The sequence below is a fragment of the Haloactinopolyspora alba genome (genome assembly GCF_003014555.1).
Classification (GTDB): Bacteria; Actinomycetota; Actinomycetes; order Jiangellales; family Jiangellaceae; genus Haloactinopolyspora; species Haloactinopolyspora alba.
Map to the genome: position 1 here is coordinate 55724 of NZ_PYGE01000011.1, position 55713 is coordinate 111436.

A 55713-nucleotide genomic window follows, 5' to 3' on the forward strand; every position below is an offset into this window, starting at 1 on the left:
CGTTCACGAGCACTGGGGCATCCACATCGACTCTTGCGAGCGGATCGTGATCAGCGGCCGCAATGCGTTGGCCTGGGTCACGAGCCCGTCCGGTCAACTGCTCGCGAAGTGGTCGGTCGCCCCAGAGCGGTTCGCACGCCTGTCGCAGATCGCTCGACTCACGCAGTGGCTTGACGGGAAAGAGCTGCCAGTGTCGTCGCCCGTTCAGTCATCTACCGGTCAACCTCAGGTGGAGGTTGACAAGGCTTCTATGTGCCTCCAGCGTGTTATCCAGGGCGATCTCCTCGACGTTGACGACGACGATCAGGTACGAGCCGCTGGCGCGGCGCTAGCCCAGCTTCATCAAGCGCTCGACGGATATCCGGACGCCGATCAGGTAGTCCCGCACCAGGCGCGACCGCAACCGTTGGCGGTCCGTGTCACCGACTGGATCGACTCCGCTGGCGATCATGTCCCAAAGCCGGCTCGCGACGCCCTGGGGCGGCTCGTCGCCGGCGCACCAGCTGACAGGCTGCCCACACAGCTCGTCCACGGCGACTTCCGCTCGTCGAACGTCCTGTGCGCCGGCTACAAGATCGCCGCGGTGATCGACTTCGAGGAGGTCAGAGTCGACCACTGCATCGACGAGATCGCTCGATCGGCCGTCATGCTCGGGACACGGTTTCGCGACTGGGGGCCTGTGTCCGCAGAGGTCCGCGCAACGTTCCTATCCGGCTACCAGTCTGTACTGCAGCTGACGCCGGTCGAGAAGAGCTGGTGGGCCGTCCTCGTGCTCTGGTACGCCATGGCACTCGTGCCGCCTGGCGACGACCCAACAGGGTGGGGCTCATCAGCGCTGAGCCACCTTGCGGAACTCGCCTTGGACGCGTGAACTCCCGGCTCACGAGCTCCCGATCCCCTGCCAGTTAAGCCACGAAGTGGAAGTAGATGCAGGCACTCTGCCAAAACGTGGCGTGGGCGGGACGGTTGCGCGAGACTGCCTCTATGGCTGCTGAGTACACCCAGAGTGACCAGTTCCGTGGTGCCCGCATCCACCTGTGTGACCTGGCGGGCCTCGAGATCCGCGATTGCGAGGTCAGCGGTCTGAAGATCGTCGACTGCTACGGGAGCGACATCTACCTAGGTGGTGCCTTCGAGCGTCTCGTCGTCAACGACGTCGACGTCACCGACTACGTCGAGAGCGAGCTCGACCGGCAGCAACCGACGCGGGTGCTGGCGCGTGACGCGGAGTCCCCCGACGACTATCGGGCTGCCTGGGATGCCGTCGAGGCCTTGTGGGCAGCGACGCTCGACCGAGCCGGGCTCTTGCCCGAGGCCAAGCTGCACGAGCAGGTCGACGGCGAGTGGTCGTTCGTCGAGACGCAACGGCACCTGCTGATGGCCAGCGATGCCTGGCTCGGTAATGCCGTCCTCGAGGAGGACGCGCCCTACCACCCGCTAGGCCTTCCATACGGCGGGATGCCGCCCGACGAGTCGGCGAAGCTCGGGCTCACCCTCGACGCCACCCCGACGCTCGACGAGGTGCTCGCGCCGCGGCGCGCCCGCATGGCCACGATGCGGCGTGTCGTCGACGGGCTCACCGGGCTGAAGCTCGATCGCGTGTGCGGTCGGAAGCCGGCGGACCCGTATCCCGACCAGGAGTACGTCGTGCGCCGCTGCCTCAAGGTGGTGCTGAAGGAAGAAGCCGAGCATCACCGATATGCGGTGCGCGACCTCGCCGTGCTCGAGGCCGGTGCGTGAACTGGGGTGAGGGCGCGCGTCAGCGACACCGAAGTACTTGAGCAACACCGGCCGCTGGTGTCTGGCAGCACGGCGCCGGCCACGCCCGCCAAGCAGCAGGTCGCTGACCCGACGGGATGACTTCCAGCCGGATGCGTGATGCTACTCCCGGCTCATCTAACTCCCGTGCCTGCCAATTGCGGCGAGACCGTGTCGTGTGAACCGGCTGCGTCGCCATTTCGAGGCGGTCACCCGTTCGTGTCTCGGACTGCGACGCCTTCTGCTTGCCACGCCGAAAGCAGTCGGACGTCGCCGGAGGCGGCGACGAGCTCAGCGTCGTTCGCCGCAACTGCTGCGGCGCAATGAGTCGCGTCGTACCCCCGTAGTCCATGCGCGACGGCTAGCCTGGCCGCCTCGGACATCAGCAGCTCGTCGAGCTCGATCACATTCACAACCGGCCAGAAATCGTCGAGGATGGATTGGCCGCCTCGCGCCTGTTCTTCGGTGACCCTGCCCAGCCGTTCAGCCATCGCTAAAGCGGCCACGGTCTCGATGTAGGCGAGCCGTGTGACCGTGACGCTGTCGGCCCCGTCCCAAAGTTCACCGCAGGCCTCCGACGTCGGCTCCTTGATCAGAAGCGGCACCAGCGCAGAGGTGTCAACGTAGAGGATCAACGACGCTGCTGGTCGACGAGGTCGCTGACAGCGCCAGCCGTCTCGATGGGTGCGGGCCGCTTTCCTTTCCGGCGGCTCGCCCGCTTGACCTTGCCCTCGTCAATCAGCTGCTCCAGCCTGGTGGGAACGCCCGCAGGAATGATCCGCGCCACGGGGCGCCCGTGATCGGTAACGGTGATGGTGTGTCCCTCGCGGACGCTGGCCAGGTGCCTGCTCAGGCCGTCGCGCAGCTCGCGAACCCCGACGTCCATGTCAGGCCTCCGTTCCCTTGTAGCCATAACTGACCCCTCTAATGTAGCCATTATGACAGTCGACCCGTCCCGGTTCAACACATCTCGTTACCAGTCCATGCAGCGGTACGCCGCTCCCCCGCTCAGATATGGCTGGCCCTGCCGCGCGCCGACGTCGCAAGCGCGACCGCCGTCGCCGTCGACCTCGCCGTGGTGCACATACCCGGACGGATCCGCTCGCCGCGCATCCCTGACGAACACCCGCTCGGCCGGCGCGAACGGTTCGGCGCCCGGGTGGACCGGCTGATCCGCCGGTCCACCCCGCGCGACGATTGACGCCCGCAGCTGACGTGGGCCGGACCCTTGACACCGTGCGGCTCGATCACGAAGCTGTCGCCGTTCACGGACGCGACGACGAACGGGTGGCTGCTGATGACTGAGCCGGACGACGACGTGCGTCGTGGCGCTGCTGTGTACAGCAAGCGCGTCCTCGGTTTCTACGACCTTCTCGTCGTACACCTGTCCAACACGTACGTGTGGCGTTGCCACCGGGACCGGATCGTCGAGCTCTACAACCAGAACGTCCGCACGCGACATCTCGATGTCGGCCCTGGGACCGGCTGGTATCTCGCCCGTGCGCGTATGCCGCCGGACGCGACCATCACGCTCATGGACCTCAACGCCAACAGCCTGGCCAGCGCGAGTGCACGTCTCGCCGATTCCGGACCAGACACTCTGGTTGCCGATGTGCTCGAACCCCTGCCGGACGACGTCGGTCCCTTCGACTCGATCGGGGCGAACTACGTGTTCCACTGTGTGCCGGGCGCCTGGGCCGACAAAGGGGCCGCCTTCGGCCATCTCGCCGCGCGCCTCGCCCCCGAGGGGGTGCTGTTCGGCGGCACCATTCTCGCGCGCGGCGTGCGGCACAACGCTGCTGGACGCAGGCTGATGTCCGTCTACAACAACAAAGGCATCTTCCACAACGGCGACGACGACGCCCACGGGCTCGAACGTGCTCTCCGGCCGCATTTCACCGACGTGACCGTCGACGTCGTCGGCACCGTCGCGCTGTTCCGTGCCTCGCGCCCGATCTAGTGGATGGCCGCGATCCGTCCGCTGATCAGTCGGCCGCGGCGAACGTGCCGGGCTCGTAGGAACCGCCCGGGTTGCGCACGATGACATTCATCCGAGTAGCGGCATTGATCATGGCGACCACGCAGACGAGCGCGCCGATCTGATCGTCGTCGTAGTGCTTGCGCACCTGGGCCCAGGTGTCGTCGGAAACGCCGTGGTTGGCATCGGCGAGCCGGGTGCCCTCCTCGGTCAGCGCCAACGCGGCCCGCTCTGCCTCGGTGAACACCGTGGACTCGCGCCAGGTGGCGACCAGATGGAGCCGGACGGCGGTTTCGCCGGCGGCCGTGGCTTCCTTGGTGTGCATGTCGACGCAGAAACCGCAGCCGTTGATCTGGCTGGCGCGAAGCATCACCAGTTCCGCCAAGTTCTTCGGCAGACTCGAGTTTTCCAGGACCTGCGAGGCGTTGGCGAACCGCTTGGAGAACTTCGCGGCGGTCGGACTGTCGAACAGGTTGAAACGAGGTTCCATGACTTCGTCCTCACTCGTGAAGTCGCGTGCCGCGCGGATCGTTCCACACGGCGTCGGTACGAACATGGAGATGCCACCGATCCGATCCATGTGACGGGGTGGTGATATGACGTGCGTCACCGGCCGTGGCTCCCCCATACCCCCGTCGCGATCGTCGTGAAATTCTGACTGCCAACGGTGTCCCATCCGCAGACGCTCGTTCGTCGTGCCGGTGAGAACCCATTGCCCTGGAGGTCACACGATGCAGTACGCCCTGATGATCTACGCCGATCCCGGCTCGCAGGAGGCGCTGTCGGATGCGGAACGTGCTGCGGTGTTCGAGGAGTATTCGGTGTTGGCCGACGATCCTCGCCGCGTCGGCGGCGCCCAGCTGCAGTCTGCCGAGACGGCGACGAACGTTCGGGTCGACGGCGGCCGGACGCTGATGACCGACGGCCCGTTCGCGGACACCAAGGAGGTGCTCGGCGGCTTCTTCCTGATCGAGGCGGCCGACCTGGACGAGGCGCTCGAGTTCGCCGCACGGATCCCGGCCGCCCGCCTCGGCGGCGCGGTGGAAGTCAGACCGGTCGTGCAGGGCTGAGCGTGCTCGACGACGTATTCCGCGACGAGTGGGGCCGGGTCCTCGCTTCGCTGGTCGGGTTCATCGGTGATTTCGACAAGGCCGAGGACGCCGTCCAAGAGGCGTTCGCGATCGCCGCGGAGCGCTGGCCGTCGGCGGGCATGCCCGACAACCCGGGTGCCTGGCTGGTGACGACGGCCCGCAACCGAGCGATCGACCGGATCCGCCGCGAGCGCACCCTGGCCGAAAAGATTCACCTGCTACCGCCACCCGAGGCCACCGTGGACGAGATCGACGACAGCGTGATCAAGGACGAACGGCTCGAACTGATCTTCACCTGCTGCCACCCTGCCCTGCCGCTCGAGGGACAGGTCGCGCTCACACTACGAGCCCTCGGCGGCCTGGAGACCGCCGAGATCGCCCGTGCCTTCCTGGTCTCCGAAGAGACCATGAAACGCCGCCTGTCCCGCGCCAAGACCAAGATCAAGGCGACCGGGATCCCGTTCTCGGTTCCCGACGCCCACCGGCTTCCGGAGCGCCTGGACGCGGTGCTGGCCGTCGTCTACCTGATCTACAACGAGGGCTACCGCGGCCGCGTCGACCTCGGCGCCGAAGCCATCCGTCTAGGACAGGTGCTCACCGCACTGATACCGGACGAACCGGAGGCGCAGGGGCTGCTCGCGCTGATGATGCTCCACCACGCCCGGCGACACGCCCGGTTCTCCGGTGAGGACCTCGTCCTGCTCGATGATCAGGACCGGTCGCTGTGGGACATGCGCCAGATCTCGGCAGGGCGGGCGGTGCTCGACAAGGCGATCGCACTGGGCGGCCGCGGCGCCTACGTCGTCCGGGCCGCGATTGCTTCGCTGCAGACGAGCGAGCACGTGGACTGGCCACAGGTCGCCACGCTGTATCGGCGGCTGGCCGAGCTGACCGGCTCACCAGTCGTGGAGCTCAACCGTGCCGTGGCGCTCGCCCAGGCCGGTGATCCGGCCACGGCACTGCTCGCCGTCGACCGCCTCGACCTCGACGGCTACCTGTACTTCCACTCGACCCGCGGCGAGCTGCTGCGTCGTCTCGGCCGCGACGACGAGGCCCGGGCCGCTTACCGGCGAGCGCTCGACCTGGCCACGTCGACCCCCGAGAAGCGGTTTCTGACTCGGCGACTCGAAAATCTCTGACCCGGACCTGTCCCCCGGCCGGGCTCTCCTTCGTCGTTCAGGTGTGAGCGACATTTCCGACCGAAGGGGCCCGACATGTCAACGGCCGAAGAAACAGCCAACAAAGCGACGTTCACTCGCGTCGTCGACGCCTGTAACAGCCACGACGAGGAGCTGTTCACGGCGACCATCGACGAGGCATTCCGCCCGGACCTGCTGTTCACTGCCCCGGCGCCGACCGAGGCGACCGGTGCGGAAGCCATCAAGGAAGTGTTCGCGCGGCTCTGGCTGGCCTTTCCGGACCTGCACATCAGTGTCGACGACATGATCGCGGAGGGCGACAAGGTCGTCAGCAAACACACGGTCACGGGGACCCACCAGGGCGAGTACATGGGTCTCGCACCGACCGGCGGGTCCGTCACGTACAGCGAGATGTTCATGCTCCGCTTCGCCGACCGTCGAATCGCCGAGACCTCCGGGGTCGTCGACGTCGCCGCGCAGATGAAACAACTCGGCCTGATCTAGGCCCGGCACACGACCGCATCCGAACACACCGGCAACACACGCCACCCGTACGTCCGAGAAACACCAGGGAGAAGATTCATGGACGCTCGTCTCGACCTCTTCGAGAACACGATCACCACGAAGAGCTTCAACACATCGTCTCCGCGAACCGGGTCGTCGCCGACACGGCCCTGCCTGCCACCACGGTGGAGCTCGTCAACCTCCGGGCCAGCCAGATCAACGGCTGCGCGGTCTGCACCGACATGCACACCAAGGACGCCATGCAGGCCGGTGAGACCTGGCTCCGACTGAACCTGGTCGCGGCCTGGCGGGAGGCGACGGTCTTCACCGAAGCCGAGCGGGCCGCACTGGCACTGGCCGAAGAGGGCACCCGCCTCGCTGACGCGGCCGGCGGCGTCAGCGACGAAGTCTGGGCGAACGCGGCCAAGCATTACGACGACGACGAGCTCGGCGCGCTCGTCGCACAGGTCGCGCTGATCAACGCCTGGAACCGGTTCAACGTCATCACTCGGCAGCCCGCCGGCGACTACCAGCCCGGTCAGTGGGGCTGACGACCCCCACGCGCCGCGGGAAGACTCGCCACCCGGGAACGCAGATGCTCGGCCTGGGCAACGTTCATGTCCAGGCCGAGCGCCTGCTCGTAGGCGGAGCGGGCTTCGTCGTCGTGGCCGAGGCGGCGCAAGAGCTCCGCCCGACTTGCGTGCCACCACGGGTACATCGTGAGGCCGTCCACCTCGTCGACCAGCGCAAGCCCGGCGGCTGATCCGTCGCGTTCGCCGACAGCCACGGCCCGGTTGAGCCTGATCACGGCCGTGTCGTGCACGGAGAGCAACACGTCGTACCAGGAGATCACCGCGTCCCAGTCGGTCTCGGCGTAGGCCGGGGCCAGCGCGTGACACGCCGCGATGGCCGCCTGCACCACGTAGGCGTCCGGCCGCTCCGGCGTGCGCCGCAGAGCCGCACCGACCAACTCGACACCTTCCTCGATCTTCACCCGGTCCCAACGGGACCGATCTTGATCCGGCAGCAGGACGAGCTGGTGGTCGTCGCCGGTGCGCGCCTCGCGCCGGGCGTCCTGCAGGAGCAGGAGCGCCAGCAGACCCAACGCGGTGGGCTCGTCGGGCATCAGCTCGACCAGCAGACGCGCCAGCCGGACCGCCTCGTCCGTCAACGCCACCCGGACCAGGTCGGCGCCAGCCCCGGCCGCGTACCCCTCGTTGAAGATCAAGTAGACGGTGGCGGCGACGCCGGCCAACCGGTCCGGCAGTTCCGCGGCCTCCGGCACGCGGTACGGGATGCGCGCCTGTGCGATCTTCTGTTTCGCTCGGGTCAGCCGCTTGGCCATGGTCGCCTCGGAAACCAGCAGCCCGCGGGCGACCTCCGCCGTCGTCAGCCCGGCAAGTGTCCGAAGCGCGAGGGCGACCTGCGCGTCGGCCGACAGCGCCGGGTGGCAGCAGGTGAACACCAGCCGCAGCGTGTCGTCCCGGACCGCGTCAGCGGGTTCGGCAGAAGGCTCGAAGAGCGTCATCGCTTCGGCCTCCTTCCCCGAGCGCCGGGACTCCCTGCGGATGAGGTCGATCGCGCGCCGCTTCGCGGTGACGGTGAGCCAGGCACGAGGACTTTCCGGGACGCCGTCGTGCGGCCACCGTTCCAAGGCCCGTACCACGGCGTCCTGGACCGCGTCCTGAGCGAGGTCCACATCTCCCGTGACGCGGATCAGCGTCGCCAGGACGCGTGCGCCTTCCTCGCGCACGACCTGCTCGGCCGCACCGTCGCCCGTCGCCATGGGTCAGACTCCGAGAGACGAATGCAGCTGGCGCACCTCCACCGTCCCGTACTGCACCGCGGGAATCTTCGCGGCGATCTCGACCGCTTCGTCCATGTCGGCGCACTCGATGAGGAAGAACCCGGTCAGCACCTCTTTTGTCTCCGCGAACGGGCCGTCACTGACGACAGGCTGCTCGCCGTCACCATCGGGAGCCCGCACGAGCTTCGCGCTCGCGGTGGGATAGAGCGCATGACCGCCACGCAGCACGTCGGCGTGCGCCTCCTCGAAGTCGACGTACTCCCGTAGTCCGTCCTCGTACTCCGGTTGGGACCAGTCGTGCTCTTCCGTGTGGGTCAGGGCGATGAACGTGGCCATGCGATCACTCCGCTGATGCGTAATCGGCGGCTCGTCAGCCGGCGCCTTCGATCCGCTCGAGTATGACGACGGTCACAGTATCGCCCGCGTCCTTGCCGATGGCTTTGCGGACCTCCGCCTTGACCGGCAGTTTGTGCCTGCCGTCGCCCAGAGCCATGAACGAGCCGCGGAACGGGTGGCCGTCAACCGTCCCGCGGACCTTCACCAGACCCCGGGTACCGAAGAACTCGACCGACTCCGGCCAGACGAGATACGTGTGCCCACCTTGGGCCGGGCTCTTCTGCAACGTCGCCGTGAACTGCTTGTTCATCGTCTATGCCTCCTCGACCACGAAGTGCGTCGTGCCGTCGGGATCCCGGAATGCGAACATCGGTGGCGCTGCGTCCATCCGCAACACCTGCGGGTCCGTGTCGGCACCGCTCTCGCGCAGGTGGGCGTGCGCGGCGTCCGCGTCGGGGGTGAAGAAGCGCAGGCCGGCCGGGATCTCGGCGGGAACCGGCGCGACCGTCGTGATGGCACCTGGCGGTGCGACCTCGATCCAGCGCAACGGCCCCAGCTCGACGTCCCGACGGACCTCGAACCCGAGCGTGCCGACGTAGAACTCCAGCGCCAGATCCTGGTCGGTGACGGCGATGCCGACCGTGCCTACCTTGGTGAGATGGGTCGTGGCCATGTCCGCTCCTCAGGTCGTGGGCAGGCACCTCACCTGTCCTCACCATAAGGACGAACGTCACCGTCCGAGCTGGACAACGTCACCGTCCGAGCTGGACAACGACAAGGCTGGTGAATGCCGACGTAGGCCGCGAGATCCTCGCCGGTGAGTGCTTTCAACCTTCGGACCATGGATCCATGACGGTCAGGCCCGGGTAGTGCACGAAGTCTTTGCTGTTCCTGGTCCACAACGCCGCGTCGCTGGTCACACAGATCGCGGCGATGAACGCGTCCGCAACACTCATCGCGACGCCGGCTCGCTTCAAGGCGGCAACAGACTGGCCATAATGCTCGGCTGCGGCAGCAGTGAACGTCAGCGTCCGCTGTGCATACACGTCACGGACCGCGGCGATGTTCTCCAATAGGCTCTGCCGGCGCCGGCCACGATCGAGTTGGTTCGCGCCGAGGAACAACTCGGCCAGGGTCACGGTCGTAATGAAGGTCCGCGACGAAGCCTCTCGCAGATGTGCGAGAACGTGCTCGTTCGGCGCCGGCCTGAGCGGCTCCGAGACCACGTTGGTATCAAGCACGATTGCGCCGGCATCGACGGGATCGTTCACTCGAACGTTGCCCCCTCATGATCGAACGAGTCGTCCGGCAGATTCGGTTCGACGCGCTGCTCCCGGACTGCCGCCAACAGCCGCCCCACCGGGTCGTCAGTTGAGCTCGCACTTGCCTCGGTGAGAATGAACCGAACCTCGGCCTCGAGCGACCGGTTGTGCCGCGCGGCGCGGAGATGCAGCCGGCGCTTCACGCTCTCATCCAGGTTGCGCACCAGCAGCTGGGCCATCACGACCACCTCCTGATAACAAAGATAGCAATGATACCGTTCGCACGGCACCTCGGTCAGGTGGCGACGTACTCGGCCAGGTGCTCGCCGGTGAGCGTCGAGCTGCCCCGCACGAGGTCGGCGGGCGTGCCCTCGAAGACGATCCGGCCGCCGTCGTGACCCGCGCCGGGCCCGAGGTCGATGATCCAGTCGGCGTGCGCCATGACCGCCTGGTGGTGCTCGATGACGATGACGGTCTTGCCCGAGTCGACGAGCCGGTCCAGCAGGCCGAGCAGCTGCTCGACGTCGGCGAGGTGCAGCCCGGTGGTCGGCTCGTCGAGGACGTAGACGCCGCCGTCGCCGCCCATGTTCGTGGCCAGCTTCAGCCGCTGCCGCTCGCCGCCGGACAGCGTCGTGAGCGGCTGGCCGAGGGTGAGGTAGCCGAGGCCGACGTCGGCGAGCCGGTCGAGGATCTTGTGCGCGGCCGGTGTGCGTGCGGAACCGGAGCCGAAGAACTCCTCCGCCTCGGCCACCGACATCCCGAGCACCTCGCTGATGTTCTTGCCGTTCTCGCCGTCGCCGAGCCGGTACTCGAGCACCTCGGCCTGGAACCGCTTGCCCTCGCACTCCTCACAGGTCGTGGCGACGGTTTCCATGACGCCCAGCTCGGTGTAGACGACGCCGGCGCCCTTGCACGTCGGGCAGGCGCCCTCGGAGTTGGCGCTGAACAGCGCCGGCTTCACGCCGTTGGCCTTCGCGAACGCCTTGCGGATCGGGTCGAGCAGCCCGGTGTAGGTCGCCGGGTTGGAACGGCGGGAGCCCTTGATGGCGGTCTGGTCGATCACCATGACGCCGTCGCGTCCGGCGAGGTTGCCGTGGATCAGCGAGCTCTTGCCGGAGCCGGCAACGCCGGTGACGACGGTGAGGACGCCCGTGGGCACATCCACGTCCACGCCCTGCAGATTGTTCTGCCGAGCGCCGCGGATCTCCAGCGCGCCGGTGGGCTTGCGCCACGACTCCTTGAGACTGGCCCGGTCGTCGAGGTGGTGGCCGGTGAGGGTGTCGCTGCCCCGCAGCCCGTCGACGGCACCTTCGAAGCAGACACTGCCGCCCGCGGAGCCCGCCCCCGGACCGAGGTCGACGACATGGTCGGCGATCGCGATCGTCTCCGGCTTGTGCTCCACGACGAGCACCGTGTTGCCTTTGTCCCGCAGCCGCAGCAGCAGGCTGTTCATCCGCTGGATGTCGTGCGGGTGCAGGCCGATGGTGGGTTCGTCGAAGACGTAGGTCACGTCCGTCAGCGCCGACCCGAGGTGCCGGATCATCTTGGTCCGCTGCGCCTCTCCCCCGGACAACGTGCCCGCCGGCCGGTCGAGGCTGAGATAGCCGAGTCCGATCTCCACGAACGAGTCGAGCGTCTCGCCAAGGGTCGTCAGCAGCGGAGCCACCGACGGCTCGTCGAGGCCGCGGATCCACTCGGCGAGGTCGCGGATCTCCATCGCGCAGGCGTCGGCGATGCTGACGCCGTTGATCTTCGACGCCCGGGCCGCCTCGCTGAGCCGGGTGCCGTCGCACTCGGGGCATGCGGTGAAGGTGACCGCCCGGTCGACGAACGCGCGGATGTGCGACTGCATCGCCTCGCGGTCCTTGGACAGCATCGACTTCTGGATCTTCGGGATCAGGCCTTCGTAGGTGAGGTTGACCCCCTCGACCTTGATCTTCTCCGGCTCGCCGTAAAGCAGCTTCTGCAGCTCCTTCTCGGCGAAGTTCCTGATCGGCGTGTCCATGGGCAGCCCGGCGCCGGCGAAGATGCGTCCGTACCAGCCGTCCATGCTGAAGCCGGGAACGGTGAGCGCGCCCTCGCTGAGCGACTTGCTGTCGTCGTAGAGCTGGGTCCTGTCGAAGTCGGTGACCCGGCCCGTCCCCTCGCACTTCGGGCACATGCCTCCGGTGATCGAGAACGAGCGACGCTCCTTGACCGTCTCTCCCCCACGCTCGAACGTGACCGCCCCCGCTCCGCTGATGGAGGCGACGTTGAACGAGAACGCCTGGGGCGAGCCGATGTGCGGCTGACCGAGACGGCTGAACAGGATGCGCAGCAGCGCGTTCGCGTCGGTGGCGGTGCCCACGGTCGAGCGCGGGTTGGCGCCCATACGCTCCTGGTCGACGATGATGGCGGTGGTCAGCCCGTCGAGCAGGTCGACGTCCGGCCGTGCCATGTTCGGCATGAAGCCCTGGATGAACGCGCTGTACGTCTCGTTGATCATGCGCTGCGACTCGGCGGCGACCGTGCTGAACACCAGCGAGCTCTTGCCCGAGCCGGAGACACCGGTGAACACCGTCAGCCGGCGCTTCGGTATCTCGACGTCGACGTCCTTGAGGTTGTTCTCTCGCGCGCCGTGCACGCGGATCATGTCGTGGCTGTCGGCAGCGTGCAGTGCAGGCGACACCGTGTCCGTGCTCGTGGTCATGCTCGTCGTTCCTCCATCTCGGCTCAGCGCGGGGTGAGGCGGACCACCGGGTACTGTCGCTCGGACTTGCTCTGGTACTTCGCGATGCGGGGCTGGGCGGTGGCGATGCGCTGCCAGGCGTGTTCACGCTCGGCGCCGTCGAGCTGCTGCGGTGTCACCGATGTGACGTCGCCGCCGGGCAACTCGATCGACACCTGGTCAGGATGCGCCATCAGATTAGCGTGCCAGGCCGGGTTCCGGCTGCCGCCGCCGGAGGCGACGACCAGCCGGGCGTCCGAACCCTCGTCGAACCACGCGAGCGGCGTCTCCCGCCCCTGCCCACTGCGGCGGCCCACCGTACGAAGGACGAGCACGTCCATGCCCATGAACTCGCCGCGGCCGCGCCGGACCTTGCGGATCATGCGGGCGTTCATCGTCCGCTGCATCCACCGCGAGAACGCCCCGGGCGTGCCGGGCCGGCGTGCGCCGCGCTCATCTGCCTGCTGGTTCGGTGTCATCGCTGTACGTCCTTTCTGGTCGTGGCCTTCCGTCCCACTGCTCTCAGCAAACTCGAGCGTCCGGTCGGGAACAATGGGCGGATCGGCAACGTCGGTTTCGCGTGGTGTTAACGCTTGGAGGGGCTGGTCGGTGTGGAACTCCGCGACATAGAGATCTTTCTGACGCTGGCCGAGGAGCTCCACTTCGGCCGTACCGCCGAGCGCCTGCATCTCTCGACGCCGAGAGTCAGCCAGGCGATCGCCAGACAAGAACGGCGTATCGGGGCTCCCCTGTTCGAGCGGACCAGCCGCAAGGTTGCTCTGACGCCTCTCGGCGAGCATCTCCGAGCGGACCTCGACGCCGGGTATCGCCGCATCGTGGAAGGTGTCGTGTCGGCGAAGGACATGGCACAGGGCGGGGACGGCACGTTGACGTTCGGGGTTCTGGGCCCGATGTGGCAGGAGCTCTCCCCGATCACCGCGTTGTTCCGGAGCCGCCACCCCGAGGTCGAGCTCCTGATGCGCGAGATACGGATCGACGAGCCGTTCGAGGCGCTGCGCAACCGTGACGTCGACGTCGCTCTCGTGTCGTTCCCGGTCGAGGAGTCCGACCTCGCCACCGGGCCGGTGACGTTCATCGAGCCGATCGTGCTCACGGCCGGTCGCGATCATCCGCTGGCCGCCCGGCCTTCGGTGTCGCTCGGCGAACTGAACGAGCACACGGTTCTGCCGTCGGGTCTGCCGGTACCCCAGTACTGGGAGTCCGCGCTCAGCCCGGTCCCGGCTTCGGACACCGGCCGGACGACCCGGATGCCGACCCGCGAGGAGGTCCTGTGGGCCGTGACGTCCGGGGACGGCGTCGCGTTCGCCTGCGCACAAGCGGTCAAGTACCTCGAGCGCGCCGACGTGGTCTACCTGCCGATCGACGAACGACCCACGCTGCGCTGGGGGCTGGTCCGGCGAGCGGGCCAACTCGACCGCCGGGTCGGCGAGTTCTCTCGCATCGCCGCCGAACTGGGCCCGCTCGAGCTGGACATCGCGCTCGAGCCCGCACAGCCCAGCCATCTGTACTCAACCCGCTAGGTCGTCCGAACTGCTCGTGCTCAGCCGACCTGGAATATCCGGATCATGTTCCCGGCCGGGTCGCGCAAGGCGCAGTCGCGGATCCCCCACGGCTGGTCTGTCGGCTCCTGGACCACCTCGACGTCGCCGGCCTGCAGCCGGGCAAAGGTGTCGTCGACGTCCTTGGTGGCCAGGTTGATGCCCGCGTAGGTGCCCTTGGCCATCATCTCTTCGATCGTGTGGCGTTCGTCGTCGGTGATGCCGGGGTCGGCGGCCGGCGGCGTCAGCACGATCGACGTGTCCGGTTGGTTGACGGGGCCGACCGTGATCCAGTGCATCCCGCCGTATTCCACGTGGTTGCGGACTTCGAAGCCGAGGGTGTCGCGGTAGAAGGCCAGCGAGGCCTCCGGGTCGGTGTGCGGGAGGTACGCGTGATGAATAGTGAGGTCCATGGCGATCAGGCTAGGCCCGGCTCCGGGACCCGCACTTCTCGATTCCTGATCGGTTTGGTCACCTGCTTCGCCACGCATGGCGGGATTCCGGCCATGGCCCGGTCCGTCTGGCGGCGATAGACGCTGGGCGGCACCCCGACCAGCTCGGTGAAGCGGGTGCTGAAGGTTCCGAGCGACGAGCAGCCGACCTCGAAACAGACCTCGGTGACGCTGAGGTCGCCACGGCGCAGCAACGCCATCGCTCGCTCGATGCGCCGCGTCATCAGATAGCTGTACGGCGACTCCCCGAAGGCGCGCCGGAACTCACGACTGAGGTGCCCGGCCGACACGTTCACGCCACGGGCGAGCGCCTCGACGTCCAGCGGTTGCGCGTACTCCCGGTCGATCCGGTCGCGCACGCGGCGCAGCAGCGCGAGGTCGCGCAGGCGCTGCGTCGCCGCGGGTTCGCTCGTCACATCCGTGATAGTGCCATGTCGCGCCGGCGTTTCCCAGCGCAACTGGCCTCCAGGAACGTCCCGTCGCGGCAGCGAGACCGCCACGCTGCTGGACGTCACCGACTACTTGATTTCTGCGCGGAGCGCCAACCGGAGTCCGACCGTCAGGGGGACGACCAGCCACACGAGTCCGGTGAGGCCGAGCTGGAACCACTGTTGCGCCGACAGCGCATCGTCTCCCGTGAAGCCGGCACCGAACAGCCGATTCACGTTGGTGTTGAAGTCGATCCAGTGGACGTGGTCGGCGTACCACTCCTGGACGCCTGCCACGGCGGTGGAGACGATCGGCACGACCAGGTAGTAGACGAAGAACGCCACTACCGCGGCGGGCGAGCTCCGGGTGAGCACCGCGAGCATGAACCCGATGCCCATGCCGATCACGTTGGCCATGGCGAACAGCACCAGACCCTGCCAGCCCACGTCCCAGGTGGCCCCGACACCCGCGAAGGCGGCGGCGCCGATGTTGCCGACAGCGCCGAGAACCGCCGCGACGGCGAGTGCGGACACTCCGATGATGGCGCACAGCCCCGCCTTGGCCGAGATCACCCGCGCACGGCTCGGCACCAGGGTGAACGTCGTGAGCGCGGTGCGTTGGCCCCACTCGCTGGTGACCGAGAGGATCGCGACCAACGGCAGAATCGTGTTCATCGGGAACCCGATCGCGCTGAGGAACGACTCGTAGGTGAGGTCACTCTCCGGGACGAGGATCAAGGTCCCGACGGTGGCGAGTGCCGCGACGATCAGGATGCTGGCCATCAGCCAGAGGCCTGAGCGGGTGTCGAACATCTTGCGTAGCTCGATCCAGAGGATCCGCGCGAACGGGATCGGAGAAATGGTCCCGGCAGGTCGACCGCGGTGCGGCGGCGTGTCGACGGATCCGGAAGCGATGGTCACGTCGCTCATGCCGCCGTCCCTTCGGTCTTCGTGTCGGTCTCGTCTCGGAGGCCGTCACGCTGTGAGTCGTCCGTGAGGGCGAGGAACATCTCCTCGAGCCCGGTGCTGTCCGCGGCGCGGAGTTCGGTGAGTGCCACACCGGTGGCCAGGGCGACCTGGCCGACGGTGCCGGCGTCGGCCTCGGTGTGCAGGGCGCCGGAAGATGCCTGCTTGCTCGCGTGGCCGGCCGCACGTAGCGCGGCCGCCAAGGCGGCCGGGTCGGCCGACCGGGCCAGGGTGCCGCCTTCGGTGAGCAGCTGCTCCTTGGTGCCCCGGGCGACGATCCGGCCGTTGCCGATGACCAGGATGTCGTCGGCGATGACCTCGATCTCGTGCAGCAGATGAGACGAGAGCAGTACCGTCCCACCGTCGTTCGCGAACCCGCGCAGCAGGTCACGCATCCACCGGATGCCTGCCGGGTCCAGGCCGTTGGCGGGCTCGTCGAGGATGAGGACGTCCGGGTCGCCGATGAGCGCCACGGCGATCCCGAGCCGCTGGCGCATGCCGAGCGAGTAGTTGCCGACCCGGCGGCGCGCCTCCTCGGGGGTCAGGCTGACCCGCTCGAGGGCGGCGTCGCCCCATGCCTTCGGGAGCCCCATCGTCCCGGCGGCAAGACTGAGGATCTCCCGCCCTGTGCGGCCGCCGTGTTGAGCGGAGGCATCCAGCAGCACGCCGACCTCGCGGCCGGGGTTGGGAAGTTCGCCGAACCGCCGACCCAGGATGTGCGCCGTCCCGGACGTCGGTTCCGAGAGCCCGACCATCATCCGCATACTGGTGGACTTGCCTGCCCCGTTGGGCCCGAGGAAACCCATCACCCGTCCTGGCTCGGCGGTGAAGGACACCTCGTCGACGGCCGTCAGTTGGCCGTACCTCTTGGTCAGGCCGTCAACCGTGATCACAAGCCTCTCCCGGCCGGTCGGCGGGTCGCGGTGAGGTTCATGAATGCCTCCAACAGTGCTGGTTGTCTCGTCCTGACCAACAACGTGCATCGGCCCGTCAGCATCAGCAATTACCTCCGAGGTCATTGCCCGGCGTGGCCTGGCACGGCAGCCTGTCCGCATGACGATCCCCGTCGGCGCCGAACCCGTAGGCACGTTGGTACGGCGGTGGCGTGAGCGCCGCCGCCGCAGTCAACTCGATGTCGCGCTCGCGGCGGAGATCTCCGCTCGTCATGTCAGCTTCATCGAGACCGGACGTGCGACGCCCAGCGGGCAGATGATCGAACGCCTCAGCGACGTGTTGGACGTCCCGCTCCGCGAGCGCAACACCCTCCACCTCGCCGCGGGCTTCGCCCCCGCTCACCGTGAGCGACCGTTCGAGGACCTCGGCGTGGTACGAGGGGCCGTGGACGCGGTGCTCACCGGGCAGGAACCGAACCCGGCGCTGGCCGTGAACGTGCGGTGGGAGCTGCTGACCGCGAACCGGACGATGACGGCGATGCTGGACGATGTCGCGGAGGAGCTTCGCACTCCACCGGTCAACGTGCTGAGAGCGACCCTGCACCCCAAAGGGCTGGCACCTCGGCTCCGCAACTACGAGCAGTGGCGATCGCATCAGCTGAGGCGGGTCCGGCGTCAGCTGGAACGGACCGCGGCGCCAGGGCTCGCCGACCTTCTCGAGGAGATCAGTGCGTACCCGACGCCGACGGACGGCCAGATCGAGTCGGCAGGTCCGGCCGATCAGGATGTCGTCGTTCCCATGGTCCTGGCTTCTCCCGCCGGCGACCTGAGTTTCTGCTACGCGCTCACCGTGTTCGGGGCACCGCGCGACGTGAGCCTCGACGAGGTCGCGATCGAGACGTTCTTCGCGGCCGACGCGGCCACGGCGGACTTCATCCACTCGCTGGGATGAGGAACACCTGTCATCGGCTGGAAAATGTGAGATCGGGCTGAGCGCGAATTCCACCGGACCGGAACGGGTAGCTTCGCGGTGTGGCCATGAACGTCGCGCAGAAGCTGATCACATCACACCTCGTGTCCGGAGAGCCCACGCCCGGCAGCGAGATCGGGCTGCGGGTCGACCACACGCTGACCCAGGACGCGACCGGCACGATGGTGATGCTCGAACTCGAGGCGATGGGCCTCGACCGTGCCCGCACTGAGCTGAGCACCCAGTACGTCGACCACAATCTGCTGCAGGCCGACGAGCGCAACGCCGAGGACCATGCGTTCTTGCACAGTGCGTGCCGCCGCTTCGGACTGTGGTATTCCAAGGCGGGCAACGGCGTGTCCCACCCCACGCACATGCAGCGTTTCGGCCGGCCCGGGCTGACCATGGCCGGGTCGGACTCGCACACCTGCGCCGCCGGGTGTCTGGGCATGCTCGCGGTCGGCGTCGGTGGTGTCGAGGTGGCGATGGCGATCGCAGGCGAGCCGCTGTACCTCACCATGCCGGAGATCTGGGGAGTCGAGCTCACCGGTGAGTTGCCGCCATGGGTGTCGGCGAAAGACGTGATCCTGGAGATGCTGCGCCGGCACGACGTCGAGGGCGGCGTGAACCGGATCATCGAGTACCACGGACCGGGCCTGGCCCACCTCTCGGCGATGGATCGGCACGTGATCGCGAACATGGGCGCCGAGCTCGGCGCCACCACCACGGTGTTCCCCGCCGACGACGCGGTCCGGACGTTCCTGCGCGCCGAGGAACGAGAGGACGACTTCACCGAGCTGCTGGCCGACGAGGACGCGACGTACGACGTCCATGACCATATCGACCTGGCGGCGCTCGTACCGCTGGTCGCGAAGCCCACGTCCCCGGGCAACGTCGTCCCGGTCTCGGAGGTCGCCGGCACCGAGATCGGCCAGGCGGTGATCGGATCCAGCGCCAACCCGGGCCTGCGCGACTTCGCGATCGCCGCGGCCATGGTGCGGGGCCGGCAGAGCAGCGACGCGGTGAGCTTCGACGTCAATCCGTCCTCGCGGCAGATCTTCGAGGACCTGACGAAGACGGGCGCGACGTTCGACCTGCTCGGCGCCGGCGCGCGGCTGCACCAAACCGGCTGCCTGGGCTGCATCGGCATGGGACAGGCGCCGGCACAAGGCACCAACAGCCTTCGGACGTTCCCACGGAACTTCCCGGGCCGCAGCGGCACCCCGGACGACTCCGTGTTCCTCTGCTCTCCCGAGACCGCCGCCGCGAGCGCACTGACCGGGACGATCACCGACCCGAGGACGTGGGCCGAGAAGTACGGCATCGACTACCCGGCGCTCGACCTGCCGACTCTGCACAGCGTCAACACCTCGATGCTGGTCGCGCCCCTGCCGCCTGCGGAGGCGGCGAAGGTCGAGCTGGTCAAGACGCCGAACATCTCCTCGCTCCCCGACTTCGAGGGCCTTCCTGACGAGGTGGAGCTGCCGCTCGCGCTCAAGGTCGGCGACAACCTGTCCACCGACGAGATCTCCCCCGCCGGCGCGGCCGCACTGCCGTTCCGCTCCAACATCCCCGAACTGGCGAAGTTCACCTTCCGCCCGGCGGATCCGTCGTACGCCGAGCGAGCGGCGTCCCTCGGTGACCACGCCGTCGTCGGCGGGGAGAACTACGGCCAGGGCTCGTCGCGTGAGCACGCCGCGATCACCCCCCGCTACCTCGGGTTGCGGATGGTGGTGGCGAAGTCGTACGCGCGCATCCACTGGCAGAACCTCGCCAACTTCGGCGTGCTCGCGCTCGAGTTCGCCGACCCCGGTGACTACGACGCACTCGGCCGCGGCGACACCCTCGCACTGGACGGCCTGCACGAGAAGTTGCGGACCGGACGCGACCTCCACGCGCGTGTCGGTGACCGGACCATCAGGCTGCGGCACCGGCTGTCCCCCCGTCAGGTCGACATGGTGCTGACCGGCGGCGTGATCCCCGTACTGCGCCGAGAAATCCAGGGGAGTTAGAGACCCCGAGGCTAGCGGTCCCCGCGGTCCGCGTACCTGACGTGGATGTCGCCGGTGCTCGTGGTGACGTCGATGGTGCGCTCCGGAGCGGCGTCCGGGTCCTGCGCCACGTCCACCTGCTGCTCCCCCGTGTTCGTCCGCGCGTCCACCCGGTACGGGCCACCACTGCGGGGCACCTCGATGGTCACGTCTCCGGTCCTCGCCGCGGCGGTGAGCCGTTCGGGCGGTTCGGCGAAGCGCAGCGTCACATCACCGGTGCTGACCTCCGCGTCGACCCTGTCCGAGCGCAGGCCCGAGCCGGTGATGTCGCCCGTGGTCGCCCGTGCGGTCAGCGGCCCGGAGACGTCCTCGACGGTGATGCTGCCCGTGGTCGCGCTCAGCCCCAGCTGACCGCCGAGCTGGCCCACCTCGATCGATCCGGTGGTCGAGCCGACGTCGGCTCCGGCGTCGCGCGGCACCTGCGCCGCGTACTCGACCGAACAGACCTGCCCGATCCAGGACAGGAGCGAGTCCGGGCATCGGCCGTCGACGCGGAGCGTGTCGCCGCTCCACGTCTCGTCGACGCTCGGTTCGCCGCCGGACCAGCGTCGTGCGTGCTGCGTCTCGACCCGCCCGGCGTCGCCGCCGGCGATGGTGACCTTCCCGCGGTCCACGTCCACCTGCACGTGCGCGGCCGAGCGCGGATACGTCTGCGACGCGTACCGGGTCTCCGTCGACGTCCGCTGCAACGCGGCGACGATTCCGGTAACCCCGATGACCAGCGCCGCCGCAGCGAGAACGGCGCCCGTCACCAGCCACACCCGGCGTACCGTGCCACGCGCCGCGTTCGGGGTCTTCGGTCCTGGTGCGGACTCGGTCATCTGGTGTCCTCCCGGACTTGTAGGAACTGCAGCACGGCGAGCACCCGGCGGTTGTCACTGTCGGTCGGGGTGATGTCGAGCTTGGTGAAGATGCTGTTGATGTGCTTGGCGACCGCGCTCTCGCTGAGCACCAGAGCCTGCGCGATGCCGGCGTTGGAGCGGCCCTCGGCCATCAGGGCCAGCACCTCCCGCTCGCGCGCGGTGAGCCGGTCCAGCGAGTCGCTCCGCCGGCGCACGAGCAGCTGCGACACGACCTCCGAGTCCAGCGCCGTGCCGCCGGCCGCGACCCGGTGGACGGCGTCCAGGAACTCGGGCACGTCGGCGACACGGTCCTTCAGCAGGTATCCGACGCCGCTGGTCTCACCGGTCAGCAGATCGACGGCGTATCGCTCCTCGACGTACTGCGACAGCATCAGGATCGCGGTGTCCGGGAACTGCCGGCGCAGGACCAGTGCGGCGCGCAGCCCTTCGTCGGTGTGGTCGGGCGGCATGCGCACGTCGATCACCGCCAGGTCGGGACGGTGTTGCTCGGCGCAGCGGAGCAACGCGTCGCCGTCGCCGACGGTGCCGACGACGTCGATGCCGGCCGTCTGCAGAAGCCGAGCCAGCCCCTCGCGAAGCAGTACGGAATCCTCGGCGATCACAACTCGCATGGCATCTCCGCCGTCACCGTGGTGGGCCCGCCGGCCGGGCTGTCGACATGCAACGTCCCGTCCACCGAGCGCACTCGCCCGTCCAGGCCGTGCAGACCGGTTCCCCGGCCCGCGTCCGCGCCGCCTCGTCCGTCGTCGGTCACACGCACTCGCAGACGATCCCGGTGCCGTTCGATCGTCACCTCGATTCCCGTGGCGCCCGCATGTGCGACGGCGTTCGTCAGCGCCTCGGACACGACGAAGTACGCGACAGCCTCGACCTCGGGTGCCGCACGTTCGGAAACCTTCACGTCCAGCCGCACCGGAACCGGCGACCGGGCCGCGATGCCCGACAGCGCCGCGTCGAGGCCGCGGTCGTCGAGCACCGCCGGGTGCATGCCACGTACCAGGTCGCGGAGTTCGACCAGCGCCTGTTTCGCTTCGTCGTGCGCCTGCGCGATCGCCTCTCGTGCCGGCTCCGGCGCGTCGGTAAGGTTCGTGCGCGCGACGCCGAGGTTCACCGCCAGCGACGTCAGCCGCTGCTGCGCCCCGTCGTGCAGGTCGCGTTCGATCCGGCGGCGTTCCGCGTCGGCGGCGTCGACCGTGCTGTCCCGGCTGGCGGCCAGCGAGGCGACCCGCCGGGTCAGCTCCTCGGCCGGGTCGGCCCCCAGCAACGCTCGACCGACCGTCGCGTCCACCGCGGCCAGGGCACGCGCCACCCACGGCGCGACGACCAGCAGCACCACCCCGGCCGCCGTCAGGCCCGCGGACGCATCGACACCGATCCCGGCGACGGAGGCCGCGTAGCCGATGGCCGGCGCGAGTGCCAGCCCGGCCGACCAGACGCCGATCACGACCACGGCGGCGACGAGCCCGAACACACCCGCGAACAGGTGGTAGCCGAGCTGACGCCAGGTGCTTCGATCCCGCAGCTCGTGCAGGATCCGGCGTCCGAACCGCTCCCGGGGTGCCGCCGCCGGTTCACGCGGTATCGACACGTCCAGGAACGCCTCGAACCGGGACCGCTGGATCGCCGTGAACACCCGGCCGAGGACCAGCAGCGACAGCAGCGCGATCGCCGCCCCGATCAGCGTCGGCAGCAGGACCACGGTCAGCACCAGCAACGTCAGCACGACGACGAAGCTCACCAGCCCGACGACGGCGCCGGTGACGACGTGGCTGGTGGCGCGCCAGGTCTGCGGTGACCAGAGCGCACGCACGACCGTGCCGGGCAGGCTTCGCCGCTCGTCGGCGGTGGTCGCGGTGGAGGTCACTGGGGATGCCACCGGTTCAGGTTATAGACGGCCGAGCGCGCACGGCGATGGCGCAGCCACCAGGAACGAGGGTGCAAGAAGGTGCACCCCGGGTCGGGTCCTGCGGTTACCGACACGGCGCCGGTGGCGACGGCAGGCTGCGGTCACAGACCGAACGATCCCACCACCACGAAGGGACGACCATGCCTGTGCACCGCGCAGCGCTGGTGGCGGCGGTGACCGCCGGCACGATCCTCGCCACCACCACCGCATACGCAGCCTCGGACGGTCCGCGGGACGATGCCGCCCCGGAGCGGGCACGCACGCCGGACCAGGTCGAGGCCCCGCTCCCCGAGCTCACCTGGGAACCGTGCGACGACGACCTGCAGTGCACGAAGGCGCAGGTGCCGCTCGACTACGACGACCCGTCCGGCCGGACGACCGAGCTCGCCCTCGCCCGGCGCCCGGCCGACGAGCCGGACGCGCGTATCGGCACCCTGTTCGTCAATCCCGGCGGGCCCGGCGAGCCGGCCCTCGAGTACATGTCCTGGTACGCCGAGAACCTCCCGCCGGCCGTGCTCGAGCGGTTCGACGTGGTCGGGATCGATCCGCGCGGGATCGGCGCCAGCGCCCCGCTGCAGTGTCGTCCCGGCGACGGCGACGGCGACGTGCCCGAGCCGCCGTCGGTGCAGTTCCCCGTCACCAAACGTGAGGCGCACGAGAAGCTGCGGTACGACCGTCGAGTTCGCCGTGCCTGCGCCACCGGGGCGAACCCGATCATCGACCACATGACGACGGCCGACACCGCGCGCGACATGGACCTCGTCCGGCAGGCCGTCGGAGACGAGCAGCTGACGTACTACGGCATCTCGTACGGCAGTTACCTCGGCGCGACGTATGCGGCGATGTTCCCGGAGCGGATCCGCGCCATGGTCGTCGACGGGGTGATGGACCCGATCGGCTACGCGACCGGGCACGACGACGCGGACGCGGACCTCCCGGTCACCGCCCGCTGGGGCAGCGCGGCCGGCGCGTGGAAGACGCTGACGCGCGCGTTCGCCGAGTGTGACCGGGTCGGACCGGAGCGTTGCGCGACCGCCGGCGAATCGACGGCGACATGGATGCGCATCGTCGAGCGGCTGAAGCAGGGGCCGGTCCGCCTGGACGGCGAGCGGCTGACCTACCAGGACGTCGTCACGCACGCCGACGCCGCGCTGCGTGACGTCACGGCGCTGCGGCCGTTCATGTCGTTCCTCGACGCGACGGACGACGCGCTGTCCGGGACCGCGGACGAGGAGGCACGATCCGATGCCGCCGCCGCGTACACCCGGCTGCGACAGCACCTGTCGAGCTCCGAACCGGCCGCCACATCGAGCGACGGCGCCCTGACGCCGCGGACCGAGGCGGTCATCTGCGCCGACAGTGCCAACCCCGAAAGCCCGCGGAGCTGGATCGACGCCGGTGCGCGCGCTGACCGAGCGGCGCCGTGGTTCGGCCGGTTCTGGACGTGGCGGTCGTCGTCGTGCGCACAGTGGCCGGGCTCGTCTGCCGACGCGTACCGAGGCCCGTTCGAGACCGACACGTCCGCCCCCGTGCTCCTGGTGGCCACCCTCCATGATCCGGCGACGCCGATCAGCGGTGCCCGGACCCTCAACACGTTGCTGGACGGCTCCCGGATGCTGACCGTGGACGGCTGGGGGCACGGCGCATTGGGCGAGAGTGCCTGCCTGGCTTCCCACGCCAGGGACTACCTGGTGTCGGGTGTGCTGCCGCCGGCCGGCACGGTCTGCGAACAGGACGACAAGCCGTTCCCGCTCACGGAAGGTGAGCGAAGTAGCCGATAGTGGGATCATCGGTGTATGCAGGGCACCGAGAGTGATCTCGGGCTGTTCGGTCCGGACAGTGTCAGCTGGCGGGTGCACCGCGAGCCGGTTCTGTGGCTGGCCGGGATCAGGGCGCTGTACCTGCAGGCGCTGCATCCTCGCGCGGTCGCCGGCGTCGTGCAGAACTCCGACTTCCGGCGCGACTGCTGGGCCCGGCTGATGCGCACGGCCGAGTACGTCGGCACGGTCGTCTACGGCACCACCGATGATGCCGAGGCGGCCGGCCGGCGCGTGCGCGCCGTGCACGACCGGTTGCGCGGCGTCGACCCGTTCACCGGCGAACGGTTCCGCGTGGACGACCCGGAACTGCTCCGCTGGGTGCACGTCACCGAGGTGGAGTCGTTCGTCACCACGGCCCGGCGCGCCGGGCTGGCGCTCACCGACGACGAGACGGACGCCTACTACACCGAGCAGGTCCGGGCCGCGGCGCTGGTCGGCCTCGACCCGTCGACGGTGCCGGCCGCCACGTCCGAGGTGCACGACTATTACGAGCGGATGCGTCCCGAGCTCACGCTGACCGCGGAGGGCCGCGACGTCGCCCGATTCCTCGCCGCTCCCCCGATGCCGCGCGCCCTGGCGTGGACCGTCGGCCGCCCGGCCTGGCTCAGCGTCTCCGGCGTCGCGTTCGCCCTGCTCCCCCGCTGGGCGCGGCGGCTATACCGGATGCCGGGACTGCCGACCACGGACGTCGCGGCCAGTCTCGCCTCGCACGCACTACGTGACGTGGTGCGGGTGCTACCGGTGCGCGACGGCCCGATCTACCACGACGCCATGCGCCGTGCCGAGGCCGTCCGGTCAGGTCAGAAAGCCGCCGACCGTTGACACGAAGCCGTCCTGACGCGGCACGCTCGTCCGTTGCCCGCGTCCGCAGCAGACGGTCGTCGTTCGTTTTGGGTGACACAACGGTCACGAGTTGCCTCCTGTGTCAACCTCGCGGGAGGAATGCATAGGCCCGCCCGGCCTGCCTGGTCCCCGAAGTCGTCCAGAGGGGCGGCCCACTACTGATCACAGTGTCAGCTTCATGCCCTCGTGACTCCCGCCCACGCCATCAGTACGCCGCCCACGCTTCAAAAGCGCTCTCTCAGCTCAAGAACTCCGTGGTCGTCGACACGAACCTGTCCGTGTCGTCGAGCCACGGGAAGTGCCCGGCACCGTGCTGGACGACGAGGTCGGCGTGCGGGAACAACGCGGCGAACTCGGCCATCGCATCGGGCGGTGAGTTCAGGTCGACCTGACCTGCGAGCAGGAGGACGGGACGTTGGAACCGCGCGACGGCGGCACGTGTGCGGTCCGGGTCGAACGCGCCCTCGGCGAAGAACACATTGGCGGCCGCGTGGTTCTTCTGGTGCTCCGCCGCAGCGCGATGCTCCCGTGCCGCATCGTCCCAGCGGCCGTAGAGGAACGGGTCGATCTCCCGCCACGCGTCGGCGGTCGCGTTGCCGGCGATGATCTCCTCCAGCGCAGCGGAGGCCGACGGGAACCATGCCTCACCGTCACGGCTCCGTGCCGTCTCACGCCGGAGGTCCGCGGTCACCGTGATGCCGACCGCCAGGACGCTTGGAGTGATCAGCGCGAGCTTTCCGACGCGTTCGGGGTGGCGGGCCAGGTACTGCACGGCCACGTTCGTCCCGGCGGAGTGGGCGAGCAGATCCAGCCGCTCGAGGCCCAGGTGTTCACGCAGCGCCTCCACGTCGTCGACGAGCCGGTCGCAGCGGCAGGACGCGGTGTCATGCGGCTCCGCGGACCGGCCTGTTCCGCGCAGATCCAGCATGACCAGCTGACGGTGCTCGGACAGGCCACCGAGATCGCCGAGATACGCGGAGTCCTGCATCGGCCCGCCGGGCAAGCAGACCACGGGAGAACCTTCTCCGAATACGTGGTACGCCAGCTCGGTCCCGTCGTGCGCGGCGAAGGTCGGCATGGTCCCAGACCCTGGCAGCCGCCTGTGGCGCGAGCAACAGGATTGCCGGGCCGCCCGACGAGCCGGGCAACGTTCTCGAAACGACACGCTGCCCTACGTCAGCAGCCGCATACCCGCGCCCTGTGCCGGCCACGAGCTCGTATCTCCCGCCGCTGTCGGCACGAACACCCGAGTCCGACGTGCAGAACTCCGACAGCAGCGCACCCCACGCGTCCGCGCGCCGGCCCTGCTGCTCGGCCGGCTCAGCCAGCGTCCACGCCCCCGGAATCACCCCGCGCACGCCACTGCCTAGACACGCGAAAGAGCCGGTGACGAACCCTCGGCGACGTCGCCCGCGGGTCGCTATCAGCGTGACGCGGGTGCCTACCGGATGCGTGTCGTCCAGGTCACGACCGCGTCACTCGCAGCGCACGCTGTCGACAGCCTGTCAGTCGGCGTATCGCCCAGGGTGGCTACTCGCCCAATCTCGAGGGTCAGTTCAACCATGCTATGAACCGAGTCCCTGTCTGCTCGTAACGCCGTTCCGGGCTCCCGTAACCGCCTCACTGCTCTTCGTCGCGAACCCGCGCCCGTGCCTCTCCGAGCGTCGTCCGGTAATCATCTCGGAGCGGCTCCACCAATGCCCCTTCAAGCAGCGCCTCCAGGTCCCACAGCACACGTTGCTCGGCTTGGTCCTCAAACGCCACAGGTTGATCGGCATCGCCGGTGCGAGCAAGCCAGTCAAACAACACCAATGCTTGATCCCGCGACAATCGGATCTTGACCTCGTCAGCCACCGCCTAAACCTCCATGCTTGAGTACGTTACTCAATTGATCGGGACTCAGGCGCCAGCCGCTGACGAACTCACCGTTGCGCGCGACGACGTTGAGGCCAGTCGATGGATCAACGTGGTGCGTGGCGGAGTTGCCGCGGTGGGTGCCCGAGATGGAACGCGTTCCAGATGCATTGATGTGCTGGTGAATCGCTTCACTGAATCGCGCGGCGTTCGCCTTGCTGTAATTGCCAGTCACACCAAAGTCGGGCGCGTGCTTCTCGATGAGGCATTCCGACTCTCTCGAAACGAGACGCTGCCCTACGTCAGCAGCCGCACGCCCGCACCCTTGGCCGCCCGGCGATCGAAGGTGACGCTGTGCTCACACCCCGCGTCCAACCCGAGTTCGTCGGTGACCGCGTCAGAGAAATCCGCGCCGTCGGCCATCCGCCGCACGGCTCGCCGGATCACATCCACCCACTCGACCACGATCTCTTGCGCTTCGAGCAGCCTGTTCCGGCTCGTCCTACGGTGAGGTATCGAACGAGAACGTTCGTGTCGAAACCGATCACGTGTCCACGCCCTCAACCGCACCTTCACCGATGGCTTGTTCCATCTCGGCAAGGCTCACGGGCTCGTCCCGAGGCTCGACCATACCTTTGAGGGACCGTATCGACCCTGTGCCGGCCACGAGCTCGTACCTCCCAACTGCTGTGTGCTCACGTACAAACTGCACCCGTCACGGGCTTGGACCTGGGACCGCCCGCGACGGATCACAGGGTCAGCTTCATGCCCTCGTGACTGGCGACGAAGCCGAGCCGCTCGTAGAACCGGTGCGCGTCCGTGCGGGAACGGTGTGACGTCAGCTGCACCATGCCGCACCCGCGTTCCCGTGCCCGGTCGATGGCCCAGGTGATCATCTGCTGACCCGCTCCCCTGCCCCGCCGGTCCGCGTGGATGCGCACCGCTTCGATCTGGCACCGCTGCGCGCCGTGGTGCCCGAGGCCGGGAATGTAGGTGAGCTGCATGCAGCCGACGACCTCTCCGTCGTCGTCAGCCACGATCAGCTCGTTGCGCGGGTCGGCGTCGATCTCGGCGAACGCCCGCTCGTAGGCCTCGTCCACCGCGGCACGGTCTCTGTCCTTGCCCAAGGTGTCGTCGACCAGTAAAGCCAGCACGGCGGTCAGATCGTCACGGCGAGCCTCGCGGAACAGCACGAGCCGGAGTCTACGGAACGCCGCATGCCGGACTCATCCAGACCACCCCGCGCCAACTCTTGAGCGCGGCGCTCGCGCCGTAGGTGCGATCTCGTGCCATGTACGGAAAGGATGATCGCGGCGGGATAGGCACAGGAACCAGTTGTCATGCTCATATTCTGTTATCGCTTAGACTGCTGGTCGTGGCAGACAACAACCGGGCCGTCCGCGTGCCCGCGGTACTACTCATCGACGAGTTCGACACCGCCCTGGCAACTTCCGGCGCGTCGGCCGCCACCCGACGGCAACGCCGCTGGGCGCTGACCGAGGCCGTCCGGTTCGCCGCCGACGCCACCGGCCGCACGCCCGATCAGGTCGACGTCGCCACGCTGCTTCGCACGGACGTCGTCGCCGGCTGGCTCGCCTCCGCGGCCTCGGGCGACACGCACAGCCGAGGCCCGCACCGGGAGGCGTCCAGGGCCTCGCTGCGGGCCCGGCGCGCATCCGTCCGGGCCATCGCCGACCACCTGCAACTGCCCACCCCCGATGTCCCCGTGCCCACCGCCTCCACTGCCGAGCGCCTCACGACGGCTCAGGCCCGGGCCGCCGTCCGGTCGCTGCTCGGCGGCCCGCCTCCCCGGATGCAGCGCTCCACCTGGGCGCGCACCGCCGTCCTCGCCGCACTCGTCGTCGACACCGGCGAGCGGACCGGCGCGCTGACCGGACTCGCCGTTGACGCGATCGACCAGCAAGCCGGCACCGTCGACCTCGGCACCCACACGGTCCCGCTCCACCGCGACACCACGGCCGTGCTGCATGCCTGGCTGCACGAACGCTCCACCCTGGTGCACAGCCTCGAGGGCAGCCCTCCCCCGCAGCTGTGGGTCACCACCCGGACGGTGCGCACCGGCCGCGGCGAGACTGCCCGGCTGCACCACGCCGGGCTCCCGCTGACGGAGCGGGCCCTGCACCTGTCCCACCAGCGATGCCTGCGCCGTCTCGTCCTCGCCGGTGCCCACGTCGACCTGCTCCGGCTCGGTCAGTACCGGCCCGAGCAGAAGATCAGCCGTCCGGGCCCGGACTGATCACGCAGATCCCCGGCCCAGCACCGCCATCGCCGCGGCGCGGCCGGGGATGCCGCTCACGCCGCCCCCGCGCCTGGCGCCTGCACCGCACAGCAGCACCCGCGGCCAGCGGGTCTCGACGCCCCACGTGCCCACCTCGTCGTCGGTCTCCGCGAACGGCCAGGCGAGGTCGCGATGGAAGATGTGCCCGCCGGGCAGGCCGACGTCACGCTCAAGGTCCAGCGGCGTCCGCGCCTCCACGCACGGCCGCCCGTCGGCGTCGACGTACAGGCAGTCCTCGACCGGTTCGGCCAGCACCGAGTTCACCGACGCGAGCGTCGCCTTCAGCGCCTCGTCGCGGGCGGCGGCGTTGTCGCTGCGGAACAGCCGCGCGGGCATGTGCAGGCCGAACAGTGTCAGCGTGTGCGCGCCCCCGGCCCGCAGCTCCGGCCCGAGAATCGACGGATCGGTCAGCGAGTGGCAGTAGACGTCGCACGGCGGCAGCTCCGGGATCACGCCGCCGGTCGCCTGGGCGTACGCCGTCTCCAGCTGCGTCATCGACTCGTTGACGTGGAACGTGCCGCTGAACGCCACGGCCGGGTCGGTGCCGTCGCGCAACCGCGGCAGCCGCCGCAGCACCATGTTCACCTTGAGCTGCGAGCCCTCGGGACGCTCGGCACCGGCGCTCGCCCCGTCCGTGCCGACCGGGCCGACCAGGCCTTCCAGCGTCGACGGCGCGCACGCGGCGAGAACGTGCCCGGCGCCGGCGCGCCGTTCGCGGCCCTCGTCGTCGAGATACGTCACCTCGCCGTCCGGGTCGACCGCCGTCACGTCGGCACGGGTGGTGATCCGGGCGCCCGCGGCCAGCGCAGCCTCGCGCAGCGCGTCGGTCACCGCGCCCATGCCGCCGACCGGGACCTCCCACTCCCCCGTCCCGTTACCGATCACGTGGTAGAGGAAGCACCGGTTCTGCCGCAGCGAACCGTCGTCCACTCCGGCAAAAGTCCCGATCAGCGCGTCCGTCGCGACCACGCCGCGGACGACGTCGTCGCGCACGTACGACCGCACGATCGCACCGATCGGCGTGCCGAACAGGCGTTCCCACGCCTCCTCCCCGACGATGCGGCGTATCCGCTCGGCCGGAAGCAGCGGCTCGGTCATCGTCGGGAACACCCGGTGGGCGACGTCACCGGTCAGCGCCGCCAGCCGGGACCAGCCCGCATGGTCGGCGTCCGAGCCGGTCACGTCGGCGAACGACGCCCGGGTGGCGGAGTCGTCGGCGCCGTCGACCAGCAGGCCCCGTCCGCCGGCCGGGGTGTACGAGGAGTACCGCCGGCGGCGCAGCTCCACCCGCAGGCCCAGCTCGCTCACGATGCGCCGCGGCAGCAGTGACACCAGGTACGAGTAGCGGGACAGCCGGGCGTGCACGCCGGGGAACGCCCGTGCCGAGACCGCCGCACCGCCGACGTGCGCGAGACGCTCCAGCACCAGCACCGAGCGCCCGGCCCGGGCCAGGTAGGCGGCGGCGGTGAGTCCGTTGTGCCCGCCGCCGACCACGACGACGTCGTAGCGGCTGCGATCGGTGCCCGTCGGCATGGCGCCCATCCTGTCCGGCCGCCCAGGGCCGCCGCCACCGGGGACGAGATTCAGCATCCGCCACGACATCGCCGTCACCTCCCCTCAGCCGACCGGGTCGAGCTCGCGCGCGTCCTGCGCCACCGGCGCGCGCCGCCGCATGAACCTCGGCGCCCACCAGTTCGCCCGGCCCAGCAGCGCCATCAGCGACGGCAGCACCACGGCTCGGATGACGACGGCGTCGATGAGGATGGCGACGGCCAGGCCGACACCCATCTGCTTCATCTCCACCACCCGCATCGCGGCGAACAGCCCGAACACCGCCACCATCACCAGCGCGGCGCTGGTCACGACGCCGGCCGAACCGGTGATGCCCTCGCGGATCGCCTCCCGCGTGGACACGCCGCGGTCCACGGCCTCGCGGATCCGGCTGACGACGAACACGTGGTAGTCCATCGACAGCCCGAACAGGATCACGAACAGGAACAGCGGGATCCACACCACCACGGCGCCGTTCGAGGTGAAGTCGAGGACGCCCTCGGCCCAGGTGTTCTGGAACACCAGGGTGAGGACCCCGAAGGCCGCGACCGTCGACAGCAGATTCACGAAGACCGTGGTCGCGCCCACGACCACCGACCGGAACGTCACCGTCATCATGACGAACGCCAGCACCAGGACGAACCCGATGATCCACGGCAGCTTCGACGACAGGTTGTCCGAGTAGTCGACGTTCTCCGCCACGCCGCCGCCGACGGCGATCTCGGCGCCGACGTCGTCGAACGCGGCGGGCAGCACCTCGTCGCGCAGCACCCGCAGCGACTCCGCCGCCTCGTCCGACTGCGGCGGGTACGGCACGCCGAGCGTGGCCGTCGTGACGGTGCCGTCGTCAGCCGTGCGGATCCGTGGCGGCTGGTCGTGCGCGAAGTGCCCGTCGACGGCGACCAGCCCGCCGAGCCGGTCGAGTGCGTCGTCGACCGCCGCCCGCTCGCCGGCGCCGTGCTCGACGGCGACGACGTGGGAGGTGCCGGAGCTCGGGAACGTGTCCACCAACCGGTCGTAGCTCTGCATGACCGGCAGGCTGCGCGGGAAGCTCTCCTCGGACGGGTTGCTCAGGCTCATGTTCAGCGCCGGCGCGGCCAGCGCGAGCAGCGCGGCGACGGACACCCCGAACGTCACCGCCGGGCGCCGCAGCGCGGGCCGCAGCACGGCCGGCCAGAACCGCGGCCGCCGCGACGACGCGGTCAGCCGCCACACCAGCGGCAGCCGCGGCCTGTCGACGAGGCGGCCAAGCTTCGCCAGCATCGCCGGCAGCACGGTCAGTGAACCCACGACCGCGACGACGACCACCAGGATCGCGCCGGTCGCCATGGATGCGAAGTTGACGTCGCCGGCAAGGTAGAGCCCGGCCATCGACACGGCGACCGCCGTGCCCGACACCACGACCGAGTGCCCGGACGTGGCCGCCGCGATCTCGACCGCCTCGATGGTCCCCCGGCCACGGGCGCGCTCCTCACGTTCCCGGCGCAGGTAGAACAGCGAGTAGTCGACCCCGACGGCCATGCCGACCAGCAGCACCAGGTGGGTGACGGTGCCGCCGTCGGGCACGGCGTGCGAGGCCAGCGCGTACAGCCCGATCGCCGAGGCCACCGACGAGACGCCCAGCAGCACCGGCACCCCGGCGGCGAGGATCGCCCCGAACGCCAGCAGCAGGACGGCCAGCGTCACCGGCACGCTGAGCATCGCGATGGTCCCGAGGTCCTCCTCGAGCATCCCGTTGAACGACTTCATGATCGAGGCGCTGCCGGCCTGTTCCACCAGCATCGCGGGATACTGCTCGTCGACACGTTCGGTCACACCGAGCAACGCGTCCACGCGTTCCTCGGCCGTGTCCGGGTCACCGGCGACGACCACGGGAACCATCAGCGCCTCGCCGTCGGCCGCCTCGACCGGCTCACGGACCTCCGCGACGTCCGGCAGCGCTTGCATCCGCCGGGTGACGTCGCCGGCGATCTCGTCCGCCAGCGCGGCGTCGAACCCGCCGGACCCGGCGGAGGCGCCAGTGATCAGCACGTTCTCGGTCGCGGGTGCCTGCAGGTCGGCCTCGGCGATCATCTCGGTCGCGCGCCCCGCCTCACCGACGCCGAGGTCGACGTCGCTGGCCTGCTGGATGCCGGCGACGCTCATACCGCCGACGCACACGACGAGGAACGCGAACCACGCCCCGATCGCGCGCCACGGGCGGATCGCACTCCACCGGGCGACCCGCACGGTGGCGGGTTGGCGTTGCTGTTTCCTGGACACTTCGACTGCCCCTCTCGGTGAGCTCACACGCTCGTCCGGAATCGATCACGACGTGACCAAGCGTCGTGGAACACGGCGTGCGCAGCACTGGTGCCGGTGCCACAGTCCGGGGTGGGGCTATCCCCCCGCGGCCGTCGACGGGCGGCGGCCGCTACGCCGCCTCTCGCGCGCGGACCATCCGCCGCGGATCCGGTGACAACCCACGGTGCGCGAGTTCCGTCTGGTACGTGACAGGGTCGATGGAGCATGAGGGAGTTGGTGGCGTGGGCACCCGGCAGGCACGGTCCGACGAGTTCACCGCGTACGTGGACGCACGGCGCGGTCATCTGCGCCGGGTCGCCTATCTCGTGTGCGGCGACTGGCACACGGCCGAGGACCTGGTCCAGACGGCGTTGGTCAAGCTCTACGCGGCGTGGCCGCGCATCCACACCGCGGGTGCGGAGGACGCCTACGTCCGGCGCATCATCGTCCGGGCACACCTGGACGAGAAGCGGCGGCCGTGGCGGCGCGAACGTGTCGGCCTCGACGGCGTCGACCAGGCCGCTCCCGAAGCGCTCTCCCTCGAGGACAACGACGCCCTCCTGGCCGCGCTGAAGACGCTGCCGCATCGGCAGCGTGCCACCGTGGTGCTCCGTTACTGGTGCGGGCTCAGCGTCGAGGAGACGGCCGAGGACCTCGGCTGCTCGACCGGGACCGTGAAGAGCCAGACCGCACGTGCGATGTCGGCGCTGCGTGCCGCCCTGTCGCCCGAAGACGTGACCAGCGAGAGGCGATTCGCATGAATGGCGAGGAAGAGATCAGCCGGCGACTCGGGAATCTGGGATTCTCCGACGAGCCGCCGATGACGTCGATGGCGGCCGACGACCTGCGCCGCGGCCGGCGGCACCTGCGCCGTCGGCGGCTCGCGACGTGGACGACCGGCGTCGCGGGGGTCACCGTGCTGGCCACCGGTGTCGCTGTCGCGCTCCCGGGCGACGGCTCGGGCCCGGCTCGCGAGCAGGAGGTCGCCGCAGGCGCGCCGACGAGCACCGGCACCCCGACGGACGGGGGCGCACCGACGAGCGGCGGCACCCCGTCGAGCACGGGCACCCCGACGACCGGCGGCACCCCGTCGAGCACCGGCACCCCGACCGAGCCCACTGGGCCGGACGGGCTTCAGCAGCGCATCGGCTACCAGCGCACCCGGCAGCTGCTTCTGGACACCGCGGTCGAGCACTTCGACCCCGAACGCGAGCACCTGCCGGATGAGTCGTCGAACGGCCAGAGCGGCGGCGTCGACGATGAGGTGCGGGTCGGCACCAAGCTCGGCTGGACGGTTCCGGGTCAGTCCGGGCTCGGCCTGGTCCAGGTCGCGGTCACCGTCCCCGGCTACGCCGGCGGCGAGCACGCGCTACAGAGCTTCGCGATGAACATCGGCTGCGAGGTCGGCTCGGGCGCCTGCACCAAGCAGCCGATCCCGGGCACCGAGCAGACGGCCCTGGTCGCCGACGCCGACCCGGAGATGGACCGGCAGTTCGCCGTCGTGCACGAACGCGCCGACGGTTCGCTGGTCGGCGTGGCCGTCTACGACCTGTTCGGCAACAACAGCACCGAGCCGGTCTCGTCGGTGGACGTCGAGCTCGAGGACGCCTTCGCCTACGTCACCGACGCCGACCTGCGCGTCGACCCGGCCGACGTGTCCCAGGCGCGCGAGAACGACTCGATGTACGACAGGCACCCTGGTTCGGAGGTGTCGGAGCAGCCGCTCGACTTCTCCAGCGACGAGACGGCAGCGGCACCGCCCGCCTCCGACATGAGCGCGGACGAGATGAGCCAGGTCGTGCAACAGTGCGTCGACGGCGCCCCGGGCTGGGAGGGCTTCGAGCCCACCTTCGGGGTGCGCGCCGACGTCACCGCCGACGAGGGGACCAACACCAGCTGGGTGCTTGCGCACGACGGCGGCAAGCGGCTGGTGTGCGGTGCCGACTCGGACGGCCGGCTCACCGGCGGGGCGCGCTTCGGGGACGCGGCCGCGAAGAGCAACCCCTACCTGATCGAGCCGGTCGTGCCGAAGGACGGCGGCTTCGGGATGTACACGGCCGACGTCGCGCGGGTGACGGTGCAGGCCTCCGGCGGCCCCGAACAGGACGCGATCATGCGCGACGGGTACTGGTTCGTGCCGATGGCGGGCGACGACCTGAGCGCGTTCGCCTACCGCGGCTACGACGCCGACGGCGAGCTGGTATACGACTCCACCACCGTGGACACGGTCGAGACCTGCTACACCGACCCCGACGGGACCGAGATCATCCGGAAGGGTGCGCAGCAGGACCCGGCTCTCGAGGACTGCGAGCCGGCGCACGAGTGGAACCACTGACGCCGCGCCGATGATCCGCAGCCCGTTGCCCCGGTCTCGTGCGCGAGGCCGGGGCAACCGGTGCTGCACCGGTTCCCTGCTCCGGCGGGGAGGCGCCCGGTCGGCCTGCCGCTCGCCTGATCAGTCGGCCTGATCAGTCGGCCCACTGGGCGCTGACGGTGTTCGCCCAGGCAGGGTCTCCCATCTGGGTGCCGCCGGGCCCGATCTGGACGATGTGGTCACCGTCGCGCTCGATCGGGCGTACCAGCCAGCTGTGGTTCTGTGCGTTCCAGGTCAACACGTACTCCGTGTCCCGGCGCAGCATCGTCGTCCTCCACCTTCTCCGTCGCGACAGTCGGCGACGATCCGTCGACGTGAAAGCCCGCCCAAGGTTTTCGATGTCTGACCGGACGATGATGGCCCCGACTCGACAGCGCCGCAACGCGAACACGCTCGTGTCGCGACTGTCGGCACTGGCATGACCTGCGACGACGCTGGACCGGAGAAATTCTGCCCGTTCGGTCGCCCGCAGAATTGTCCGAACGGCCGATGCCGATGCCGTCCGCCCACCGCTGCCGGGACGCTGCGTGAGCCTGGTACTCCAGCTGTGGATCGTGATCTCGCCACGACGCGGGCCCGGGCACGAACGGCCGCCGCGGTGCCTTCGCGCCGACGAACAGGCGGGCAAAGCCCCGTTGTAGAAGGCGGTGACACGAGGGTCAACAGGTGCCACTCATGTCAACCCCTATGACAACACAAGGACAGCACGTCCGACTCGGCCGGAAGCCGGCGACGACAGACGACCGTCAGGTGTCGTCGCGACGGTGCGATGCGCACGCGGCCGGATACAACCGGACGATCACGATCTGCAGCTGCGGTACTAGCCCATCTCGCGCGGCGGTACGCCAGCGGCGAGGTCGAGGGCATGTGAACAATCCATCCGGGCACGGGACCCGTATCACAGCCGACCGACGACATCGCCCGGGCGCGGGCCGGCTTCGACGGACCCGTGCGCCGGGCCGACGAAAGGACGGATCCGATGCGTACACGCACGACACGGATGACCCGGATGGCCATCGCCGTCGCCGGCGCCTCGGCGGCGCTGATCCTCGGTGGCGTGCCGGCCTCCGGCGCTAGCGGCGGCACGGGTGACGACGCCGCGGTCGACGTCCTCGTGACACACCTCGACGGGGAACAGGAGGTGCCCGGCCCCGGTGACGACGACGGGCACGGGACCTTCGCCGCGGTCGTGCGGGGCGACCGCCTGTGCTATGTGCTGACGGCCGTACGCATCGAGACCGCGACCGCCGCGCACATCCATGCCGCGCCGGCCGGGGTCGCCGGCGGCATCGCCGTCGGGCTCGAGACGCCGGACCGGGTCGGCAAGGGCTGCATCACGACGGTCCCGGACGCCCAGGACACCGCCGACACGCTGTCCGAGAGCGAGCTCGCCGACATCCTTGCGAACCCTGCCGGCTACTACGTGAACGTCCACAACGCAAGGTTCCCGGCCGGAGCGATCCGCGGTCAGCTGGGCTGACGCGGCACGCCGCACCCATCCGGGTCGTCCGCCCGGGTCGTCCGCCCGGGTCGTCCGCCCGGGTCGTCCGCCCCGAATGCTGTCCGGCGGGTCAGCCGGCGGACGACGCGTCACCTGATCGTCATCGCGTCACCTGATCGTCTGGCGGGCGGCGATCAGGTGACGGTCTCGCGGTCGGGATGCGCATGAAGGTCACCTGATCATCTCCACTATCTGGAACGGCGGTGATCAGGTGACACACAAGGCCATTCTCCTGTCCAGATGTCACCTGATCATCTTGCCGACAGCTCGCGAACGCCCGCATCACCGCGCGTCGGTGATCGGCACGCACCGTGCGGCGACGTGACGCCCGACGCGACGCCCGACGCGAGGCCCGACGACGACCCCCGATCCCCGCCCGTCTCACACGTCCCTGCGACGCAGCGCCAGGTAGCCACCGACCAGGGCGAACGCGGTCCACGCCACCAGGATGGCCGACGCCGCCCACGACCCGTAGTCGCGCCCGAACTGCGGGTCACCGTCGACGTCCAGGTGCATCAGCACCATCCCCGCCTGGTCCGGCAGGTACTGCACCACGTCGCGGATCTGCGGCATGTTGCCCAGCCCTTGGGAGCCGAGGAACAGCACCGGCAGCAGCACCCCGAGCGCACGTGCCGCGCTCCCCAGTGCGGTCGCCACGCCGAGGGCGAACACGCTGATCAGCGGCAGGTACAGGCACGCACCGACGACAGCGGCGCGCGCGTCGGCCGCGGACAGCGAGGTGCCGTGCGGGCCGAGCGCGGCCTGGGCGGTGACGAACGCGACGGGGACGGTCACCAGCGACACCGCCAGCACGGCGCCCGCCACGGCGAGAGTCTTCGCGCCGTAGAACACCACCCGGCGCGGTGTCGCCGCGAACGACGTCCGGATCGTCGAGGTGCTGAACTCCTGCCCCGCCGCCAGGGCGCCCACCACCACCGCCGCCAACTGCGCGATGGTCAGCCCGTAGAACGTCGCGAACAGCGGATCGAACGTCTCGCGCTGTTCACGCGGCATGTCCGCGAAGCCGTCCCGGAAGCTGTACCCGACGGCGTAAGCCAGCCCGACGCCGAGGACGAACAGCACCGGCAGCGCCCACACCGTCGATCGCACCGAGCGGATCTTGAGCCACTCCGCGGCGGTCACGGCGGCGAACGCGCCGCCCGTCACAGGTCGCGCCGGTGCAGGCTCAACCCGCCAGCCGCCATCGCCACGACGGCGTAGGCCACCATCACGGCCAGCGCCACGGCGCCCGGCAGGACGGCGTCGTCCGCCCCGCCGACCTGGGCCGGAAGGTTCGGCAGGAGCACCGCCCCGACGCGCTCGCCCCACGGGCCGGGCAGCGCGCCCGCGACGCCGGGCAGGACGAACAGCAGCGAGGCCACCGCGACGACGGCCGCGGCCGTGGACCGCAGCAGCGCACCCAGCCCGAGCCCGAGCAGCGCCGCCACCACCACGGCCAGCCCGTCGGCGAGCAACTCCGACAGCGGCTCGCCGAACCCGTTCACGCGGCGATCGCCCATGATCGCGCGGCCCAGCACAGACGCAGCGGGCAGCGACACGACGGCGGCCACGGCCCCCGCCGCGGCGACCACGATCGCCTTCGCGCCCAGGATCCGTCCTCGCGACGCGGCGGCCATCGTCGCCCGCACCGTCCCGGTGGCGTACTCGGACGTGATCGTCAGCACGCCCAGCACCCCCGCCGCCAGCGGCACGATCTGCATGACCAGGTAGACCCCGGACGCCGCCGCCGTCACCGGATCGTCCGGCGGCCTCCCGTCGGCGATCGTCGCGACGTTCCACACCCACAGCGCGCTGAGCACCACCGACGCGACGACGACGGCGGCGGTGTACGGCGCCGAGCGCACCGACCGCGCCTTGAGCCACTCCGCGGCCACCACGTCGGCCGGCGCCGTCACGGCCGGCCTCCCGCCGGGTGGGCGCGGTACTCGTCGTCCTGCGCGGTCAGCGTCATGTAGGCGCGCTCGAGTCCGCCGTAACGCTCGGCCAGCTCGCGCATCGTCGTGTCGGCGACCAGGCGGCCGCGCCCGATGATGACCAGCCGGTCGGCCGTCAGCTCCAGCTCGCTCATGAGGTGGCTGGACACCAGGACGGTGCGTCCCTCGGCCGCCTGCGCGCGCATCAGCTCCCGGATCCACCGCACCCCGTCCGGGTCCAGGCCGTTGACCGGCTCGTCGAGCATCAGCACCGGCGGGTCGCCGAGCAGGGCGGCGGCGATGCCCAGGCGCTGTCGCATCCCGAGCGAGTACCCGCCCGCCTTCTTCCGCGCGACCCCGGCCAGCCCGACCTGTTCGAGCAGGTCCTCGACCCGCCGGCGCCCGATCCGGTGCGTCCGCGCCAGCGCGCGCAGATGGTTCAGGGCGCTGCGCCCGGGGTGCGCGGGCGCAGCGTCGAGCATCGCGCCGACCTCGTGCAACGGCTGCTCGAGGTCGGTGTAGCGGCGCCCGCCCAGCAGCACGTCGCCGGAGGTCGGGGTGTGCAGTCCGAGGGCGATGTTCATGGTGGTCGACTTGCCCGCGCCGTTCGGCCCGAGGAATCCGGTGACGTGGCCCGGCTCGACCGTGAACGACAGCCCGTCGAGCGCGACCGTGCCGCCGTAGCGTTTCGTCAGCTCTCTCACTTCGATCATGCCCTCGAGCCTGGACCGGTGGGGTCGGGCCGCGCGTCGGAGCACGGGCCCGTTCTCGGTGTGGGTTCGTGGTCGTAGTCGCGGCCCGCAGCAGGGGACGGCTCCGACCGGGGGATGACATCCCGCGGTCCGATGTGGCGCCTCCGCGTGTGCCGGTACGGTCGGGCCGTGGTCGATCCGGAGCCGTCGCCGTCGTTCTCGCGGCTGCCGCCACGCTGGCTGCTCGGAGCCGACGCCGTCGCGGCGCTCGTGTACACCGCGCTCGTGCTGCCCACCGCCGTGTCCGAGGGTCACTCGCCTGGCCTCGCCGTACCACTGGTGCTCGCAGTAGGGCTGCCGGTGGCCGTACGGCGCAGGTGGCCGCGGCCCGTCCTGGCCGTCGTCGCCGTGGCCAGCGTCGCCGGCATGGCCACCGGGGTGGTCGAGGACCCGTTCGTGGCCGCGACGCTGGCGACGTACACGGTCGCGCTCGACGAGCCGCGGAGGCGCTGGGTCCCGACCCGCACGCTCGGCGTCGCGGGCGCGGCGTTCGTCGTGTTCGCGGCAGCTGTCGGGCCGGTCGGCTGGCGCTGGGACGAGGGCGCGTCGGTGCTGCTGGGCGCCGCGATCGTCGCGGCGGCCTGGGCGCTGGGACGTGCCGTGCGCGATCGCCGTGCGTACACCGAGCACGCGGCGCGACAGCTTGCCCGTCGCGCCGTCACCGACGAGCGGCTGCGCATCGCGCGGGAGCTGCACGACGTCGTCGCCCACAGCATGAGCCTGATCACCGTCAAGGCGGGCGTGGCGCACCACGTCGCGCACGAGCGCCCGGACGAGGCCGCGGACGCGCTCGGTGTGATCGAGACGACAGGCCGCACCGCCCTGTCCGAGATGCGGAGTCTGCTGCATCTGCTGCGCACCGACGAGACCCCGGCCGGAGCGTCCCCCGATCTCGCGCCGGCGCCCGGGCTGGCCGACCTGCCGGCGCTGGTCGATCGGGCGCGGATGGCCGGCGTGCAGGTCGACCTGCGGGTCGAGGACGGTGGCGACCTCCCGGAGGGCGTCGACCTGTGCGCGTACCGCATCGTGCAGGAGGCGCTGACGAACGTCGTGCGTCACGCCGCGCCGGCCGGGTGCACGGTCCGGATCGCCACCGCCGACGGGACGCTGGCCATCGACGTCCGCGACGACGGTCCGGGGGTGCGGGTCCTGCCGGATTCGCCGGCCGACGTGGGACACGGCCTGATCGGCATGTCGGAGCGGGTGGCGGCCTTCGGCGGCGAGTTCTCGGCCGGCCCGGAGCCCGCCGGCGGCTTCAGCGTGTCGGCACGTCTGCCGTATCGCACGGCCGACGCCGGGAGCCCGGCGTGACGACCCGCGTGCTGGTGGTCGACGACCAGGCGCTGGTACGCGGCAGCTTCCGGTTGCTCGTCGACAGCGCGCCCGGGCTCAGCGTCGTCGGCGAGGCCGGGACCGGCGACGACGCCGTGCGGCTGTGCGCCGACGCCGAGCCGGACGTGGTGCTCATGGACGTGCGCATGCCGGGAACCGACGGCATCGAGGCCACCCGGCGCATCTGCGCGACGCGCCCGCACGTCCCGCGGGTGCTCATGCTCACCACCTTCGACCTGGACGAGTACGTCTATGCAGCGCTGCGCGTCGGCGCCAGCGGTTTCGTGCTCAAGGACATGCCACCGGCCGAGTTGGTGTCCGCGATCCGGGTGGTCGCCGCCGGCGACGCGCTGCTCGCCCCGTCCGTCACGCGGCGGCTGATCGACAGGTTCGCGCACGCTCCCGGTGTCGGGCCGCCCGGGCAGGGACCCCGTGCGGACCTGGACGGTGTGACCGAGCGTGAACGCGACGTCCTCGTCCGGGTCGCGCGCGGGCTGGCCAACGACGACATCGCCGCCGAGCTGCACGTCAGCCTCGCCACCGTCAAGACACACGTCGGGCACCTGCTGGCGAAGCTCGACGCGCGCGACCGCGCCCAGCTGGTCATCGCCGCCTACGAGAGCGGCCTCGTCTCCCCCGGCTGAGCCGTGCGGCTCGCCCCTCCCCGTCGAACGAGCGACCTCCCTGCGGAACTCGTCGAACCACATGCCGTTGCGGTTATATTCCTGTGGTGGCATACTTCTGCACGATGAACGTGCCGTTCGACGTCCTCTCCGAGCCGGTGCGGCGGCGGATCCTCGACCTGCTGCGGGAGCGTCCCCGCCTGGTCGGCGAGCTGACCGACGAGCTCGGCCTCTCCCAGCCGGGCACGTCCAAGCACCTGCGCGCCCTGCGCGAGGCCGGCCTGGTCACGGTCCGCCCGGACGCGCAACGGCGCTGGTACGAGCTGCGTCCCGAACCGCTCGCCGAGATCGACGCGTGGCTCGCGCCGTACCGGTGGATGTGGGACGAGCGGCTGGACGCCCTCGAACGACACCTCGACACCATGGACGACACGCCCGAGGAGAACACGTGACCGAGACTCTGAGTACCGAAGGCGGCCGGAACGTGCTGCGCATCGAACGGCGCCTGGCTCATCCGCAGGAGAAGGTCTGGCGGGCGATCACCCGGCCCGACCATCTGAGTCGCTGGTTCCCCGCCACCGTCGAGTTCGATCTGGTGACCGGCGCGGAGGTGTCCTTCGACATGGATGGCGAGGGCACCATGTCCGCCGACGGCACCGTCACCGTCGTCGACCCGCCCCGGCGGTTCGCGTTCACCTGGCACGGCGAGGTGCTGGACTGGGAGCTTCACCCCGAGGGCGACGGCTGCCTGCTCGTCTTCCGGCACACGTTCGACGACCGCGCGGGCGCCGCCAGCTTCTGCTCGGGTTGGCTGCGCTGCCTCGACGCCCTCGACGACGTCGTGGGTGACACCCCGGTGACACACCGGGCTCCGTCGCCCGAACTGCACGACCACTACGTCGACCGGTTCGGGCTGGACGAGCCGGCCGTGGTCGACGACGGCGACAAATGGCGAGTGCGGGTCGAACGCCAGCTCATCCGGCCCGCCGAGGACGCGTGGGCGCTGCTGGACACCGGCGACGGCGACGTTCCCGGCGGGTTCACGCACGACCGGCTGACCGCCGGCGCGCTCGTCCGGCAGGAACCCGCGCGGGTGCTGGAGTTCGACTGGAGCGCCGGCGAACACACTGCCGGGCGTGTGCGCTGGGAGTTCACCACCGGAACCGGGCACGGGGCCAGGCTCGTCGTCACCCAGACCGGCCCGGCCGCGCTGCCCGGCGAACGCGACACCGCCGTGCGGGCCTGGCCGCAACGGGTGGCACGGCTGGCCGAGCAACTGCGATCCACCGCCGCGAGATACGACGAGTGACCGACGACGTTGTCGGTGCGCGCGTGCATGATGGGTGCCAACACTTCCATACGACCTGACGAGGAGCGCCTCGTGTCCACATCCTCCGACCTGGCTGTCGAAGCGTCCGGCCTGGTCAAACACTTCGGTGACACGCACGCGGTCGACGGTGTCGACCTCGCCGTGCGGACGGGCACCGTCTACGGAGTGCTCGGCCCGAACGGCGCCGGCAAGACCACAGCCGTGCGGATGCTCACCACGCTCAGCCAGCCGGACGCCGGTACCGCGCACGTCCTCGGTCACGACGTCGTCCGCGAGGCCGACGCGGTGCGCGGGCTCGTCAGCCTCACCGGCCAGTTCGCCTCCGTCGACGAGGACCTCACCGGCACCGAAAACCTGGTGCTGCTGGGTCGGCTGCTCGGCTACACGCGTGCGCAGGCCCGCGAGCGCGCCGACGAGCTGCTGACCGCCTTCGGGCTCGGCGACGCCGCGGACCGGCAGGTCAAGAAGTACTCCGGCGGTATGCACCGGCGCATCGATATCGCCGCCAGCATCGTCGTCACACCGGAGGTGCTGTTCCTGGACGAGCCGACCACGGGGCTCGACCCGCGCAGCCGTAACCAGGTGTGGGACATCATCCGCGTCCTCGTGTCCGGCGGCACCACCGTGGTGCTCACCACGCAGTACCTCGACGAGGCGGACCAGCTGGCCAACCGGATCGCCGTCATCGACCACGGCAAGGTCATCGCCGAAGGCACCAGCGGGCAGCTCAAGGCGTCCGTCGGGGTCGGCGCGGTGCACGTGCGGCTGCGCGACCCCGACCAGCGCCCGGCCGCCGAACAGCAGCTCACCGCCGCTCTCGGCGTCCCGGTCCTGCTCGATCACGACCCGGTGGCGCTCACCGCGCGGGTCGAGAACTCCGACCTGGTAGCGCACGCCATCGCCGAGCTGACCGCGTCCGGTATCGGCGTCGCCGAGTTCTCGCTGGGCCAGCCCAGTCTCGACGAGGTGTTCCTGGCGCTCACCGGGCGCCCGGCCGAGCCGGACACCACGAGCGAATCCGACGAGGAGAACGCAGCATGAGTACCCAGCCGTCCGCCTCTCCCCGGGCCGGCACCTCGTCCACGACAGTCGACGACTCGCTGGCCGCCGCGCTGTCCAGCCGGTCCAGGCCGTCCCGGCCCAGCGGCGTGACCACGTCGCTCACCTTCGGCTGGCGCGCGTTGCTCAAGATCAAGCACGTTCCTGAGCAGCTCTTCGACGTGACCATCACACCGGTGATCTTCACCCTGATGTTCACGTACCTGTTCGGCGGCGCGCTGGCCGGTTCGGCCAGCGACTATCTGCAGTTCCTGCTGCCCGGCATCCTCGTGCAGACGGTCATCATCACCACCGTCTACACCGGGTTCACCCTGAACACCGACATCTCGAAAGGCGTGTTCGACAGGTTCCGATCGTTGCCGCTGTGGCGACCGTCGCCGCTGGTCGGGGCGTTGCTCGGTGACGCCGTGCGCTACGCCATCGCCTCGACCGTCGTGGTGGTGCTCGGGCTCATCCTGGGGTTCCGCCCGGACGGCGGCGTCGTCGGTGTACTCGGGGCGGTGCTGATCCTGCTCGTGTTCGCCTCCGGCATCGGCTGGATCTTCACCACCCTGGGGCTGGTGCTGCGCACGCCGAACGCGGTGATGGGTGTCGGCATGATGATCATCATGCCGGTGACGTTCGCCAGCAACATTTTCGTCGACCCGTCCACCATGCCGTCGTGGCTGCAGAGCTTCGTCGACGTGAACCCCATCTCGCACCTGGTGACGGCCGAACGGGGACTGATGTCCGGCACCGCGAGCGCCGGGGACATCGGCTGGGTACTGGTCGCGACCGTTGCGCTGACGGCGGTGTTCGCCCCGCTGACCATGTACCTGTACCGCCGCCGCTGACCCGCTGCCGCGGGCTGTCCGTGATCATCGGCACTTGTCCGCCGTATGAGCGGGAAAGTGCCGATGATCACGGAGGCCTCAGCCAGGTGACGCCAGCTCACGCCGGAGCCGCCGGCGTCACCGCCCGGCGGCTCCGGCAACGGCTCCGGCGACGGGCTCGTCCGCCGGCCCGGTATCGCCGTCGGACGGTTCCGCCTTCCCCTCGGAGCCGGCGAACTGGGTGCGGTACAGCTGCTCGTACCGCCCGCCGGTCGCCAGCAGATCCTCGTGTGTGCCCCGCTCGAGGACCCGGCCCTCCTCGATGACCAGGATCAGGTCGGCGGCGCGGATGGTGGACAGCCGGTGCGCGATCACCACCGACGTGCGGCCCACCAGCGCTTCGCCGAGCGCTTCCTGCACCGCGGCCTCCGAGGTGGAGTCGAGGTGCGCGGTCGCCTCGTCCAGCACGACCACCCGCGGCTGCGCGAGCAACAGCCGCGCGATGGTCAGGCGCTGCCGCTCGCCACCGGACAGCCGGTACCCGCGCTCGCCGACGATCGTGTCCAGCCCGTCCGGCAGGTCCGCGATCAGCTCGTCGATCCGCGCCCGGCGCAGCGCGTCCCACAGCTCGCGCTCGGACGCGTCCGAGCGCGCCAGCATCAGGTTGGCCCGCACCGACTCGTGGAACAGGTGACCGTCCTGCGTCACCATGCCGAGCGTCGAGCGCACCGACGACATGGTGAGGTCGCGGACGTCGACCTCACCGAGCCGGACCGCGCCGCTGTCGACGTCATAGAGCCGCGGCAGCAGCTGCGCGATGGTCGACTTCCCGGCGCCGGACGAGCCGACCAGCGCGACCATCTGGCCCGGCTCGGCGCGGAACGAGACATCGTGCAGCACCTCCTCGCCGCCGCGCACGTCGAGATTCGCGACCTCCTCGAGCGAGGCCAGCGAGACCTTCTCCGCCGTCGGGTAACTGAAGTGGACGCCGTCGAACTCGACCGACACCGGCCCGTCCGGCAAAGCCCGGGCGGAGGGCTTCTCGCGGATCAGCGGCTGCAGGTCGAGCACCTCGAACACCCGCGCGAAGCTGACCAGCGCGCTCATGATCTCGACCCGCGCGCTGGCCAGCGCGGTCAGCGGCGCGTAGAGGCGGGTGAGCAGCAGCGCCAGCGACACCACGTCACCGGGGTCGAGCTGCCCGCGCAGCGCGTACACGCCACCCAGCCCGTAGACCAGTGCCAGCGCCAGAGCTCCGACAAGTGTCAACGCCGTGACGAACACGAACTGCACCATCGCGGTGCGCCGCCCGATGTCGCGGACCCGGCTGGCCCGGGCGGCGAACTCGCTCGACTCGTGCTCGGGGCGGCTGAACAGCTTGACCAGGGTCGCCCCCGGAGCGGAGAAGCGTTCGGTCATCTGGGTGCCCATGACCGAGTTGTGGTTGGCGGCCTCCCGCTCCAGCTGCGCCAGCCGTGTGCCCATGCGGCGGGCCGGCAGCACGAACACCGGCAGCAGCACCAGCGTGATGAGGGTGATCTGCCAGGAGATGCTGACCATCACGCCCAGCGCGAGGACGAGCATCACGACGTTGCTGACCACGCCGGACAGGATGTCGCTGAACGCGCGCTGCGCACCGATGACGTCGTTGTTCAGCCGGCTGACCAGCGCACCGGTGCGCGTCCTGGTGAAGAACGCCACCGGCATCCGCTGCACGTGGTCGAACACCGCCGTGCGCAGGTCGAGGATCAGACCCTCGCCGATGCTCGCCGACAGCCACCGCTGCACCAGGCCGACGCCGGCCTCGGCGATGGCGATGGCCGCGATCAGCAGCGCGAGCCCCACGACCGTGCTCCGTGCCGCGCCGTCGATGATGGCGTCGGTGACCCGCCCGGCCAGCACCGGGGTGGCCACGGCCAGCACCGCCGTCACGACGCTGAGCAGGACGAAGAACGTCAGGAACCGCCGGTGCGGACGCGCGAAACCGCCGATGCGGCGCAGCGTCGCCTTGGAGAAGGGACGCTTGTCCTCCTGTGCGTGCATCGCGTTGTACAGCGACGTCCACGCCGTGACTTCCATGCTCATGCGACGATCTCCTCCGCGACGGCAGCGCCGTCGGTCTCGGCTTCGTGAACCTGGCCGCCGTTCCCGGTGTCGCCACCCTGGCGGACGTTGCGCAGCAGCACCGCCGCCAGCACCCCGCCGACGACGACCGCCGTCGTGCTGACCACGGCCGTCACCTGAAGGCCGTCGGTGAAGGCGGCCCGTGCCACCTCGAGCAGTTCGGCGCCGACCTGCTCGGGTGAGCGACCGGCCACGGCGGTGGCCGCGGCGAGGGTCTCGCGTGCCGCTTCGGCCGCGGCCGGGTCGAGCCCGGAGGGCAGCGTGTCGTCCATGCGAGCACGGTAGACGGCGGTGCCGACACTGCCGAGCACGGCGAGTCCCAGCGCCCCGCCGAACTCGTTGCTGGTCTCCGACGCCGCCGAGGCCGCTCCCGCGCTCTCCGCGGGAGCGGAACTGATCACGAGGTCCGTGCCCAGCGCCGCGGCCGGCGCGAAACCGGCGGCCATGACCACGGTGCCGGCGATGAGCATCGCGAACCCGCCGGTCTCGCCGACCTGTGTCATGAGCCCCACGCCGACGGCGCTGACGAACATCCCGGCGGCGATCAGGAACGCGGGGCGCACCCGCCCGGCCAGTGCGGGCGCCACCGACATGCCGAGCATCATGCCGCCGGTCATCGGCAGCACCCACAGACCCGCCCGGAACGGGGACAGCCCGTGCACGAGCTGCAGGTACTGCATGACGAACAGGTTCAGGCCCATCATCGCGAACGTGCTGATCGTCATCACGCCCAGAGCCGCGCCGTATCCCGGGTTCCGGAACAGCCGCACGTCGATCAGCGGATCGTCGAGCATCCGCTGCCTGCGCACGAACACCACGCCGACCACGAGGCCCAGCGCGATCGCGGCGACCAGCGTCCAGCCGAACCCGTTCTCGGCGAGCTTCTTGACGCCGTAGATCACCGGCAGCACGGTCGCCAGCAGCAGTATCGCGCTGGGCAGGTCGAGACGTCCCGCGTTCGGGTCACGGTACTCCGGCAGCAGGTACGGCCCCGTCAGCAGCAACAGCGCCATCACCGGCACGCCCACGAGGAACACCGATCCCCACCAGAACTGCTCCAGCAGCGCCCCGCCGACCAGCGGCCCGATCGAGCCGCCGACCATGAAGCTCGTCATCCACAGCGAGATCGCCTTCGTCCGCTGACGTGCGTCCTCGAACATCGTGCGGATCAACGACAGCGTCGACGGCATGAGCGTCGCTCCGGCCACCCCCATCAGAGCGCGGGCGGCGATCAGCATCTCGGCGTTCGCCGAGTACGCGGCGAGCACGGACGCGGCCCCGAACGCGGCGGCGCCGACGAGCAGCAGCTTGCGCCGGCCGACGCGGTCGCCCAGCGAGCCCATGGTGATCAGGAAGCCGGCGATCAGGAATCCGTAGATGTCGGTGATCCACAGCAGCTGCGAACTGCTCGGCCGCAGCTCGGCGCTCAGGTTCGGCACCGCCAGGTGCAGCACCGTCAGATCCATGACGATGAGCATCGCCGGGAGGCTGAGCACCGCGAGGGCGGTCCACTCCTTCGTTCCGGCCCTGGCGGGCGTGTCGGCGGTGGTGACGGGGTCCACGGGGTTCTCCTTGTCGGATTCGTACGCCGCGCCGGCAGGTGCCGTCCACGGCTCGTGGACCCCACTCTCATACCTCAACAATTGTTTAGGTCAAGGACGAGTGTCCGGCGTCACCCGGCGCCCCTGTCGCACGGCCGCCCGATGCCCGGCCGTGCGCCATCGTCCGGCCACACGGGCTGCGAAGTCCTGACGGTCACTGTTTGTTCCCGGGGCCACGACGTGTCACTCTCGGACATCGTCGGAAGGAGGCCACGCCATGCCCGAGCACGACGCCGCGGCGACAGCCCGCATGGTCGAGCAGGAAGGCTGCCCGATCGTCGAGGTGCTCGACCACGTCGCGGGCAAGTGGGCCATCGGCATCATCGTCGCCGCTGCGCCGGGGCCGGTCCGGTTCACCGAGCTGGAACGTGCCGTCGACGGCATCAGCCGGCGGATGCTCACCCTCACGCTGCGCAGGCTCGAGCGCGACGGCCTGCTGACGCGCACCGTGTATCCCACGGTGCCGCCCAAGGTCGAGTACAGCCTCACCGACATGGCGTGCGAACTGCACGCGTCACTGCTGGAACTGACGTCGTGGGCCGAACGGCACCGGATGGCGATCGCGCGGGCTCGTGCCGCCTACGACGTCGCGCACAGCGCCGCCGGCTGACGACGGGCCCCGCGTCGCGCCGGCGTCACCTGTCGTTCGGCTGCGCGCCGCCGTGACGTCACGCCGGGCGGGCATGCTCGCGTGACGACGGCACGGCCGCGGATCCGCGCCCCGGCAGGCGCACCGTGCGGCCGCGAACGGCTCGGGTGGGAGCGGGTGGACGCACTGCTGGCGATGTGGTGGGTGCTGTACGCGCTCGTCGCGTTCCTCGGGATCGGCAGCGCCGGCCTCGCCGCCGTCGCCGACCGACGGCCGCGACCCGAGGACGTCCGGCACCTGCTCGAGCACGCGCCGCTCGACCTGTTCCGCACCGGGTTGCTCAGCGGCGGCACCGTCCGGGCGATCGACGCGCGGATCGTCGACCTTGTCGAGCGAGGACTCGTCGATGCCGGCGGCGGAAGGCTGAGCCTGTCCCCCGACGCTCCTGCCACGCCCGACGCCCACGACGCGTGGCTGCTCGACACGGTGCGGACCGACGGAGCGCACGGTGTCGACGCCGTCCGCCGCCGCGCCGCCACCCGCGTGCCCCGGTCCGTCCTCGACCGGATGGCCCGGCGAGGGCTGATCGTCGCTCCCGCGAAGCGGCGGTCGGCTCCGATGGTCTTCGCGGGCCCGACCCTCGCCGGCGTCGCCGGCTGCACGTTCGGCATGATGCTCGCAGACCCCGCCGCCGACGTCGAGATCTCCGCGGCCGTCGCCGTCCTGCTGTGGTTTCCCGCCGCCATCGTTCCGGCCCGGATCACCGCGGGGCGGCCCGGCTACTCGGGGCCGGACCCGGCCAGCGGGCTCGGTCGCGCGGTCCTCGACAGCCTGCGCACCGGCCTGCCGGCAGACGCCTCCGAGGCGCGCCGGGTCGCGCTCGGCGGGTTCGACGCCATGGCCGACACGGCCCTGCGCGACGCCGTCCAGGGCAACGAGCCGGACTCGCGCTGGAGCGTCGGCAGCGGCCACCGCGACGTCGGAGTCAATGCCGCCCTCGCCCCGGCCGCGGGTTTCGACGACCGTGACTCCGACTCGGGCGACGCCGGAGATTGACATGCAGCTAACTGGCTGCGTAATTTAGACAGGCAGCCGGACGGCTGCATATACGAGAGGGGGCGGTCGCCGTGGACGAGGTGTTCAGAGCACTCGCCGACGCCAGCCGCCGGTCGCTGCTCGACAGGTTGAACGCCCAGAACGGGCAGAACCTTCGCGAGCTGTGCGACGGCCTCGACATGGCCAGGCAGTCGGTCAGCAAGCACCTGGCCGTCCTCGAATCGGCGAATCTGGTGACGTCCGTCCGGCACGGCCGCCAGAAGCTGCACTACCTCAACGCCGAGCCGATCAACGCCATCGCCGATCGCTGGATCGGGCAGTACGACCGCGCCCGCGTCCGCGCCCTCGCCGACCTGAAGACCGCATTGGAGTCCGAACCGATGGACAGACCGACGTTCGTGTACACGACCTACATCGACACGACACCCGAACGGCTCTGGCAGGCGTTGACCGACCCCGAGTTCACCCGGGCCTACTGGGGGCTCGTCTTCGACACCGACTGGACCGCGGGCTCGGCGATGACCTGGGAGCAGCACGGCACCAAGATCGCCGATCCCGAGCAGGTCGTGCTCGAGTCCGACCCACCGCACCGGCTCTCCTACACCTGGCACACCTTCACCCCGGAGTGGGCCGAAGCCGTCGGGGTCAGCGAGCACGACCGCGCGCGCATGGCGGCCGAGCCGAGGTCGAAGGTGTCGTTCGAGATCGAGCAGCAGGGGCCGGCGGTCAAGCTCACCGTGATCCACGACGGGTTCGACCCCGGCAGCACGGTGCACGAGGCGATCAGCGGCGGGTGGCCGGAGATCCTCTCCGGACTCAAGACCCTGCTCGAGACCGGCCGTTCCCTCCCCGAGGCCGAGCCCGCCTCCTGATGCCGGGAGCCGGAGCCGTCGGACGCCGGCCGTGCCGCGGCGGCGACGCGTGGACCAGCCATCACCAGGACTGTGCATGCGTCACGAGGCCTGCAGGGGTGGTGACGCATGGAATTCCATGGTGAACGTGGTCATTCCCGGCGCGGCGGGGGCACGAAGATCCGTTAGGCTGGATCCGTCCAGTGTCCGAGCGGATGCGCCGGCGAATTGGGGAATGACTCGGATGAGCGAGGTCAAGGCGAATCCCGAGACGTTGAACGACGTCGGCAACCGCATGCTCACGTCGTCACGTGACCTGACCGACGCGCTCACGTCCGTGGGCGAGCACGCCACGTTCGACGCGTCGTCACTCGGCCGCGCGGGCGACGACTCCCAGCTACCCGACACGTTCGCCTCGGTCGTGGCCGAGGTGTCCGGCATCCTGGAGAACTTCGGCGCGGTGCTGGAGGCCGACGGCAACCACGTCCAGCGGGCCTCGCGCGACATCGACCAAGTACTGAACCGGCGCGAGCCGTGATCCGTCCCAGCTCCGTCGATGATTCACGCACGACCAGGGAGCCCTGAATGCGCCGGATCCGGCTCGCGCCGGTGGTCGCCGCACTCGCCGTCGCCGGCGCCTGCGGCCCCGACGCCTCCGGCGACGATCAGCCCGCCGGCCCCGACGAACCCGACGCCCCTGACGCGAGCGAGACCACCGTGGAACTGGACGTGACCCTGGACGCCGAGCTCGGCACCGGCAGTCCGTCCGGGACGGCGTACCCGCCGGAGGCCCAGGGCCTGGTCGCCGAGTACACCGTCACCAACAACACCGAAGGTCCCGTGCTCGTGGCCGAGCGGCGCCCGGACGTGGCGACCGTGGACGTCGGTATTCCGCTCCCGGACACCGCGGAGTCGACCTGGGTGTACGCCGGTGACGACGGCACCGTCCGCGTCACCAAGGAGATGTTCCCGGTGGCGGGCGACGGTACGAACGGCCAGGCGTACACCGTCCCGGCGCGGCGGCTCGCGTCCGGCGAGAGCATGACCGCGCGCGCGTTCGCCCTGACCCCGCTACGGCGCATCGTCGCGCATCCCGACGCCTTCGACGTTCCGGGGCCGTCCGAGTTGCCGGCCGATGCCACACAGTGGCGGTTCTGCGTCCAGGTCGCTCCCGATCCGGGGACCCGGGACGAGCCCGCCATCTTCGACTACACCCCCGACCGCCAGTTGCTGTGCTCGGACGCGGCGTCGCTGCCGTCCGGTGCGCTGGCCGACCGATGACCGTCACCCACGGAGACCGCTGATGAGCCTCTTCCTCGACGACGTGTGGGACCTCGGCGCCGACATCGACTACCTGTACACCGCCGGGACCGCGTGGGCGAACCTCGCGACCGATCTCGGTAACGAGTCCACGGCCATCGGCAACCGCGAGGAGGAGCTGCGGCTGAACTGGCAGTGCTCCATGGCCGACAGCTACTTCGAGCACGCCTCGCGGCTGAGCAAGGCGTTCGGGAACGCCTCGGACATCAGCGGCGGTGTCGCCGACATTCTCACCAAGCTCAAGGACGACGTCCGCGACGCCGAGGACGAGCTGAGCGCGAGCTTCGCCCGGGCCACCGCGGACGCCGGCTACTACTACCCCTGGCCCGGCAAGATCTACTTCTTCACTGACGAGGACGAAGCCACGGTCCTCTCCGAGCACGAAAAGGCCCAGGGCATTCTCGACACGTTGAGCGAGCGCATCCGAGCGCACAAGAAGACGCTCGAGGCGCTGGCCGGCGACGCGGCCGGCATCAAACGGAACTGGGCGGCGGCCGCCGCCGGCGACGACCCGGGGTGGGACATCCCGACCGGCTCGACCTACGGCGTCCAGGTCACCTCGCTCGACGGCACCACGGCGGTGACCACCGGGGACGGCAGCGAAACCGTCGAGGTCACGGTCGACCCGGACACCGGCGAGACGATCGTGACGATCACCGACGCGATGGGTAACGAGACCGTCGAACGCGTCCCCGCCGGGAACGAGGTGGTGATCAACACCGGCAAGGGGGACGACGAGATCACGGTGCCCCGCGGGACCAACGTGAACGTCCGGTTCGCGACCGGTGCCGGCGACGACACCGTCTCCGCGCAGGGGTCGGAGGGCGACGTCGAGACGTTCGGCGGCGACGGCGTGGACACCCTCGAGACCGGCGTCGGCGACGACTACGTCAGCGGCGGCGGTGACTCCGACTACGTCGACGGCGGCGCCGGGAACGATGTCCTCACCGGCCGGCTGGGCAACGACACCGTCTACGGCATGGACGGCACCGACGTCATCGCCGGTGGCAGCGGTCAGGATTACCTCGAAGGTGCCAAGGGCAACGACACCGTGTTCGGTGGCGCCGACGGTGACGTGGTCTCCGGCGGCTACGGCGACGACGACCTCTTCGGCGGCGACGGCGGCGACAGGATGTACGCCGGTGGTGGCGACGACGCCGTGGACGGAGGGCGCGGCGCCGGCGACGAGGCCTTCGTCGAGGCCGGCGACGACACGGCCGGCCGGGAGAACAGCGTGGTCGTCGAGATCCCGCCGAAGGAGGAGTACCTGCGATGGCTGGAGATCGAGACCAGCGGGTCGCCGGAGTTCCAGGACCGGGTGCTGGCGGACCTGGCGATGATGGCGTCGTCGCCGGTCGGCCAGAAGATGCTCGAACGCCAGGGTGAGCACTATGACAACTCCGACAACGGGTGGTTCGACTTCAGCAAGGAGAAGGTGACCATCCGCGAGCACGCGGGTGGCAACAACAGCGCGAGTTTCGACGGTGACGAGTACGCCGTCGCGCTGGACGTGAACCACACGTCCCAGGGCTACCCGATGGACTACGACGATCCCAATTACGATGTGACGCCGCCGAACGTGTTCTTCTTCCACGAACTGGGCCACATCAACCAGTACCGTTCCGGCGAATCGGACCAGTTCTACGATTCCGACGGCGACAAGAGAAAATACTCCGACGGCACACCACTGATCGAACGGCAGAACGTCGGACTGGAGTGGGACGCCGACGGCGACGGGGACGAAGAGATCGACCCGGAGTACGACTTCGACTACACCGAGAACGGTTTCCGCGAGGAGCTGGGGCTGCCGAGCCGCAACCAGTACTGACCGCCGTGATCATCGACGTTGTGCCACATCACAGTGTGGCGAAACGTTGATGATCACGGCAGCAGCAGTTACTTGAGGACGCCCGCGGTCAGGCCGGCCTGGACCTGCTTCTGGAACAGCAGATAGACGATCAGCACCGGCATCAGGGCGATGACCAGACCGGCGAACAGCGCGGTGTAGTCGGCACGGAAACCGGTGTTGGCAGCCAGCGTGCCGAGGCCCTGGGCCAGCACCCGTTTGTCGCCGTCCTGCATGATGACCAGCGGCAGCACGTACTGGTTCCAGTGCCCGAGGAAGTTGAACAACGCCAGGCTGATGATCCCCGGCTTGGCCATCGGCAGCATGATCCGGAAGAACAGCGTGAAGTGCGAGCAGCCGTCCATGATGCCGGCCTCGGCCACCGAGTTCGGCAGGGTGCGGAAGAACGCGGTCAGGAAGAAGACCGTGAACGGCATCGAGAACGCCACGTACACCAGCGCCAGGCTCAGGTAGCTGTTCAGCCCGAGAAACTGGCCGACGATCGGCAGGTTGCCCATGTTGCGCACGACGAAGAACATCGGCACCAGCGCCAGGAACACCGGCAGCATCAGCCCGCCGACGAAGACGTAGTAGACGATGCGGTTGCCGGGGAAGTCGTAGCGCGCCAGCACGTAGGCGCCCATCGCGCCGAACAGCATCGTCATCGTCAGCGACATCGCCACGACGATGACGCTGTTCAGGAAGTACTGCCCGATGTTAGCGGCGTTCCACGCGCGGGCGAAGTTGTCCCAGGCGATGCCGCCCGGCAGGCCTGTCGGGTCGGTGCGGAACTCGCCGTTGGTCTTGAACGACGACAGGATCGCCCACAGCAGCGGCAGCGTCGTGATGAGCCCCCACAACAGCAGGAAGCCGCCGTTGAGCAGGCCGATCGCCTTGCCGCCCACGCCGACGCCGGGCTGGCGGACGCGCGGCTTGCGCTGCGGCTCGTCCGTGCCCGGATCACGCGGGCCGGCTTCGGTCGCGGTCATGCCAACTCCACCCTCTCGCGGCGCAGGACGCGCATGAACAGCACGACGATGGTCATGGTCAGGGCGAGCATCAACACTCCGATGGCCGCGGCGTAACCGAAGTCGTAGTCGGCGAACGCCGCACGGTAGATCGCCACGCCCAGCACGTCGCCGGCACCCTGGACGCCACCGTTCACGCCGAGCATGATGTGGACGATGGCGAAGCCGTCCATCGCCTGGATGGCCATGTACACCCAGCCGACCTGCACGGTGTCCCACACCAGCGGCAGCGTCACCTTGCGGAACGTGGTCAGCCGGCTG

General features: G+C 69.9%; 60 protein-coding genes and 2 pseudogenes (2 of these 62 only partly in view). 29 read left to right on the top strand and 33 right to left on the bottom strand.

All coding sequences use genetic code 11. The annotated features are described in order from the left end of the window. Both CLV30_RS15415 and CLV30_RS15420 read left to right on the top strand, forming a co-directional pair. Positions 1-871, top strand: the 3' portion of a protein-coding gene (locus tag CLV30_RS15415) for a phosphotransferase (protein ID WP_106538218.1). 122 nt of this gene lie to the left of the window's left edge; the window shows 871 of its 993 coding nt (coding positions 123-993); the start codon falls outside the window, past its left edge; it ends in the stop codon at positions 869-871. A gap of 113 nt (positions 872-984) precedes the next feature. Further along, positions 985-1740 carry a DinB family protein gene (locus CLV30_RS15420; protein WP_106538115.1) on the top strand — a complete coding sequence of 252 codons (756 nt, stop codon included), beginning with the start codon at positions 985-987 and terminating at the stop codon, positions 1738-1740. Between the two features lie 227 nt (positions 1741-1967). On the opposite strand, the gene CLV30_RS15425 is transcribed toward CLV30_RS15420, so the two are convergent. Further along, positions 1968-2393, bottom strand: coding sequence for a type II toxin-antitoxin system VapC family toxin (locus CLV30_RS15425; protein ID WP_106538116.1), 426 nt, complete (start codon positions 2391-2393; stop codon positions 1968-1970). Then, a complete protein-coding gene (locus tag CLV30_RS15430) occupies positions 2390-2644 on the bottom strand; it encodes a type II toxin-antitoxin system Phd/YefM family antitoxin (protein WP_106538219.1) in 255 nt (84 codons plus the stop codon). Before CLV30_RS15430 ends, CLV30_RS15425 begins: the two co-directional genes overlap by 4 nt. A 411-nt stretch (positions 2645-3055) precedes the next feature. On the opposite strand from CLV30_RS15430, the gene CLV30_RS15435 reads away from it, so the two are divergent. After that, positions 3056-3718, top strand: a complete 663-nt coding sequence (locus CLV30_RS15435; RefSeq protein ID WP_106538220.1) for a class I SAM-dependent methyltransferase — start codon at positions 3056-3058, stop codon at positions 3716-3718. Positions 3719-3743: 25 nt separating this feature from the next. Here the strand turns inward: CLV30_RS15435 and CLV30_RS15440 are convergent, their stop codons facing one another. Continuing rightward, positions 3744-4226 (bottom strand): carboxymuconolactone decarboxylase family protein, encoded by a 483-nt coding sequence (locus tag CLV30_RS15440; RefSeq protein ID WP_106538221.1) that lies wholly within the window; start codon positions 4224-4226, stop codon positions 3744-3746. 241 nt (positions 4227-4467) lie between these two features. Here CLV30_RS15440 and CLV30_RS15445 point away from each other — a divergent pair, with 241 nt between their 5' ends. The 4 genes and pseudogenes from CLV30_RS15445 (at position 4468) to CLV30_RS15460 (ending at position 7021) form a co-directional block, all read left to right on the top strand. After that, the gene (locus CLV30_RS15445; protein ID WP_106538117.1) at positions 4468-4806 is read left to right on the top strand and encodes a YciI family protein; all 339 of its coding nucleotides are present in this window, start codon (positions 4468-4470) and stop codon (positions 4804-4806) included. Between the two features lie 2 nt (positions 4807-4808). Continuing rightward, entirely contained in the window at positions 4809-5966 is a 1158-nt protein-coding gene (locus CLV30_RS15450; RefSeq protein ID WP_106538118.1) for an RNA polymerase sigma factor, read from the top strand. A gap of 75 nt (positions 5967-6041) precedes the next feature. Beyond that, on the top strand, positions 6042-6470 hold the full coding sequence (locus CLV30_RS15455; RefSeq protein WP_106538119.1) for an ester cyclase: 429 nt from the start codon (positions 6042-6044) through the stop codon (positions 6468-6470). A gap of 78 nt (positions 6471-6548) precedes the next feature. Next, a pseudogene (locus CLV30_RS15460) lies at positions 6549-7021 on the top strand (carboxymuconolactone decarboxylase family protein). Here CLV30_RS15460 and CLV30_RS15465 read toward each other — a convergent pair. From CLV30_RS15465 to CLV30_RS27895, 8 genes are all read right to left on the bottom strand, one after another. Further along, positions 7009-8256, bottom strand: coding sequence for an RNA polymerase sigma factor (locus CLV30_RS15465; RefSeq protein WP_106538121.1), 1248 nt, complete (start codon positions 8254-8256; stop codon positions 7009-7011). The pseudogene CLV30_RS15460 and the gene CLV30_RS15465 sit on opposite strands and share 13 nt — an antisense overlap. A gap of 3 nt (positions 8257-8259) precedes the next feature. Further along, positions 8260-8613 (bottom strand): YciI family protein, encoded by a 354-nt coding sequence (locus CLV30_RS15470; RefSeq protein WP_106538122.1) that lies wholly within the window; start codon positions 8611-8613, stop codon positions 8260-8262. A 34-nt stretch (positions 8614-8647) separates the two neighbouring features. Then, the gene (locus tag CLV30_RS15475) at positions 8648-8923 is read right to left on the bottom strand and encodes a DUF1905 domain-containing protein (protein ID WP_106538123.1); all 276 of its coding nucleotides are present in this window, start codon (positions 8921-8923) and stop codon (positions 8648-8650) included. Between the two features lie 3 nt (positions 8924-8926). Further along, positions 8927-9286: a VOC family protein gene (locus CLV30_RS15480; protein ID WP_106538124.1), complete on the bottom strand. Its 360-nt coding sequence runs from the start codon at positions 9284-9286 to the stop codon at positions 8927-8929. A 154-nt stretch (positions 9287-9440) separates the two neighbouring features. Then, on the bottom strand, positions 9441-9884 hold the full coding sequence (locus tag CLV30_RS15485; RefSeq protein ID WP_106538125.1) for a type II toxin-antitoxin system VapC family toxin: 444 nt from the start codon (positions 9882-9884) through the stop codon (positions 9441-9443). Then, positions 9881-10114: a FitA-like ribbon-helix-helix domain-containing protein gene (locus tag CLV30_RS15490; protein ID WP_129711060.1), complete on the bottom strand. Its 234-nt coding sequence runs from the start codon at positions 10112-10114 to the stop codon at positions 9881-9883. Before CLV30_RS15490 ends, CLV30_RS15485 begins: the two co-directional genes overlap by 4 nt. A gap of 56 nt (positions 10115-10170) precedes the next feature. Continuing rightward, the gene (locus CLV30_RS15495) at positions 10171-12564 is read right to left on the bottom strand and encodes an ATP-binding cassette domain-containing protein (protein ID WP_106538127.1); all 2394 of its coding nucleotides are present in this window, start codon (positions 12562-12564) and stop codon (positions 10171-10173) included. 23 nt (positions 12565-12587) lie between these two features. Beyond that, the gene (locus CLV30_RS27895; RefSeq protein WP_106538128.1) at positions 12588-13061 is read right to left on the bottom strand and encodes a nitroreductase family deazaflavin-dependent oxidoreductase; all 474 of its coding nucleotides are present in this window, start codon (positions 13059-13061) and stop codon (positions 12588-12590) included. Between the two features lie 132 nt (positions 13062-13193). Here CLV30_RS27895 and CLV30_RS27900 point away from each other — a divergent pair. Both CLV30_RS27900 and CLV30_RS15505 read left to right on the top strand, forming a co-directional pair. Then, positions 13194-13319, top strand: a pseudogene (locus tag CLV30_RS27900) (LysR family transcriptional regulator); the annotation flags it as partial. A 111-nt stretch (positions 13320-13430) separates the two neighbouring features. Continuing rightward, the gene (locus CLV30_RS15505; protein WP_240723342.1) at positions 13431-14123 is read left to right on the top strand and encodes a LysR family transcriptional regulator substrate-binding protein; all 693 of its coding nucleotides are present in this window, start codon (positions 13431-13433) and stop codon (positions 14121-14123) included. A 20-nt stretch (positions 14124-14143) separates the two neighbouring features. On the opposite strand, the gene CLV30_RS15510 is transcribed toward CLV30_RS15505, so the two are convergent. The 4 genes from CLV30_RS15510 to CLV30_RS15525 form a co-directional block, all read right to left on the bottom strand. Next, positions 14144-14554, bottom strand: a complete 411-nt coding sequence (locus tag CLV30_RS15510; protein ID WP_205740971.1) for a VOC family protein — start codon at positions 14552-14554, stop codon at positions 14144-14146. Positions 14555-14559: 5 nt separating this feature from the next. Further along, complete coding sequence (locus CLV30_RS15515) at positions 14560-15009, bottom strand: helix-turn-helix transcriptional regulator (protein WP_106538130.1); 450 nt, start codon at positions 15007-15009, stop codon at positions 14560-14562. 102 nt (positions 15010-15111) lie between these two features. Further along, the gene (locus CLV30_RS15520) at positions 15112-15951 is read right to left on the bottom strand and encodes an ABC-2 transporter permease (protein WP_106538131.1); all 840 of its coding nucleotides are present in this window, start codon (positions 15949-15951) and stop codon (positions 15112-15114) included. After that, positions 15948-16880, bottom strand: a complete 933-nt coding sequence (locus CLV30_RS15525) for an ABC transporter ATP-binding protein (protein ID WP_106538132.1) — start codon at positions 16878-16880, stop codon at positions 15948-15950. Before CLV30_RS15525 ends, CLV30_RS15520 begins: the two co-directional genes overlap by 4 nt. A 160-nt stretch (positions 16881-17040) precedes the next feature. Between CLV30_RS15525 and CLV30_RS15530 the strand changes: the two genes are divergently transcribed. Together CLV30_RS15530 and CLV30_RS15535 are read left to right on the top strand one after the other, a co-directional pair. After that, entirely contained in the window at positions 17041-17832 is a 792-nt protein-coding gene (locus tag CLV30_RS15530; protein ID WP_106538133.1) for a helix-turn-helix domain-containing protein, read from the top strand. Between the two features lie 80 nt (positions 17833-17912). Next, positions 17913-19862, top strand: a complete 1950-nt coding sequence (locus CLV30_RS15535; RefSeq protein ID WP_106538134.1) for an aconitate hydratase — start codon at positions 17913-17915, stop codon at positions 19860-19862. Between the two features lie 11 nt (positions 19863-19873). On the opposite strand, the gene CLV30_RS15540 is transcribed toward CLV30_RS15535, so the two are convergent. Genes CLV30_RS15540 through CLV30_RS27580 form a run of 3 tightly spaced genes read right to left on the bottom strand, consistent with a single transcriptional unit; the run spans position 19874 to position 22640 of the window. Then, positions 19874-20722, bottom strand: coding sequence for a DUF4097 family beta strand repeat-containing protein (locus CLV30_RS15540; RefSeq protein WP_106538135.1), 849 nt, complete (start codon positions 20720-20722; stop codon positions 19874-19876). Next, positions 20719-21375 (bottom strand): response regulator transcription factor, encoded by a 657-nt coding sequence (locus CLV30_RS15545; protein ID WP_106538136.1) that lies wholly within the window; start codon positions 21373-21375, stop codon positions 20719-20721. The genes CLV30_RS15540 and CLV30_RS15545 overlap by 4 nt, the downstream gene beginning before the upstream one ends. After that, positions 21363-22640, bottom strand: a complete 1278-nt coding sequence (locus CLV30_RS27580; RefSeq protein WP_205740973.1) for a sensor histidine kinase — start codon at positions 22638-22640, stop codon at positions 21363-21365. Before CLV30_RS27580 ends, CLV30_RS15545 begins: the two co-directional genes overlap by 13 nt. Before the next feature lie 170 nt (positions 22641-22810). Here CLV30_RS27580 and CLV30_RS15555 point away from each other — a divergent pair, with 170 nt between their 5' ends. After that, positions 22811-24451, top strand: a complete 1641-nt coding sequence (locus CLV30_RS15555; protein ID WP_165358691.1) for an alpha/beta hydrolase — start codon at positions 22811-22813, stop codon at positions 24449-24451. Between the two features lie 15 nt (positions 24452-24466). Continuing rightward, entirely contained in the window at positions 24467-25312 is an 846-nt protein-coding gene (locus tag CLV30_RS15560; protein ID WP_106538138.1) for an oxygenase MpaB family protein, read from the top strand. Positions 25313-25571: 259 nt separating this feature from the next. Here the strand turns inward: CLV30_RS15560 and CLV30_RS15565 are convergent, their stop codons facing one another. From CLV30_RS15565 to CLV30_RS15580, 5 genes are all read right to left on the bottom strand, one after another. Then, on the bottom strand, positions 25572-26411 hold the full coding sequence (locus tag CLV30_RS15565; RefSeq protein WP_106538139.1) for an alpha/beta fold hydrolase: 840 nt from the start codon (positions 26409-26411) through the stop codon (positions 25572-25574). Positions 26412-26953: 542 nt separating this feature from the next. Then, entirely contained in the window at positions 26954-27187 is a 234-nt protein-coding gene (locus CLV30_RS15570) for a hypothetical protein (protein ID WP_106538140.1), read from the bottom strand. After that, the gene (locus tag CLV30_RS15575) at positions 27180-27449 is read right to left on the bottom strand and encodes a colicin D domain-containing protein (protein ID WP_106538141.1); all 270 of its coding nucleotides are present in this window, start codon (positions 27447-27449) and stop codon (positions 27180-27182) included. Before CLV30_RS15575 ends, CLV30_RS15570 begins: the two co-directional genes overlap by 8 nt. 35 nt (positions 27450-27484) lie before the next feature. After that, positions 27485-27640 carry a PIN domain-containing protein gene (locus CLV30_RS26045; protein WP_146154796.1) on the bottom strand — a complete coding sequence of 52 codons (156 nt, stop codon included), beginning with the start codon at positions 27638-27640 and terminating at the stop codon, positions 27485-27487. A 296-nt stretch (positions 27641-27936) separates the two neighbouring features. After that, positions 27937-28380, bottom strand: a complete 444-nt coding sequence (locus CLV30_RS15580) for a GNAT family N-acetyltransferase (protein ID WP_106538142.1) — start codon at positions 28378-28380, stop codon at positions 27937-27939. A gap of 182 nt (positions 28381-28562) precedes the next feature. Between CLV30_RS15580 and CLV30_RS15585 the strand changes: the two genes are divergently transcribed. Next, positions 28563-29444 (top strand): hypothetical protein, encoded by an 882-nt coding sequence (locus tag CLV30_RS15585; protein WP_106538143.1) that lies wholly within the window; start codon positions 28563-28565, stop codon positions 29442-29444. Here the strand turns inward: CLV30_RS15585 and CLV30_RS15590 are convergent, their stop codons facing one another. Together CLV30_RS15590 and CLV30_RS15595 are read right to left on the bottom strand one after the other, a co-directional pair. Beyond that, positions 29445-31019 (bottom strand): phytoene desaturase family protein, encoded by a 1575-nt coding sequence (locus tag CLV30_RS15590; protein ID WP_106538224.1) that lies wholly within the window; start codon positions 31017-31019, stop codon positions 29445-29447. An 84-nt stretch (positions 31020-31103) separates the two neighbouring features. After that, positions 31104-33299 carry an MMPL family transporter gene (locus CLV30_RS15595; protein ID WP_106538144.1) on the bottom strand — a complete coding sequence of 732 codons (2196 nt, stop codon included), beginning with the start codon at positions 33297-33299 and terminating at the stop codon, positions 31104-31106. A 263-nt stretch (positions 33300-33562) separates the two neighbouring features. Between CLV30_RS15595 and CLV30_RS15600 the strand changes: the two genes are divergently transcribed. Together CLV30_RS15600 and CLV30_RS15605 are read left to right on the top strand one after the other, a co-directional pair. Next, on the top strand, positions 33563-34081 hold the full coding sequence (locus CLV30_RS15600; protein WP_240723344.1) for a SigE family RNA polymerase sigma factor: 519 nt from the start codon (positions 33563-33565) through the stop codon (positions 34079-34081). Further along, positions 34078-35655, top strand: a complete 1578-nt coding sequence (locus tag CLV30_RS15605) for a hypothetical protein (protein ID WP_106538146.1) — start codon at positions 34078-34080, stop codon at positions 35653-35655. Before CLV30_RS15600 ends, CLV30_RS15605 begins: the two co-directional genes overlap by 4 nt. 133 nt (positions 35656-35788) lie before the next feature. Here CLV30_RS15605 and CLV30_RS26530 read toward each other — a convergent pair whose 3' ends face one another. Continuing rightward, on the bottom strand, positions 35789-35959 hold the full coding sequence (locus tag CLV30_RS26530) for a hypothetical protein (protein WP_165358692.1): 171 nt from the start codon (positions 35957-35959) through the stop codon (positions 35789-35791). A gap of 714 nt (positions 35960-36673) precedes the next feature. Between CLV30_RS26530 and CLV30_RS15610 the strand changes: the two genes are divergently transcribed. After that, positions 36674-37174 carry a CHRD domain-containing protein gene (locus CLV30_RS15610; protein WP_106538147.1) on the top strand — a complete coding sequence of 167 codons (501 nt, stop codon included), beginning with the start codon at positions 36674-36676 and terminating at the stop codon, positions 37172-37174. Between the two features lie 402 nt (positions 37175-37576). On the opposite strand, the gene CLV30_RS15615 is transcribed toward CLV30_RS15610, so the two are convergent. The 3 genes from CLV30_RS15615 to CLV30_RS15625 are packed head-to-tail and all read right to left on the bottom strand — an operon-like array spanning position 37577 to position 39842. Beyond that, positions 37577-38362 (bottom strand): ABC-2 transporter permease, encoded by a 786-nt coding sequence (locus CLV30_RS15615; protein ID WP_106538148.1) that lies wholly within the window; start codon positions 38360-38362, stop codon positions 37577-37579. After that, positions 38359-39111 (bottom strand): ABC transporter permease, encoded by a 753-nt coding sequence (locus CLV30_RS15620; protein WP_106538149.1) that lies wholly within the window; start codon positions 39109-39111, stop codon positions 38359-38361. The genes CLV30_RS15615 and CLV30_RS15620 overlap by 4 nt, the downstream gene beginning before the upstream one ends. Beyond that, the gene (locus CLV30_RS15625) at positions 39108-39842 is read right to left on the bottom strand and encodes an ABC transporter ATP-binding protein (protein ID WP_106538150.1); all 735 of its coding nucleotides are present in this window, start codon (positions 39840-39842) and stop codon (positions 39108-39110) included. Before CLV30_RS15625 ends, CLV30_RS15620 begins: the two co-directional genes overlap by 4 nt. A 168-nt stretch (positions 39843-40010) precedes the next feature. Here CLV30_RS15625 and CLV30_RS27005 point away from each other — a divergent pair, with 168 nt between their 5' ends. From CLV30_RS27005 to CLV30_RS15655, 6 genes are all read left to right on the top strand, one after another. Next, a complete protein-coding gene (locus CLV30_RS27005; protein WP_205740976.1) occupies positions 40011-41192 on the top strand; it encodes a sensor histidine kinase in 1182 nt (393 codons plus the stop codon). After that, complete coding sequence (locus tag CLV30_RS15635) at positions 41189-41857, top strand: response regulator (protein WP_106538152.1); 669 nt, start codon at positions 41189-41191, stop codon at positions 41855-41857. Before CLV30_RS27005 ends, CLV30_RS15635 begins: the two co-directional genes overlap by 4 nt. Before the next feature lie 104 nt (positions 41858-41961). Next, the gene (locus CLV30_RS15640) at positions 41962-42288 is read left to right on the top strand and encodes an ArsR/SmtB family transcription factor (protein ID WP_106538225.1); all 327 of its coding nucleotides are present in this window, start codon (positions 41962-41964) and stop codon (positions 42286-42288) included. Beyond that, complete coding sequence (locus CLV30_RS15645; protein ID WP_165358693.1) at positions 42285-43145, top strand: SRPBCC family protein; 861 nt, start codon at positions 42285-42287, stop codon at positions 43143-43145. The genes CLV30_RS15640 and CLV30_RS15645 overlap by 4 nt, the downstream gene beginning before the upstream one ends. Before the next feature lie 30 nt (positions 43146-43175). Further along, a complete protein-coding gene (locus CLV30_RS15650) occupies positions 43176-44207 on the top strand; it encodes an ATP-binding cassette domain-containing protein (RefSeq protein WP_106538226.1) in 1032 nt (343 codons plus the stop codon). Next, positions 44204-45058, top strand: coding sequence for an ABC transporter permease (locus tag CLV30_RS15655; RefSeq protein ID WP_106538154.1), 855 nt, complete (start codon positions 44204-44206; stop codon positions 45056-45058). Before CLV30_RS15650 ends, CLV30_RS15655 begins: the two co-directional genes overlap by 4 nt. A gap of 117 nt (positions 45059-45175) precedes the next feature. On the opposite strand, the gene CLV30_RS15660 is transcribed toward CLV30_RS15655, so the two are convergent. Next, a complete protein-coding gene (locus CLV30_RS15660; RefSeq protein ID WP_106538155.1) occupies positions 45176-47122 on the bottom strand; it encodes an ABC transporter ATP-binding protein in 1947 nt (648 codons plus the stop codon). Continuing rightward, complete coding sequence (locus CLV30_RS15665) at positions 47119-48723, bottom strand: MFS transporter (RefSeq protein WP_205740977.1); 1605 nt, start codon at positions 48721-48723, stop codon at positions 47119-47121. Before CLV30_RS15665 ends, CLV30_RS15660 begins: the two co-directional genes overlap by 4 nt. Positions 48724-48979: 256 nt before the next feature. Here CLV30_RS15665 and CLV30_RS15670 point away from each other — a divergent pair, with 256 nt between their 5' ends. From CLV30_RS15670 to CLV30_RS26545, 6 genes are all read left to right on the top strand, one after another. Continuing rightward, positions 48980-49372, top strand: coding sequence for a winged helix-turn-helix transcriptional regulator (locus tag CLV30_RS15670; RefSeq protein WP_106538156.1), 393 nt, complete (start codon positions 48980-48982; stop codon positions 49370-49372). Positions 49373-49453: 81 nt separating this feature from the next. Then, a complete protein-coding gene (locus CLV30_RS15675) occupies positions 49454-50407 on the top strand; it encodes a TIGR04222 domain-containing membrane protein (RefSeq protein WP_106538157.1) in 954 nt (317 codons plus the stop codon). Positions 50408-50478: 71 nt separating this feature from the next. Beyond that, a complete protein-coding gene (locus CLV30_RS15680; RefSeq protein ID WP_106538158.1) occupies positions 50479-51279 on the top strand; it encodes an ArsR/SmtB family transcription factor in 801 nt (266 codons plus the stop codon). Between the two features lie 223 nt (positions 51280-51502). Beyond that, on the top strand, positions 51503-51796 hold the full coding sequence (locus tag CLV30_RS26535) for a hypothetical protein (RefSeq protein ID WP_106538159.1): 294 nt from the start codon (positions 51503-51505) through the stop codon (positions 51794-51796). Positions 51797-51843: 47 nt separating this feature from the next. Continuing rightward, complete coding sequence (locus CLV30_RS26540; protein ID WP_165358694.1) at positions 51844-52539, top strand: hypothetical protein; 696 nt, start codon at positions 51844-51846, stop codon at positions 52537-52539. 22 nt (positions 52540-52561) lie between these two features. After that, entirely contained in the window at positions 52562-54406 is a 1845-nt protein-coding gene (locus CLV30_RS26545; protein WP_106538160.1) for a M91 family zinc metallopeptidase, read from the top strand. Between the two features lie 68 nt (positions 54407-54474). Here the strand turns inward: CLV30_RS26545 and CLV30_RS15700 are convergent, their stop codons facing one another. Next, complete coding sequence (locus CLV30_RS15700) at positions 54475-55413, bottom strand: carbohydrate ABC transporter permease (RefSeq protein ID WP_106538161.1); 939 nt, start codon at positions 55411-55413, stop codon at positions 54475-54477. Further along, a protein-coding gene (locus CLV30_RS15705; RefSeq protein ID WP_106538162.1) for a carbohydrate ABC transporter permease crosses the window boundary here: on the bottom strand, positions 55410-55713 show its end. It continues 629 nt past the right edge of the window; only the last 304 of its 933 coding nucleotides appear in the window; its start codon lies off the right edge, out of view; its stop codon occupies positions 55410-55412. The genes CLV30_RS15700 and CLV30_RS15705 overlap by 4 nt, the downstream gene beginning before the upstream one ends.

Bases quoted from the DNA above. Each gene is read 5' to 3' on its own strand.
- CLV30_RS15430 (WP_106538219.1), bottom strand. From the start codon at position 2,644: ATGGACGTCGGGGTTCGCGAGCTGCGCGACGGCCTGAGCAGGCACCTG.
- CLV30_RS15490 (WP_129711060.1), bottom strand. From the start codon at position 10,114: ATGGCCCAGCTGCTGGTGCGCAACCTGGATGAGAGCGTGAAGCGCCGG.
- CLV30_RS15545 (WP_106538136.1), bottom strand. From the start codon at position 21,375: ATGCGAGTTGTGATCGCCGAGGATTCCGTACTGCTTCGCGAGGGGCTG.
- CLV30_RS26530 (WP_165358692.1), bottom strand. From the start codon at position 35,959: ATGCTGCGCCGGGACACGGAGTACGTGTTGACCTGGAACGCACAGAAC.
- CLV30_RS15510 (WP_205740971.1), bottom strand. From the start codon at position 14,554: ATGGACCTCACTATTCATCACGCGTACCTCCCGCACACCGACCCGGAG.
- CLV30_RS15560 (WP_106538138.1), top strand. From the start codon at position 24,467: ATGCAGGGCACCGAGAGTGATCTCGGGCTGTTCGGTCCGGACAGTGTC.
- CLV30_RS15465 (WP_106538121.1), bottom strand. From the start codon at position 8,256: ATGGCGACGGGCGACGGTGCGGCCGAGCAGGTCGTGCGCGAGGAAGGC.
- CLV30_RS15475 (WP_106538123.1), bottom strand. From the start codon at position 8,923: ATGAACAAGCAGTTCACGGCGACGTTGCAGAAGAGCCCGGCCCAAGGT.
- CLV30_RS15650 (WP_106538226.1), top strand. From the start codon at position 43,176: ATGGGTGCCAACACTTCCATACGACCTGACGAGGAGCGCCTCGTGTCC.
- CLV30_RS15470 (WP_106538122.1), bottom strand. From the start codon at position 8,613: ATGGCCACGTTCATCGCCCTGACCCACACGGAAGAGCACGACTGGTCC.
- CLV30_RS15670 (WP_106538156.1), top strand. From the start codon at position 48,980: ATGCCCGAGCACGACGCCGCGGCGACAGCCCGCATGGTCGAGCAGGAA.
- CLV30_RS15435 (WP_106538220.1), top strand. From the start codon at position 3,056: ATGACTGAGCCGGACGACGACGTGCGTCGTGGCGCTGCTGTGTACAGC.
- CLV30_RS26545 (WP_106538160.1), top strand. From the start codon at position 52,562: ATGAGCCTCTTCCTCGACGACGTGTGGGACCTCGGCGCCGACATCGAC.
- CLV30_RS15590 (WP_106538224.1), bottom strand. From the start codon at position 31,019: ATGCCGACGGGCACCGATCGCAGCCGCTACGACGTCGTCGTGGTCGGC.
- CLV30_RS15455 (WP_106538119.1), top strand. From the start codon at position 6,042: ATGTCAACGGCCGAAGAAACAGCCAACAAAGCGACGTTCACTCGCGTC.
- CLV30_RS26535 (WP_106538159.1), top strand. From the start codon at position 51,503: ATGAGCGAGGTCAAGGCGAATCCCGAGACGTTGAACGACGTCGGCAAC.
- CLV30_RS15555 (WP_165358691.1), top strand. From the start codon at position 22,811: ATGCCTGTGCACCGCGCAGCGCTGGTGGCGGCGGTGACCGCCGGCACG.
- CLV30_RS15625 (WP_106538150.1), bottom strand. From the start codon at position 39,842: ATGATCGAAGTGAGAGAGCTGACGAAACGCTACGGCGGCACGGTCGCG.
- CLV30_RS15565 (WP_106538139.1), bottom strand. From the start codon at position 26,411: ATGCCGACCTTCGCCGCGCACGACGGGACCGAGCTGGCGTACCACGTA.
- CLV30_RS15480 (WP_106538124.1), bottom strand. From the start codon at position 9,286: ATGGCCACGACCCATCTCACCAAGGTAGGCACGGTCGGCATCGCCGTC.
- CLV30_RS15530 (WP_106538133.1), top strand. From the start codon at position 17,041: ATGACGATCCCCGTCGGCGCCGAACCCGTAGGCACGTTGGTACGGCGG.
- CLV30_RS15495 (WP_106538127.1), bottom strand. From the start codon at position 12,564: ATGACCACGAGCACGGACACGGTGTCGCCTGCACTGCACGCTGCCGAC.
- CLV30_RS15445 (WP_106538117.1), top strand. From the start codon at position 4,468: ATGCAGTACGCCCTGATGATCTACGCCGATCCCGGCTCGCAGGAGGCG.
- CLV30_RS15520 (WP_106538131.1), bottom strand. From the start codon at position 15,951: ATGAGCGACGTGACCATCGCTTCCGGATCCGTCGACACGCCGCCGCAC.
- CLV30_RS26540 (WP_165358694.1), top strand. From the start codon at position 51,844: ATGCGCCGGATCCGGCTCGCGCCGGTGGTCGCCGCACTCGCCGTCGCC.
- CLV30_RS15540 (WP_106538135.1), bottom strand. From the start codon at position 20,722: ATGACCGAGTCCGCACCAGGACCGAAGACCCCGAACGCGGCGCGTGGC.
- CLV30_RS15655 (WP_106538154.1), top strand. From the start codon at position 44,204: ATGAGTACCCAGCCGTCCGCCTCTCCCCGGGCCGGCACCTCGTCCACG.
- CLV30_RS15610 (WP_106538147.1), top strand. From the start codon at position 36,674: ATGCGTACACGCACGACACGGATGACCCGGATGGCCATCGCCGTCGCC.
- CLV30_RS15440 (WP_106538221.1), bottom strand. From the start codon at position 4,226: ATGGAACCTCGTTTCAACCTGTTCGACAGTCCGACCGCCGCGAAGTTC.
- CLV30_RS15700 (WP_106538161.1), bottom strand. From the start codon at position 55,413: ATGACCGCGACCGAAGCCGGCCCGCGTGATCCGGGCACGGACGAGCCG.
- CLV30_RS15640 (WP_106538225.1), top strand. From the start codon at position 41,962: ATGAACGTGCCGTTCGACGTCCTCTCCGAGCCGGTGCGGCGGCGGATC.
- CLV30_RS15420 (WP_106538115.1), top strand. From the start codon at position 985: ATGGCTGCTGAGTACACCCAGAGTGACCAGTTCCGTGGTGCCCGCATC.
- CLV30_RS27895 (WP_106538128.1), bottom strand. From the start codon at position 13,061: ATGACACCGAACCAGCAGGCAGATGAGCGCGGCGCACGCCGGCCCGGC.
- CLV30_RS15605 (WP_106538146.1), top strand. From the start codon at position 34,078: ATGAATGGCGAGGAAGAGATCAGCCGGCGACTCGGGAATCTGGGATTC.
- CLV30_RS15660 (WP_106538155.1), bottom strand. From the start codon at position 47,122: ATGAGCATGGAAGTCACGGCGTGGACGTCGCTGTACAACGCGATGCAC.